At 72.3% G+C, this 55,893-nt stretch carries 53 protein-coding genes and 2 pseudogenes (1 of these 55 running past the window's edge); 27 read left to right on the forward strand and 28 right to left on the reverse strand.

Annotated features, from left to right (window positions below; genetic code table 11):
- Positions 1 to 2,609, forward strand: the 3' portion of a protein-coding gene (gene fxsT, locus AB0H37_RS05355; RefSeq protein ID WP_360611548.1) for an FxSxx-COOH system tetratricopeptide repeat protein. 1,279 nt of this gene lie to the left of the window's left edge; 2,609 of the gene's 3,888 nt are visible here — the last part of the coding sequence; the start codon falls outside the window, past its left edge; it ends in the stop codon at positions 2,607 to 2,609.
- Between the two features lie 26 nt (positions 2,610 to 2,635).
- Positions 2,636 to 3,571, forward strand: a complete 936-nt coding sequence (locus AB0H37_RS05360) for a hypothetical protein (RefSeq protein WP_360611550.1) — start codon at positions 2,636 to 2,638, stop codon at positions 3,569 to 3,571.
- A gap of 84 nt (positions 3,572 to 3,655) precedes the next feature.
- Here AB0H37_RS05360 and AB0H37_RS05365 read toward each other — a convergent pair whose 3' ends face one another.
- The 3 genes from AB0H37_RS05365 to AB0H37_RS05375 all read right to left on the reverse strand — a co-directional run bounded on the left by AB0H37_RS05365 (position 3,656) and on the right by AB0H37_RS05375 (position 8,096).
- Positions 3,656 to 6,061, reverse strand: coding sequence for a hypothetical protein (locus tag AB0H37_RS05365; RefSeq protein ID WP_360611552.1), 2,406 nt, complete (start codon positions 6,059 to 6,061; stop codon positions 3,656 to 3,658).
- 62 nt (positions 6,062 to 6,123) lie between these two features.
- The gene (locus AB0H37_RS05370) at positions 6,124 to 7,182 is read right to left on the reverse strand and encodes a hypothetical protein (RefSeq protein WP_360611554.1); all 1,059 of its coding nucleotides are present in this window, start codon (positions 7,180 to 7,182) and stop codon (positions 6,124 to 6,126) included.
- Positions 7,128 to 8,096: a hypothetical protein gene (locus tag AB0H37_RS05375; RefSeq protein ID WP_360611556.1), complete on the reverse strand. Its 969-nt coding sequence runs from the start codon at positions 8,094 to 8,096 to the stop codon at positions 7,128 to 7,130. The genes AB0H37_RS05370 and AB0H37_RS05375 overlap by 55 nt, the downstream gene beginning before the upstream one ends.
- Positions 8,097 to 8,293: 197 nt before the next feature.
- Between AB0H37_RS05375 and AB0H37_RS05380 the strand changes: the two genes are divergently transcribed.
- The 8 genes from AB0H37_RS05380 to AB0H37_RS05415 all read left to right on the forward strand — a co-directional run bounded on the left by AB0H37_RS05380 (position 8,294) and on the right by AB0H37_RS05415 (position 13,689).
- A complete protein-coding gene (locus AB0H37_RS05380; protein ID WP_360611558.1) occupies positions 8,294 to 9,664 on the forward strand; it encodes an HEXXH motif domain-containing protein in 1,371 nt (456 codons plus the stop codon).
- Positions 9,661 to 10,836 (forward strand): FxsB family cyclophane-forming radical SAM/SPASM peptide maturase, encoded by a 1,176-nt coding sequence (locus AB0H37_RS05385; protein ID WP_360611560.1) that lies wholly within the window; start codon positions 9,661 to 9,663, stop codon positions 10,834 to 10,836. Before AB0H37_RS05380 ends, AB0H37_RS05385 begins: the two co-directional genes overlap by 4 nt.
- Positions 10,837 to 10,960: 124 nt before the next feature.
- Positions 10,961 to 11,443, forward strand: a complete 483-nt coding sequence (locus AB0H37_RS05390) for an Asp23/Gls24 family envelope stress response protein (RefSeq protein ID WP_329086935.1) — start codon at positions 10,961 to 10,963, stop codon at positions 11,441 to 11,443.
- Positions 11,440 to 11,922, forward strand: a complete 483-nt coding sequence (locus AB0H37_RS05395) for a hypothetical protein (protein WP_329086934.1) — start codon at positions 11,440 to 11,442, stop codon at positions 11,920 to 11,922. Before AB0H37_RS05390 ends, AB0H37_RS05395 begins: the two co-directional genes overlap by 4 nt.
- A 30-nt stretch (positions 11,923 to 11,952) precedes the next feature.
- The gene (locus AB0H37_RS05400; protein WP_329086933.1) at positions 11,953 to 12,156 is read left to right on the forward strand and encodes a hypothetical protein; all 204 of its coding nucleotides are present in this window, start codon (positions 11,953 to 11,955) and stop codon (positions 12,154 to 12,156) included.
- Entirely contained in the window at positions 12,153 to 12,506 is a 354-nt protein-coding gene (locus tag AB0H37_RS05405) for an Asp23/Gls24 family envelope stress response protein (protein WP_329086932.1), read from the forward strand. The genes AB0H37_RS05400 and AB0H37_RS05405 overlap by 4 nt, the downstream gene beginning before the upstream one ends.
- Positions 12,503 to 13,111 carry a DUF6286 domain-containing protein gene (locus AB0H37_RS05410; RefSeq protein ID WP_329086931.1) on the forward strand — a complete coding sequence of 203 codons (609 nt, stop codon included), beginning with the start codon at positions 12,503 to 12,505 and terminating at the stop codon, positions 13,109 to 13,111. Before AB0H37_RS05405 ends, AB0H37_RS05410 begins: the two co-directional genes overlap by 4 nt.
- Positions 13,111 to 13,689, forward strand: a complete 579-nt coding sequence (locus AB0H37_RS05415; RefSeq protein ID WP_329086930.1) for an alkaline shock response membrane anchor protein AmaP — start codon at positions 13,111 to 13,113, stop codon at positions 13,687 to 13,689. Before AB0H37_RS05410 ends, AB0H37_RS05415 begins: the two co-directional genes overlap by 1 nt.
- A 114-nt stretch (positions 13,690 to 13,803) precedes the next feature.
- Here AB0H37_RS05415 and AB0H37_RS05420 read toward each other — a convergent pair whose 3' ends face one another.
- A complete protein-coding gene (locus AB0H37_RS05420; protein WP_360611564.1) occupies positions 13,804 to 16,707 on the reverse strand; it encodes an AAA family ATPase in 2,904 nt (967 codons plus the stop codon).
- Positions 16,708 to 16,815: 108 nt separating this feature from the next.
- On the opposite strand from AB0H37_RS05420, the gene AB0H37_RS05425 reads away from it, so the two are divergent.
- From AB0H37_RS05425 to AB0H37_RS05435, 3 genes are read left to right on the forward strand one after another with little or no spacing between them, the layout of a single operon-like run.
- Complete coding sequence (locus AB0H37_RS05425; protein ID WP_360611566.1) at positions 16,816 to 17,418, forward strand: dihydrofolate reductase family protein; 603 nt, start codon at positions 16,816 to 16,818, stop codon at positions 17,416 to 17,418.
- Between the two features lie 45 nt (positions 17,419 to 17,463).
- Positions 17,464 to 18,069: a dihydrofolate reductase family protein gene (locus tag AB0H37_RS05430; RefSeq protein WP_360611568.1), complete on the forward strand. Its 606-nt coding sequence runs from the start codon at positions 17,464 to 17,466 to the stop codon at positions 18,067 to 18,069.
- The gene (locus AB0H37_RS05435) at positions 18,066 to 18,986 is read left to right on the forward strand and encodes an NAD(P)-dependent oxidoreductase (RefSeq protein WP_360611570.1); all 921 of its coding nucleotides are present in this window, start codon (positions 18,066 to 18,068) and stop codon (positions 18,984 to 18,986) included. The genes AB0H37_RS05430 and AB0H37_RS05435 overlap by 4 nt, the downstream gene beginning before the upstream one ends.
- Before the next feature lie 51 nt (positions 18,987 to 19,037).
- Here the strand turns inward: AB0H37_RS05435 and AB0H37_RS05440 are convergent, their stop codons facing one another.
- Positions 19,038 to 19,814 (reverse strand): aldo/keto reductase, encoded by a 777-nt coding sequence (locus tag AB0H37_RS05440; protein ID WP_360611572.1) that lies wholly within the window; start codon positions 19,812 to 19,814, stop codon positions 19,038 to 19,040.
- Positions 19,815 to 20,096: 282 nt separating this feature from the next.
- Here AB0H37_RS05440 and AB0H37_RS05445 point away from each other — a divergent pair, with 282 nt between their 5' ends.
- The 3 genes from AB0H37_RS05445 to AB0H37_RS05455 all read left to right on the forward strand — a co-directional run bounded on the left by AB0H37_RS05445 (position 20,097) and on the right by AB0H37_RS05455 (position 22,907).
- On the forward strand, positions 20,097 to 20,957 hold the full coding sequence (locus tag AB0H37_RS05445; RefSeq protein WP_360611574.1) for a peptidoglycan-binding protein: 861 nt from the start codon (positions 20,097 to 20,099) through the stop codon (positions 20,955 to 20,957).
- Between the two features lie 77 nt (positions 20,958 to 21,034).
- Positions 21,035 to 21,925, forward strand: coding sequence for a peptidase inhibitor family I36 protein (locus AB0H37_RS05450; RefSeq protein ID WP_360611576.1), 891 nt, complete (start codon positions 21,035 to 21,037; stop codon positions 21,923 to 21,925).
- 34 nt (positions 21,926 to 21,959) lie between these two features.
- Positions 21,960 to 22,907 (forward strand): SpoIID/LytB domain-containing protein, encoded by a 948-nt coding sequence (locus AB0H37_RS05455; RefSeq protein ID WP_329086922.1) that lies wholly within the window; start codon positions 21,960 to 21,962, stop codon positions 22,905 to 22,907.
- 52 nt (positions 22,908 to 22,959) lie between these two features.
- Here the strand turns inward: AB0H37_RS05455 and AB0H37_RS05460 are convergent, their stop codons facing one another.
- Complete coding sequence (locus AB0H37_RS05460; RefSeq protein WP_360611622.1) at positions 22,960 to 23,970, reverse strand: NBR1-Ig-like domain-containing protein; 1,011 nt, start codon at positions 23,968 to 23,970, stop codon at positions 22,960 to 22,962.
- Between the two features lie 186 nt (positions 23,971 to 24,156).
- Between AB0H37_RS05460 and AB0H37_RS05465 the strand changes: the two are divergent.
- Together AB0H37_RS05465 and AB0H37_RS05470 are read left to right on the forward strand one after the other, a co-directional pair.
- Positions 24,157 to 24,603, forward strand: a pseudogene (locus AB0H37_RS05465) (peptidoglycan recognition family protein); the annotation flags it as partial.
- A gap of 307 nt (positions 24,604 to 24,910) precedes the next feature.
- Positions 24,911 to 26,125 carry an ammonium transporter gene (locus AB0H37_RS05470; RefSeq protein ID WP_329086920.1) on the forward strand — a complete coding sequence of 405 codons (1,215 nt, stop codon included), beginning with the start codon at positions 24,911 to 24,913 and terminating at the stop codon, positions 26,123 to 26,125.
- Between the two features lie 6 nt (positions 26,126 to 26,131).
- Here AB0H37_RS05470 and AB0H37_RS05475 read toward each other — a convergent pair whose 3' ends face one another.
- From AB0H37_RS05475 to AB0H37_RS05560, 18 genes and pseudogenes are all read right to left on the reverse strand, one after another.
- Positions 26,132 to 27,013, reverse strand: coding sequence for an FUSC family protein (locus AB0H37_RS05475; protein WP_360611624.1), 882 nt, complete (start codon positions 27,011 to 27,013; stop codon positions 26,132 to 26,134).
- A gap of 44 nt (positions 27,014 to 27,057) precedes the next feature.
- Positions 27,058 to 28,053: an FUSC family membrane protein gene (locus AB0H37_RS05480; protein WP_360611579.1), complete on the reverse strand. Its 996-nt coding sequence runs from the start codon at positions 28,051 to 28,053 to the stop codon at positions 27,058 to 27,060.
- A 1-nt stretch (position 28,054) separates the two neighbouring features.
- Positions 28,055 to 28,411, reverse strand: a complete 357-nt coding sequence (gene crcB, locus AB0H37_RS05485; RefSeq protein WP_179836896.1) for a fluoride efflux transporter CrcB — start codon at positions 28,409 to 28,411, stop codon at positions 28,055 to 28,057.
- Positions 28,408 to 28,902 (reverse strand): CrcB family protein, encoded by a 495-nt coding sequence (locus tag AB0H37_RS05490; protein WP_360611582.1) that lies wholly within the window; start codon positions 28,900 to 28,902, stop codon positions 28,408 to 28,410. The genes crcB and AB0H37_RS05490 overlap by 4 nt, the downstream gene beginning before the upstream one ends.
- 29 nt (positions 28,903 to 28,931) lie before the next feature.
- Positions 28,932 to 29,876 (reverse strand): urease accessory protein UreD, encoded by a 945-nt coding sequence (locus AB0H37_RS05495; protein WP_360611584.1) that lies wholly within the window; start codon positions 29,874 to 29,876, stop codon positions 28,932 to 28,934.
- A gap of 5 nt (positions 29,877 to 29,881) precedes the next feature.
- Complete coding sequence (ureG, locus tag AB0H37_RS05500) at positions 29,882 to 30,517, reverse strand: urease accessory protein UreG (protein ID WP_179836898.1); 636 nt, start codon at positions 30,515 to 30,517, stop codon at positions 29,882 to 29,884.
- A 23-nt stretch (positions 30,518 to 30,540) separates the two neighbouring features.
- Positions 30,541 to 31,251, reverse strand: a complete 711-nt coding sequence (locus tag AB0H37_RS05505) for an urease accessory UreF family protein (protein ID WP_360611586.1) — start codon at positions 31,249 to 31,251, stop codon at positions 30,541 to 30,543.
- The gene (gene ureC, locus AB0H37_RS05510) at positions 31,248 to 32,969 is read right to left on the reverse strand and encodes an urease subunit alpha (RefSeq protein WP_179836900.1); all 1,722 of its coding nucleotides are present in this window, start codon (positions 32,967 to 32,969) and stop codon (positions 31,248 to 31,250) included. The genes AB0H37_RS05505 and ureC overlap by 4 nt, the downstream gene beginning before the upstream one ends.
- A gap of 135 nt (positions 32,970 to 33,104) precedes the next feature.
- Positions 33,105 to 33,407: pseudogene (gene ureB, locus AB0H37_RS05515) on the reverse strand (urease subunit beta); the annotation flags it as partial.
- Positions 33,397 to 34,197, reverse strand: coding sequence for a hypothetical protein (locus AB0H37_RS05520; RefSeq protein ID WP_360611588.1), 801 nt, complete (start codon positions 34,195 to 34,197; stop codon positions 33,397 to 33,399). The pseudogene ureB and the gene AB0H37_RS05520, both read right to left, overlap by 11 nt.
- A complete protein-coding gene (locus tag AB0H37_RS05525; protein WP_179836903.1) occupies positions 34,197 to 34,505 on the reverse strand; it encodes an urease subunit gamma in 309 nt (102 codons plus the stop codon). Before AB0H37_RS05525 ends, AB0H37_RS05520 begins: the two co-directional genes overlap by 1 nt.
- 34 nt (positions 34,506 to 34,539) lie before the next feature.
- Entirely contained in the window at positions 34,540 to 35,523 is a 984-nt protein-coding gene (locus AB0H37_RS05530; RefSeq protein WP_360611590.1) for an urea transporter, read from the reverse strand.
- 200 nt (positions 35,524 to 35,723) lie between these two features.
- Positions 35,724 to 37,304, reverse strand: a complete 1,581-nt coding sequence (locus AB0H37_RS05535; RefSeq protein ID WP_360611592.1) for a fused response regulator/phosphatase — start codon at positions 37,302 to 37,304, stop codon at positions 35,724 to 35,726.
- Positions 37,301 to 39,025, reverse strand: a complete 1,725-nt coding sequence (locus tag AB0H37_RS05540) for an ATP-binding protein (RefSeq protein ID WP_360611594.1) — start codon at positions 39,023 to 39,025, stop codon at positions 37,301 to 37,303. The genes AB0H37_RS05535 and AB0H37_RS05540 overlap by 4 nt, the downstream gene beginning before the upstream one ends.
- Before the next feature lie 4 nt (positions 39,026 to 39,029).
- Positions 39,030 to 40,085, reverse strand: a complete 1,056-nt coding sequence (locus AB0H37_RS05545) for an ATP-binding protein (protein WP_360611596.1) — start codon at positions 40,083 to 40,085, stop codon at positions 39,030 to 39,032.
- On the reverse strand, positions 40,073 to 40,483 hold the full coding sequence (locus AB0H37_RS05550; protein ID WP_179836906.1) for an anti-sigma regulatory factor: 411 nt from the start codon (positions 40,481 to 40,483) through the stop codon (positions 40,073 to 40,075). The genes AB0H37_RS05545 and AB0H37_RS05550 overlap by 13 nt, the downstream gene beginning before the upstream one ends.
- Positions 40,480 to 40,866, reverse strand: coding sequence for an STAS domain-containing protein (locus AB0H37_RS05555; protein ID WP_329086894.1), 387 nt, complete (start codon positions 40,864 to 40,866; stop codon positions 40,480 to 40,482). The genes AB0H37_RS05550 and AB0H37_RS05555 overlap by 4 nt, the downstream gene beginning before the upstream one ends.
- A complete protein-coding gene (locus AB0H37_RS05560; RefSeq protein ID WP_329086892.1) occupies positions 40,866 to 41,699 on the reverse strand; it encodes an STAS domain-containing protein in 834 nt (277 codons plus the stop codon). The genes AB0H37_RS05555 and AB0H37_RS05560 overlap by 1 nt, the downstream gene beginning before the upstream one ends.
- A 383-nt stretch (positions 41,700 to 42,082) precedes the next feature.
- Here AB0H37_RS05560 and AB0H37_RS05565 point away from each other — a divergent pair, with 383 nt between their 5' ends.
- The 3 genes from AB0H37_RS05565 to AB0H37_RS05575 are packed head-to-tail and all read left to right on the forward strand — an operon-like array spanning position 42,083 to position 44,751.
- Positions 42,083 to 42,676, forward strand: a complete 594-nt coding sequence (locus AB0H37_RS05565) for an urea carboxylase-associated family protein (RefSeq protein ID WP_360611599.1) — start codon at positions 42,083 to 42,085, stop codon at positions 42,674 to 42,676.
- Positions 42,677 to 42,719: 43 nt separating this feature from the next.
- Positions 42,720 to 43,850 (forward strand): NADH:flavin oxidoreductase, encoded by a 1,131-nt coding sequence (locus tag AB0H37_RS05570; protein WP_179836908.1) that lies wholly within the window; start codon positions 42,720 to 42,722, stop codon positions 43,848 to 43,850.
- A gap of 34 nt (positions 43,851 to 43,884) precedes the next feature.
- On the forward strand, positions 43,885 to 44,751 hold the full coding sequence (locus AB0H37_RS05575; protein ID WP_360611601.1) for a polysaccharide deacetylase: 867 nt from the start codon (positions 43,885 to 43,887) through the stop codon (positions 44,749 to 44,751).
- Positions 44,752 to 44,778: 27 nt separating this feature from the next.
- Here AB0H37_RS05575 and AB0H37_RS05580 read toward each other — a convergent pair whose 3' ends face one another.
- Positions 44,779 to 46,335, reverse strand: coding sequence for a helix-turn-helix domain-containing protein (locus AB0H37_RS05580; RefSeq protein WP_329086884.1), 1,557 nt, complete (start codon positions 46,333 to 46,335; stop codon positions 44,779 to 44,781).
- Between the two features lie 104 nt (positions 46,336 to 46,439).
- On the opposite strand from AB0H37_RS05580, the gene AB0H37_RS05585 reads away from it, so the two are divergent.
- Both AB0H37_RS05585 and AB0H37_RS05590 read left to right on the forward strand, forming a co-directional pair.
- Positions 46,440 to 47,882 (forward strand): cytosine permease, encoded by a 1,443-nt coding sequence (locus tag AB0H37_RS05585; protein ID WP_360611603.1) that lies wholly within the window; start codon positions 46,440 to 46,442, stop codon positions 47,880 to 47,882.
- Positions 47,883 to 48,194: 312 nt separating this feature from the next.
- Positions 48,195 to 48,755: a hypothetical protein gene (locus AB0H37_RS05590; RefSeq protein ID WP_360611605.1), complete on the forward strand. Its 561-nt coding sequence runs from the start codon at positions 48,195 to 48,197 to the stop codon at positions 48,753 to 48,755.
- Between the two features lie 64 nt (positions 48,756 to 48,819).
- Here the strand turns inward: AB0H37_RS05590 and AB0H37_RS05595 are convergent, their stop codons facing one another.
- Positions 48,820 to 50,364 carry an AMP-binding protein gene (locus AB0H37_RS05595; protein ID WP_360611607.1) on the reverse strand — a complete coding sequence of 515 codons (1,545 nt, stop codon included), beginning with the start codon at positions 50,362 to 50,364 and terminating at the stop codon, positions 48,820 to 48,822.
- A gap of 22 nt (positions 50,365 to 50,386) precedes the next feature.
- On the reverse strand, positions 50,387 to 51,301 hold the full coding sequence (locus AB0H37_RS05600; protein WP_360611609.1) for an oxygenase MpaB family protein: 915 nt from the start codon (positions 51,299 to 51,301) through the stop codon (positions 50,387 to 50,389).
- A gap of 86 nt (positions 51,302 to 51,387) precedes the next feature.
- Here AB0H37_RS05600 and AB0H37_RS05605 point away from each other — a divergent pair, with 86 nt between their 5' ends.
- Complete coding sequence (locus AB0H37_RS05605) at positions 51,388 to 52,005, forward strand: TetR/AcrR family transcriptional regulator (RefSeq protein ID WP_329086874.1); 618 nt, start codon at positions 51,388 to 51,390, stop codon at positions 52,003 to 52,005.
- 90 nt (positions 52,006 to 52,095) lie between these two features.
- Positions 52,096 to 52,632, forward strand: coding sequence for an isochorismatase family cysteine hydrolase (locus tag AB0H37_RS05610; protein ID WP_360611611.1), 537 nt, complete (start codon positions 52,096 to 52,098; stop codon positions 52,630 to 52,632).
- A 39-nt stretch (positions 52,633 to 52,671) separates the two neighbouring features.
- Here AB0H37_RS05610 and AB0H37_RS05615 read toward each other — a convergent pair whose 3' ends face one another.
- Positions 52,672 to 53,397, reverse strand: a complete 726-nt coding sequence (locus AB0H37_RS05615; RefSeq protein WP_360611613.1) for a hypothetical protein — start codon at positions 53,395 to 53,397, stop codon at positions 52,672 to 52,674.
- Positions 53,398 to 53,663: 266 nt separating this feature from the next.
- On the opposite strand from AB0H37_RS05615, the gene AB0H37_RS05620 reads away from it, so the two are divergent.
- The gene (locus AB0H37_RS05620; RefSeq protein WP_360611615.1) at positions 53,664 to 55,232 is read left to right on the forward strand and encodes a cellulose binding domain-containing protein; all 1,569 of its coding nucleotides are present in this window, start codon (positions 53,664 to 53,666) and stop codon (positions 55,230 to 55,232) included.
- 127 nt (positions 55,233 to 55,359) lie between these two features.
- Positions 55,360 to 55,794: a Fur family transcriptional regulator gene (locus AB0H37_RS05625; RefSeq protein ID WP_329086866.1), complete on the forward strand. Its 435-nt coding sequence runs from the start codon at positions 55,360 to 55,362 to the stop codon at positions 55,792 to 55,794.
- Positions 55,795 to 55,893: the final 99 nt, after the last annotated feature.

Raw genomic sequence — 55,893 nt, forward strand, 5'->3', positions numbered from 1 at the left:
TCCCGGGCCGGGCGCCCGGGCACCGCCGCCTGCCCCCGGCCGCGGGCGTCTTCGTCGAGCGGGGCGGGGAGATCGAGCGGATGCGCGACGCGCTGCTCGGCTCGGACCGCGACGGCATCTACTTGATCAACGGTGCGGCGGGCACCGGGAAGAGCAGGCTCGCCCTGGAGTACGCCCTCCGGTTCTCGGGCGACTACGACGCGATCTGGTGGATCACCGCGGCGTCGTCCGGGAGCGTGCGGGCCGGCCTCACCGCCATGCACGAGGCGGTCGAGGCCCGCGGCGGCCGCCGGTCCGCGTCCGCCGCGGGCGACCCCGTCGCGCAGTTCGTCCGGGAGGAGGTCGACCGCGCCGGGACCTGGCTGCTGATCTACGACAACGTCGAGCGGGCCGAGGACCTGGCCGACCTCGTGCCCGAGACCACCCGCGGGAACCACGTCATCATCACCGGCGGAGACGTCGAGACCCTCAGGACCGGAACGCTGGTCCGCCGGGTCGAGAAGATCACCCGGGCGGGGCCGTTCACCAGGGCCGAGAGCCGGGATCTGTTCCGCAGGAGGGTCCCCGCGCTCTCCGACGAGCACATCGACCGGCTCGCGCGCCACATGCGCGACCTCCCCCTGAACGTGGCGCTGGCCGCGGCGTGGGTGGAACGCCACGCCGACTGGAGGCAGCGCGGCGCCACCCGTCCCGTCGAGCCCGGCCCCGGGACGGCGGCGTCCGCGGGGGCCTTCCGCGAGATGGAGGCGGTCGAGGACGCGGTCGAGACGTTCACCAGCCTGTTCGCCGACGGCGCCGCGGCCGTGCGGCTCGCTCCCGCGGCGCCGCGGGGCGACGCGGCCCGCCGGGAAGAGGCGGACCTGCTGACCGCCCGGATCGTCCTCGGGCTGACCCTCGACGCCCTGCGCCAGATCGACTCGGGCGAGGCCGCCGTGCACCTGATGCGGATGGCGGCCTTCCTCTCCCCGGACGGCGTGGGGCGCAGGCTGCTGTTCTCCCCCGCCATGCTCGCCGCGCTGGAGGCGCACTGGTCCGACCTCGCCGAGGACTCCGTGCGGCTGGAGGCGCTGCTCGTCCGGCTGGCGCGGTACGGCCTGGCCGAGGTGGACTACGAGCTCGGCGGGGAGCTGCGCGTCCACCGGATGGTCCAGAAGATCATCCGGGATTCGCTGCGGGACGGCGAGCGGGACCGGGTGACCGCCGAGGTGCACCGCGTCCTCGCCGCGTTCGCGCCCGCCGACGCCGAGGTCGACAAGCCCTACCATGCCGCCACGTTCGCCGAGCTCCGGCGGCACCTGTTCGTCAGCGAGGCGCTCGCGAGCGGGGAGCGGCCCGTCCGCCGCTGGCTGGCCTGCCACGTGCGCCACCTGTACCTGGCCGGGGACGTGAACGACCGCAGGCTCGGTCTCGACGTCGCCGAGCGGCTGTCGGCCGGCTGGCGGGAACGCCTGGACGCCGACGATCCGCTGCTGCTGCGCGTCGAGGTGCAGCGGGCCAACCTCCTGCGGGCGCTCGGCCGTTTCGAGGAGGCGGCGGTCATCTCCGAAGACGCGCTCAACCGGCAGATGCGCCTCGGGTACTCCGACACCCGGACGCTGATGAGCGCGCGGGGGTACGCCGCCGACCTGCGCCAGGCCGGCGACTTCACCGCCGCGCTGGTGCGCGACCGCGCGACGCTGATCGGGCTGCGCCGCGAGCTGGGCGACGACCACGAGCTGACCCGGACCGCGGCCATGAACCTCACCCTGTCCCTGACCCTGGACGGGCAGGACGCCTCCGTCCGGGAGGCGCTGGCGATCGAACGGCGCACCCGGCAGCGGCAGCGGCGGACGGAACCCGGTGACCATCTGGCGCTCGCGATCTCCGCCTACAAGATCGGCGCGCTCCTGCGCCGTCTCGGGCGGTACGACGACTCGGCGCGCGAACTGACCCACTCGGTCGTCGTCCTCCGCGAGCTCTACCGCGACGACGCCGCCAACCTCCATCTGCTGAGCGCCCAGCGCCACCAGCGCATCACGCGCCGGCACCGGCCCGGCGACCCGGAGGCGCGCGGCGACGACCGGGACGAACTGCGCAGGCTGCTGAAGATCCACCTGGACTTCCATCCCGGTGAGAACTACGAGACGCTCGCCTGCCGGCTCGCCGTCGCCGCGGCCGAGCACGCCTGCGGCGCGTACGAGGCCGCGCGCGACGAGGCGAGCCGGGCGGTCATGGGCTACCTCGGCCTGTACGACGAGGGGCATCCGTTCGTCCAGCTCGCTCGCTGCAACCTGTCGGTCTACGCTCTCGCCCTCGGCGACGCCGACTTCGCCGGCGAGCAGAGCGCCACCGCCCTTGACCTGCTGCGCGAGAGGCTGGACGACGACCACCCGTACGTGGTGGGGGCGCTGGTCGACCAGGCCAACGCCCTGATGGCCCTCGGCCGCTTCGACGAGGCCCTGGACCTCGACGAGCAGGCCGAGGATCGTCTCGTCTCCTGCTATCCCGACGACGAGCATCCGTGGGCCCTCGCCGTGCGCGGGAACCTCGCCCACACCCGGGCGCGGCTGCGGAACGAGGCGCCGGCCACCGAGCGCCGGGCGTTCCAGTGGGACGCGCCGCAGATCTGAGCCCGGCCGGACGGAGAGGAGACCGAGTGAGCGAGACCCCGAGGACCGCCACGCGACGTGCGGGCCATATCGACGCCGGCGCCGGAACGCTGCTGGAGAACACGGTGAAGGAGGTCTTCGAGGGCGCCGCCGGGCTGCTGCACACCGCGAACTTCATCGACGGCATGTTCCGGTTCGCTGTGGAAGATACGGATCTGTCACCGGAGGACAGGAAGCTCCACGCCCAGATCGGCGGCAGGCTGGGCCCGACCTTCGCCAAGATCGACTCGTGGACGGCGTCGCTGGACTGCGGGCGGCTCATCCGCCTGGTCCTGTCCTGCGCCGCCGGCGGCGTCTACTACATCTCGCTCCGCCCGGGGGAGACCCAGTTCGGTGTCGCGCGGGAGGGCGCGGCGGTCGAACGCGGCGACCGGCAGATGGCGCAGATCTCCGACCAGGTGCGCGAGCTCTACTCGCTGGGGCCCGAGAACCTCGGCGGCTACAGCACTTATGCCCCGGTGCTCCCGGACGTCCCCGAACCGGCGCCCGTCCTGTTCGAGGCCCCGGACGCCGACGCCCGCCTGGTGGAGCTCAGCCGGCGGCGGGTCTCTCCGCTCGACCTTCACTACGTCTCGGGTCACCGCGGCGGCGACCACCTCTTCAGCACCGACGTGCTCACCGACGACAGCCTCGGGACGTACTTCCGCAAGGTGTCGGTCGCCGAGCACAGGAAGCGCTACGAGGAGATCTTCCTCGCCTCGCGGCAGCTCGTGCGGTCCCTGTCGTACCGGCTCAGACCCGCCCTGCGAGGGCGGCTGTCCCGGCTCGTCATGGACGTCGAGCAGGGGGCGCTCTACTACCGGTGCCTGCCGGACGATCTGGCGCTCTTCGGTGTCACCCTGCGCCAGAAGAACGTGTGGGACGCCGACCGGCGCCTGGAAACGATCATTGACGAGTACACCGGCGGTGGCGCCGCGGCGTGAGCACCGGGAACCGGCGGGACGGGCGAGGACTGGCGGGGAGCGGTCTCCTGCGGGAGCGGACGGGCGTCGGCGGCGGGACGTCTCTCAGGCGGGCGAGGGGCCCGGCACGGCGTCCGGCGGCGGGTCGGAGGTGCTGTCCGATCCCTCCGCGGCACTGAGGACGCTGCGCCTGACGCGTCCGCTCAGCCCGTCCAGGCTGTCCACGATCGCGACCTGGGCGACCGAGCCGCTCAGGCCGGGGACCACGTCGTCGGACAGGCTGCCGAGCTGGCTCAGCGCCGACAGCGGGACGGCGTCGTAGCTGGCGTCGAACGCCTCGCAGAGCCGGTCCAGCCGGACCCGGTCCTCGGTGGTGGGGCCCGGCCGGGACCGCACGCCGGCCAGCCAGCCGGCGACCGACTCCTCGAACGAGGTCACGAGCCGCCGCAGCACCATGCTCACCCCGATCGCCTCGAAGATCTCGTAGCGGCGCAGCCGGTAGCTGAGCATGGCGCCGGCGGTGGCCGCGTCGTCCCGGGACAGGTCGAAGGAGCGCCCGATGTAGCCGTCGACGTCGTCGATCGCGGCGAGGCATTCGAGCGCGTGGGTGAAGAGCCGGATCACGGCGTCCGGCAGGTCCGGTCCGGGCCGCTCCGGCTCGGCGGCGGCTCGGGCGGGCGCCGCGGGCGGGTGGGTCAGGTCCCTTCTGATCGCCTGGAGCTGCCGGTCGGCCTGCTGGCGGATCTGCTCGACCTGGCTCTGCAGGTTGAGCAGGTGGTCGTGCGAGGCGGTCACCTGCCGCCTGATCCGCTCCATCGAGTCGCGCATCATCTCGATGTCCTTGCCGGAGGCCGCGGGACCGGCGCGGTCGCCGATGATCTCCCGGTTGAGAGCGTCCACGCTTCCGGTGAGGACATCGTGGAACTGGTCGGCGAGGTACACGATCGGCGGCGCTCCGCACGCCCGGGTCAGGGAGGGGCGGATCTCCTCGCTCAGGAACCCCGTCACCACGACCACGCGGCGCCTGGGGCTGTTGCTGCGGATGGCCCGGACGCGGGCGATCAGCGATTCGGCCTCGTCCGCCTGCACCAGCGGCGCGCTCACCACGATCGCGCAGCCCGCGCGGTCCTGCCCGGGGGGCATCGGGATCCAGAAGTCGGGCCGCTCGCGCTCGGGCAGCAGGGGATAGCTCGTCTCGGCCGCCCAGCCCCGCCCGTTGAGGATCTCCGAGATGTTCGAGAGGAGGTCGTCCAGCGGCACCACGTAGCCGAGGTTCTCCTGCCGCGCCGCCGTGTGGACGGCGGGCGCGTCCACACGCGCGGGCGGCACGGTGAGCTGGAAGCTGCGGTAGCAGAGCCTGACGACCTGGCGCGGACGGCCGCCGGTGAGCCGGTGGATCGCGTCGCAGGCCGACTGTTCGAACGGTTCGAGCACGCCGCCCTGGCGCAGCCGGACGTACTCGGCGATCTGCCCGCCGTCCAGGGGGGAGGGCGAGATGCGGGTGCGTATGCGGGACTTGACGTCGTCGGGGAGCTGGTCGAGGTACTCGGGCAGACCGCCGAGGACGAGCAGTCCACCGCTCTCGACGAACGTGCGCAGCAGCTTGTGGAACGACTTCAGGGTGTCGGCCGTGTTCGTCATGTCCGGCTGGAGGGGGCCGGGACGGCCGAGAAACTTCTCGATGTCGTCGATGACGAGTGCGAAGTGCTGCCCCTGCCGTCCGTAGAGGCTGGTGAGCGCGCCCATGCAGTCCAGCATCTGGGCGTTGGACGACAGGGCCCCGGTGATCCCCTGCTCCTGGAGGCGGGCGTCGGGCGGCGCGCCGCTCGCCAGCCAGTCCATCACCGCGAGCACGAGCTGGACGTCGGCCAGCAGGGCGAAGGCGGTGCCGAACTGCTTGTTCCCGGTCACCTGCCAGAGCCGCTCCTGGAGCTGCCTCGGCACCTTGGCCGCCAGACCGGCCTGCCGCGCGATCGTCCGGGGGTCGAGTCCGGGGTCGCGCCTCTCCAGCGCCGCCGCCTGTTCGGCCAGGTGGGGGAAGTCGATCCGGAGCCGCTCGGCGACCACGTCGGCGTAGTAGCCGAGGGCGATGTCCTTGAGCTCGTCGGGGTGGAACCTGGTGATGAAGGAGGCCCGGTACAGCGTGCCGAAGTCGGCGGCCTGCGCCGACAGATAGATGATCTTGCGCGGGATCGCGGCGCCCGGCGGCGGATGGCGTAACCGGTGGATCAGGGTGTTGAGCAGGTGCGTCTTGCCGGTGCCCGCCTCACCGGCGACGGCGATGACCTCGCCGTTCGCGCCGGTGGAGGACGCCCGCACCGCCTCGTCGTCGGTCAGTTCCCGCGGGTCGGCCGCTCCGGCCTCGCCACCGCGCCGACCGGTGCCCTGCTGAGAGCGCACGTCCCGCCAGAGGATCAGGCTCCGCGCGAGGTAGTCGTCGACCACGCGCCGCACGGTGAGGATCGCCGGGGTGTCGAGGCTGACCACTTCGCCCGGCAGTTCGCCCAGCATGGCGGACGCCCCGGGAGGGAAGGGATTGCGCCGTGCCGCCGGTGACGGCTCATGATCAGCAGTCATGAGGAGCCCGTTTCTGCGATCGGCGGGGCCAGGATGAACTGGGACGCCAGATCACTGTAACTCACATCGCGCGGACTGTCAGCCCTAATGATCTGCTCGAAGACCTCCGCCAAGCCGTCCACCAGCAGCCTTATCGTCATGCGCCCGTCATATGCCGTCATAATCGCTTTGATATGGTCTTCCTGAATATTCAGCGATTCCCGGCGGTCCGTTTCCCGGTAGAGGCGCCGCCGGACGAATTCCCAGCCGTCCTCGACGGCCAGCGGGCCGGGACGCAGCGGGATGACGGAGATGTTGCCGTGGAACGGCGGGTGCTCCTGATCGGTGTCCTCGTCCTCGAACTCCGCGAAGAACAGCATGCAGGGCTGGACGACCTCGGCGTAGAAGCGCACGTCGAGCAGGCTCGCGGAGCGCGGGAGGATGACCACGACCAGCGGGCCCTCGTCGGCGGCTCCCAGGCCGATCTCCCAGAGCATGGTGGCGACCTCGTCCCTCACCCGGTCCGCGGTGAGGCCCTCCCGCGCCTTGAGGCGGTCGACGTCCTTGATCACGCTCTGCAGGCGCTCCAGCCGGGACTGCGAGCCCGCGAAGTGCGCGCTCTCCATCAGTTGTGAGCAGATCTTGAAGACCAGTCCCAGCATCCGCCGCTCCGGTGTCCCGACCGGGCCGCTCAGCGTCCTGGCGTCGACGACCTGCAGGTCGATCTGTCCGGCGAGCTCCTTGAGGAAATGGACGCACCTGCAGATCAGGGACGTCTTTCCGGTCCCCTCCATTCCGTGGACCAAGACGAGATGGCCCCTGTCGCGGATCGCCTCGATATCGTCTATCTCGCTCTGGAAGGCCGAGAAGCATGTGGTGAACGAGCGGGTCTTCACGTAGTGGTCCGCGTGCTTGCCGACGCGGTGGGGCTCCAGGGCCAGGGGCGGCCTGTCGGCGTAACGCACCAGACGAAGCGGATTCCCCACCGAGAGGCGCCCGTTTCCCGGCCTGAGGTCGTTCGTCACGAGGGAACCTTCTGCCACAGCGCGAACCAGCGGAGGACCGGCGGCCGCCACGGGTGCTCCAGGGCGCGCGCGGTGCCGCCGACCTGGGCGTCGATCCGGTGGACGACGTCCATGACCGCCGCGTGCCGGGTCTCTCTGTCCTCGTCGCCCAGGTCGCTCCACCCCGTGACGACGGCGGTGTCAAGCTCGTCCGGGGCGAGTGCGGCGAGCACCGGGGACAGGGTGCGCCACCAGGGGTGCCGGGCCTTGATCTCCTCCAGGTGGAGTGCCAGTTTCCGCGCGGTGTCGCGCATGGCCTGGGCGGACGGCTGCCCGGCCGTCCTGCGCCGCTCGGCGTAGTCGCCGGCCTCGGCGAGGAATTCCCTGCCCAGTCTCCGGAGTTCGAGCCCCTCTTTCCGGCCGCGGTCCACGGCCGCTCTCCATTCGGTGGTGAAGAGGGTGAGCAGGGCGCCCACCAGGAGCGGACCGATGACCTTTGCGGCGGACGCCCACGCCGATGATCCATTCTTGGACTTCTCCCGCGAAACGGTCTGGGCGCCTATCAGGGCGTCACAGGCGCGGTCGAAGTCCTTTCTGTGAAGTACGGCCCAGGCCTGCAGTTCGGCGGGGCCGGGGGTGCGGGCGGCCGAAGTCGGCCACGGCGATGCTCCGGACGGGCCCGAAGGGGCGGGCGACGCGGTGGGGGCCGGCGTCCCCGGCGGTGTCCCGGCGGGCGCCGGTGCGGGTGCGGCCCCCGGGACGGGGAGCCCGAGCGCCAGGAGTGCGGTGGTCATCTGGCCGGGGCGGGACAGGCAGTACACGGTGGCGGCCTCCCGCTGGTCCCCCGCACCGGGGGACGGGGCGGACAAGGGCGGCGGATCGTCCGATAACGAGGGCGAGATTTCCGCGGCCGCGCCGGAGGGACGGCTCACGCACCCGATGAGCAGCAGACCGACCATACAGAAGAACAGCCTGCGAACGCCCATTGATCGTCCTCCGCGGTCAGAATAGCGCGCCGGCGTCGCCCGCCGCGGACGAGTCACGGACTCGCTACCGGACGGCAAGCCGCCGCCGGCGAGTGACGGGCGCATGCGGGACCGGCGGCGACGTTTCACGATCACGAGATGCGGACTAAAATGCGGGTGTTCGGGTGTTCGGCGGAGGGCCGGGCTTTATGACGTTGATGAATCATTCCTTTTCCGGTTCCGATTTCGACTCGCTCGCCTCGGGAATGGCGACGTCCGGTGCGATCGAATCGCTGGGAGCGATCCAGCACAGCCGGAACCTGCTGTTGCTGTGCTCCGTGGTGGACGCCGCCCGCCGGGCCGGCCACCCGGAGGCCGCGGCGGCCCGGCACGGTTTCGAGCAGCTGATGGAGCTGAAGCGGCGCGTCCCCGACGCCGCCGCGGCCGTCATCGGCCACCCCTCGACCGGCGGGTGGGGCCTGCACGCGCTGCGCGTCCTCCAGGGCGGCGCCTCGCCCGGCGCCTCGCCCGGCGTGCGCCCCGCGCAGCTCGCGGGGATGGCCGCGGCCGCGGCGGTGCGCGGACGCCGCCCGGGGACCTTCACCGTTCCCGTCTCCCGCGGCGTGGTGACCCTGCCCTCGGTGGGCGTTCTCACAGCGCCCGGAGACGCCGAGACGGTGCGGATCGTCCACGACGGCCGGGAGGTCGTCGCCACGGCCGGACGGACGAGTTCACCGATCCCCGCTGACGGGACCCCGGACGCGCCGGGCTGGCGGGGCCTGCGCACCCTCCGGGCGCCGTCCGCCGGGAGAGCCGAGATCGAGCTCCTTCTCGACGATGTGGACCCGTTCCGCTTCCCCGACGCGTCGTCCGCCGGAGCCGAGCGCCTCTCCGAGACCGCCGTCGCGGAACTGGAGCGGACACTCGGCGCGAGCTGGGCCCTGCTGTCGCGCCACCACGGCTCCAGCGCGCGCGAGCTCTCCGGCATGGTGTCCACGCTCACGCCCCTGCGGTCGTCCGTCGGTTCGTTCCGCAGCGCCACCTCGCGGGAGCACTACGGCTGCGTCGCGTTCTCCCTGCCGGTCGACCCGACGCAGCTCGCGGTCACGCTCGTCCACGAGGCCCAGCACGGCAAGCTGGCGGCGATCATGGACGCGGTGAAGTTGCTGCCCGGGGATGACGGCCGCCGGTACTACGCGCCCTGGCGCCCCGACCCGAGGCCGTTCTCCGGCCTGTTGCACGGCACCTACGCGTTCCTGGGCGTCGTGCGGTTCTGGCGGCGGCAGCGCTGGCTGGAGGCGGGCGAGCACGCCCTGGCGGCGCATCTGGAGTACGCGCACTGGCGCGAGGCGGTGCGGCTCGGGCTCGTCCAGCTCTGTTCGCACGACCGCCTGCCCGCGCTCACCGTGCGGTTCGTCCAGGGGATGCGGCGCGTGCTGGACCAGTGGGGGGCCGAGCCGGTCCCCGGGCCGGCCGCCGCGCTGGCGGCGGAGCGGTTCCACGCGCACCGCGAGCGCTGGATCGCCGCCAACGGGCCGCTGCCCGGCTGCCTGCGGACGGTCCGCGACCTTCCGGACCCGGTCGCATGAGCGCGCCCGCGGCCCCCGAGGCGCTGCCCTTCCGGGAGTTCATCCTCAAGATCCACAGCCGCTGCAACCTGGCCTGCGACTACTGCTACGTCTACGAGATGGGCGACCAGAGCTGGCGCGACCGTCCGGTCACGATGCCGCCCGAGGTGGTCGACGCCGCCGCCCGGCGCATCGGGGACCACGTCCGCGAGCACGCGATTCCCTCGGTCGACGTCGTGTTGCACGGGGGCGAGCCGCTGCTGGCGGCGCCGTCCCTCGTCGAGCGGGTCGTCCGGTCCGTGCGCGCCGAAGGCGTGTCCGGGTCGTTCTTCGTGCAGACGAACGGCACCCGCCTGACCGAGGCCCGCCTCGCCCAGCTCGACCGGCTCGGCGTCCGGATCGGTGTGAGCCTGGACGGCGACGCCGCCGCGCAGGACAGGCACCGCCGCCTGCCGGACGGCCGGGGAAGCCACGCCCCGGTGGCGGCCGCGCTGCACGCCCTGTCCACCGGCCCGTACCGGCACCTGTTCTCGGGCATCCTCTGCACGATCGACCTCCGCAACGACCCGGTCGCGACCTACGAGGCGCTGCTGCGCCACCGCCCGCCCCGCCTGGACTTCCTCCTCCCCCACGGGAACTGGTCGGCGCCTCCCCCGGGACGCGCCGAGGGGTCGCCCGCCACGCCGTACGCCGACTGGCTCATGGAGATCTTCGACCGCTGGTACGGCGCGGCGGAGCCGCCGGCGGACGTCCGGACCTTCAGCGACCTGCTCACCCTGCTGCTCGGCGGAAAGGTCGGCAACGAGGGGCTCGGGCTCGCCCCCGTGCGGTACGCCGTCATCGAGACCGACGGCGCGATCGAGCATTCCGACCTGCTCAAGCCCATGACCGCCGCGTCCGCCGGCACCGGCCTGAACGTCCTGCGCGACTCCCTGGACGCGGCGCGCGCCCTGCCGGCCGCCGTCGAGCGGCAGCTCGGCGCGGCGGCGCTGTGCGAGCGCTGCCGGGCCTGCCGGTTCGTCGCCGTGTGCGGAGCGGGCCTCCAGGCCCACCGCTACCGGCACGGGTCGGGCTTCGACAACCCCACGGTCTACTGCCCGGACATGATCCGTCTCATCGAGCACGTGCGCGTCCGCGTGGCCGAGGACCTGGCGGCCGCGGCCCGCCCCTCCGGGCGCGGCGGCGCGGCCTGACGGAACGTCTCCGGTTCATCGGTCTTAGTCCGATATTGACCCGCCTTTTGACTGTATGGCTGTTTCAGGTGACGCCCTGTGAGCATCATCCGCAGGTCAGGCGACGCATGGCATGGGGGGCATCGTGAGTCAGGACGACAGGCGAGGAGCCGAGCAGGCCGCGGTCGGGACCAGGCGCAAGCGGGGCGCCGACGGAGGGTCGAGCGAACTCGTCACGTCCGGCGGCAGCACCAGGATCGCCGACGACGTCGTGGCGAAGATCGCCACGATGGCCGCCCGGCAGGTCGGCGGCGTGCACGAGATGGGCGCGGGCATGTCCCGGACGCTCGGGACGGTCCGGGACCGCCTGCCGGGCGTGACGGCCGACAGCACGCAGGGTGTGGCCGTGCAGGTCGGTGAGCGCCAGGCGGCCGTCGACATCGATCTCGTCGTGGAGTACGGGCTGTCCATCCCGGACCTGGCCGGCGTCGTGCGCACCAACGTCGTCAACGAGATCGAGCACATGTGCGGCCTGGAGGTCGTCGAGGTGAACATCACCGTGGACGACGTCCACGTGCCCGACGAGCAGCCTCCGCAGCCGCGGCCCGAGGAGTCCCGAGTTCGATGATCTCCTGGACCGACGTGGTGGGCGCGTCCCACCAGCCCCGGCCCGTCCCGGCCGGGCGGCCGGAACCGGCCCGCGGCGCGGTGCCGGCCGGGCCGGAGTTCCTCGCCGGGGCGCAGCCGGAGGCCCCGCCGGGCGAGGGACCGTCCGGTGGTGCCGGCACGGCGGCCGCCCGGCCGAGCGCGGCGCCCGACCGCCGGGAGCCGCTCGCCGAACTGGCGGAGCGGGTCGGCGCGAAGGCCCTGTCATGTCCGGACGTGCTGGGACTGACGGCCGGTCCGCGTGGCTGGATAGCGACCTACCGCGCCGGGCCCCCTTACGCGGGGGTCGCGGTGCACGACGCGGTGATCGAGGTGGGGGTGGTCGTCCGCTACGGACGGCCCTTCGCCGAGATCGCCGAGGACGTACGGCGTCTGGTGCGCCCGCTGGCCGGTCGGCGGACGGTGGACGTGCTGATCGGGGACGTGGCCGATGGCGGCTGAGGGCCCCGCGGAGCCGAGAGGATGATCGGGATGGATGTGAAAGTACCGTGGCCCGTGATCGGCCTGGTCTTCGGGCTGGCACTGGGGTTCGCCGGAGGGTTCGGCGGCGCCGGCCCGTTCTTCCTCGTCCTGTTCCTCGGCGCGCTCGGCTTCGTGGTCGGCCGCGTCATCGAGGGCAGTATCGACCTCGGGGAGGTCTTCTCGCAGGGCGGCACGAGACGGCGACCGCGATGACGACCGCCGAGCGGGGCAGGACGACGATCCGTGAGCGGAGCGTCGCGCGCATCGTCGCCGAGGCCGCGCAGGACGTCGAGGCGTCCGGCGGACTCGGCCGGACCCTGGTCGGCGTGCCGATCCCCGGGCGGGGTCCCGCCCGCACGGAGGTGCGGGTGCACGGCGACATCGTCACGGCCAGGGTGACGATGTCGGTGGCCTACCCGACGCCGGTCCGCACGGTCGCCCGCCAGGTGCGCCAGAGGGTACGCGAGCGGGTGGCGGAGTTGACCGGTCTCACCGTCCGGCAGGTGGACGTCGACGTGGCCGAGATGGGCCGCCCCACCGCGGGCGAGAGGACCGTGCTGTGACCGCGCAGGCGGGCGCCCGGGCCGCCACGGAGCCGAGCACGGAGGCGCCCGGGTCGCGCAGGGCGGACCGGGCGGCCAGGCACGTGTTCCGCTCGCGCCGAGCGCTGCCGGCACTCGCCGGTGCGCTGCTGATGACGGCGGCCGGCGTGCTGACGGCGATCGAGGTCATCTCGGCGGCGCTGGACCGCCCGGCGCACTTCTTCCCCTACGGGTGGGTGAAGGACGCCCACTGGGACCACCGGCACGTGCTCGCGATCTTCGCTGCCCTGGCACTGATCGGTGTCTGCTTCGTGCTGGCCGCCGTGCTGCCGGGCAAGTCCCGGATCGTCCCGCTGCGCGGACGGGACCCGAGCCTGATGATGGGCGTGAGCAGGCGGGGGCTCAAGCGCACCGTCGCCGCCGCGGCCGAAGGGGCACCGGGGGTGTCGGGCGTCGCGAGGGTCCGGCTCGGCCGCCGGAGGGTGCGGGTGGTCGCGGAGACACCCCTGCACGAGCCCGCGGGACTGGACGCGGGGATCACCGAGGCGGTGCGCGATCGGCTCGACCGGCTCCGGCCGGTGCCCGCCCGCTCCGTCTCGGTGCGGATGAAGCAGCGGGAGGACTGATGGACCGCCGTCTCGCGCACATCAACCGCACCGGCCTCATCCTTCTCGGCGTCGTCCTCGCCGTTGCCGGGGGCGCCGGCTTCGCGCGCGGCATGGGCGCCTTCGGGGACGCACGGGCCTCCGCGCCCGTGCTGACCGGGCAGGCCCGCCGCTTCGCCGACGACCACGGCTGGTTCTGGCCGGCCGTCGCCGCGGTGGCCGTCGTCCTGGCGCTTCTGGGACTGGCCTGGATGCTCGCGCAGCTCCGTACCCGCCGGGCACGGGGCCTCGCGCTGGAGCCGGACGCCGAGGCCGGCACGACGCGGGTGGAGGCCAAGGCGATCACGGGCGCGCTGGAGGCCGAGATCGGCGACTACCCCGGCGTGCGCAGGGTGCGGGCCCTGCTGATCGGCTCGTCCAAGGGGGCCGGCTTGCGGCTGAGCATCGCCTACGAGCAGGACTCCGACCCCGCCGAACTGCGGCGCCGCATCCAGGACGAGGCCATGCCGCGGCTCTGCGCCGCACTCGAACGCGAGTCGATCCCCACCGTGGTGCGGCTGCGACCGACGCCCGGGGAGCGGACCGCGACCGTCATCTGACGCCCCGGCCGGCGCCATCCGCCCGCGCGCCTCGCCGCCCGCGAGATCCCGGTGCTGATGAACTTCGGACATCCGCGTGGCACGGCGACCGCGTCCCTCCTCAGGCGCGCCGCGTCAGGGCTGGGCGTCCAGGAGGCCGGACTCGCGGGCCCTGGCGGCGGCCTGGGTGCGGGACGCGGCGCCGAGCTTGGTCAGGATCCTGGTCACGTGGGTGGCGACGGTGTTGGCGGAGATGAAGAGCTCCGCGGCGATCTGCTGGTTCGTCCGTCCGCCCGCGAGGAGGCGCAGGACGCCCAGTTCGCGGGGGGTCAGGCCGAAGCTGTGGCCCGGCGTGCCGCTCCTGCCGGGCGAGGCGACGTCGTCGGTCAGGCGTCCGCGGGCGGCGAGGTCGTCGATGCGCGCCCGCAGCGGGGCGGCGCCCAAGTCGGCGGCGATGGCGCGTGCCTCGCGCAGCCGGGACCGGGCGCCGGGACGGTTGTTGGACGCGAGCGCCGCGGCCGCGGCCTCCGTCAGCACCACCGCGGTCTCGTGGCTGTTGCCGAGGTCGCGCCAGGCCGCGGCCGCCGCGTCCCAGGCGGCCAGCTCGCCGCCGTCGGTCAGCGCGCGGAAGGTGAGGCGGAAGGCCTCGATCACCGGGGTGGTGGTGCGCACCGAGCCGAGCATGCGGGCCAGGGACGCCAGCCGGTCCGCGGCCTCGCCCGCGACCCGCCGGTTCCGCGGCGCGGCCGCACGCCGGGCGCGCTGCACGCGCGCGCCGAGCACCGCGAGCCGCGCCGTGTCCTGCGGCGGCCAGGCGTCCGGTGCCGTCGCCAGGTGCTCGCCCACGATCAGGTCCGCGGTGTCGGGGTCGTCCTGGTCGATCGCGCGGGTGAGGCGCAGCAGGACCAGCCAGGCCTTCGCCTCCGCCGCGCCCACGGTGCGCACCGCGAACTCGGTGATCTGGCGCAGGAGCGTCCCGCCCGGCCCGGTCTCACCGCGCCGGTGCGCGATGTCCGCGGCGATCAGTCGCAGGTAAGCGGCGTACAGCGGGGGCGGCGCCAGGGCGAGGGCGTCGTCGACGACGCGCAGGGCCTCGTCCCAGCGTCCCAGGTACAGCAGCGGGACGCCGCGGGCGTTGGCGAGCATGCTGCCGCGGGACCGGGCCTGGCCGAGCCGTTCGGCGGCCGACTGGCCGGTGCGGGCGAGTTCGACCGCCTCCTCGTACCGCCCGGCGTCGCACAGGAAGGTCGACTCCCATTGGAAGCTGGTCAGGAACGTGTGCGCGTCGCCGGCCGCGTCGGCGGCGCGGCGTGCTTCGGCGAAGGCGCCGCCCGCCTGGTCCAGTTCACCGCGCGTGCCGTGGAGCGCGCCGAGCACGAGCAGCGCGGGCGCGCGCAGGGCGTCGTCGCCGAGCCGGTCGGCGAGGTCCAGGGCCTGCGTGGCGTGCCGCCGGCAGTCGTCGAGCTCGAACGCCATGAACTCCACGAACGCCAGGGCTGACAGCAGCCGGCCGCGCAGCTCCCGCGAGGCCCCGGGCGGTGCCAGCGCGACCGCCCGCCGCAGGTCGTCGCGTCCCCCGCCGTCGATGCGGCTCTGCAACCGGCCGCGCAGGCCGAGCAGCCGGGCCGCCCGCTCCGGCTCGGCCGCCGGATCCAGCTCGTCCAGCGCCGCGGTGCCGTGGGCCACCCCGGCGGCCGACCTGCCCGCGTTGAACGCCGCGGTGGCCGCGCGCTCCAGCACGACCGTGCGGCCGGCGCCGATGAGGCCGACCGGCTCCGCCACCTTCGGCCAGTGGTCCAGGACCAGCTCCAGGAGGTGGAGCTGCTCGTCGTAGGCGTTCTGGCGCCGGGCGCGGTCGGCGGCGTGCCAGGCGGCGGGCAGGGCCCGCTCGAACTCGCCCGCGGCCGTCCAGTGCTCGGCCAGGGCCGTGCCGCCCGCGGCGGGGCCGGCGGGCGCGGCGCGGTCGGCGAGCGCGGCGGCGTACCGGGCGTGCATGCGCCGCCGCCGGGGCGGCGGCAACGCGTCGTAGACCGCCTCGCGGAGGAGATCGTGGCGGATCGCGTACCCGTTCTCCCGCGCCACCACCAGCTCCCGCCCGGTCAGGTCGCCGAGGGCGTCCCCGAGCCCGCGGCCGGGCCCGCCGGCGACCGCGCGGACGAGGTCGTCGTCGAGTTCGGCGCCCGCCACCGCCATGACCTCCAGCGCCTCGCGGGCCGGGTCCGGCAGGTCGGTGACCCGGGCGAGCAGGAGCGTCCGCAGATCGCCCGGCGGCGTCTCGCCCACGGTGCTCAGCGCCTCGACGAACAGCGGGTTCCCGCCGCTGCGCCGGTGGATCCGGACGCTGCGCGCCGGGTCGGGCGGCCGCCCGTCCACGGCCGCCAGCAGCGCGGCGACGTGCCGGTGCTCCAGCGGGCCGAGGACGATGCGCGACATCGCGCCGCTGCGGCCCAGCTCGGCCAGCGTCCGCCAGTTCGGATGCCGGGCGGCGAGTTCGCCGGTGCGGACGGTGCCGACCAGCAGCACGGCGGCGCCGGTCAGGTTGCGGGCCAGGTAGGCGAACAGCTCGCGGCTCGACGCGTCCGCCCAGTGGAGGTCCTCGACCAGCACGACGACGGGCCGCTCCTCCGCCGCCCGGCCCAGCAGCGACAGCATCTCCTCCAGCAGCCTGGCCGGTCCGTACCGCGGCGGCGCCGGGCCGAGGTCCGGGAGCAGGTCGCCGAGCGCCGCCCCGCCCGGCGGAAGCAGCGCCGCCGCCCGGTCGCGGCCGAGGCGGCGCACCAGATCGCGCAGGACGGCGACGAACGGTACGTACGGGGTGCCCTCCGAGCCGAGTTCCAGGCATCCCCCGGACAGCACCAGCGGATCGCCGGGCAGCTCCCCCACCGCCGTGGCGACCAGCCGCGACTTGCCGATGCCCGCTTCACCGGAGACCAGGACCGTCCCAGGGGTCCCCGCCCGGGCACCGTCGTAGGCCGCCCGCAGCGCGGCGATCTCGTCGTTCCGTCCGACCAGCACCGGGCTGACGACAGAACCGGTCATCGCCCCCTCCAAGCCCGGACCGGATGTCACCAACTCTGACGACGACAGCCTCCCATCGGTGCCGCCACTGTGAAGGGGTATTGCCCACGACCGAAAAGGAACCGTCCGATGACCGGACAGAACGCCCACCGCACCGTCACCGCCAACATCACGCTGTCCCTGGACGGCCGCGTCAACGGCCCCGGCGGCGAGTACGACATGAGCTGGATCGTCCCCCACGCCACCACGTCCGCGTCCCGCGACCACATGATGACGGTCACCGGCACGGCGACCACCGCCCTGCTCGGCCGCAAGAACTTCGAGGGCTTCGCCGGGTTCTGGCCCGCCGTCGCCGACGACGAGAGCGCGGACCCGCGGGACCGGGAGTTCTCCCGCTGGCTCAACGCGGTCGAGAAGGTCGTCTTCTCCACCACGCTCAAGGAGGCCGCCTGGGACAACGCGCGCATCGCCGGCACCGACCCCGTCACGGCGGTCAAGCACCTGCGCGAGCAGGACGGCGGCGACATCGTCGTCCTGGCCAGCGCCAGCGTGATCCGCGGCCTCCTGCAGTCGGGCGAGGTGGACCGGCTGAGCATCACACTGTGCCCCGAACTCGTCGGCGGCGGCGCCCGGCTGTTCCCCGACGGCCCGTCCGCGTCATGGACGCTGACCTCCAGCCAGGTCACCGAGAGTGGCGCGATCTGCCTCCTCTACGACCGCGCCGAGCGCTGAAACGCCTCGAACCGACGTCCGGCAGATCACCAGCGAAGGACACACATGAACAGGGTCTCCAGCGCCCACGCCGTCTCGGTGGACGGCTATATCAGCGGCCGCACCCCCGACGGCGAGGAAGAACTCGGACGCGGGCTCGGTGACGCGCCGACGCTCTTCGACTGGTACTTCGACGGGGACACGCCGAGCCGGGAGTTCGACGGGTTCAAGCTGAGCGAGGCGAGCGTCCGCTTCTTCGACGCCGCCGCGGCACGCGTGGGAGCGGTGGTGGCGGGGCGCGTCACCTACGAGCACTCCGGGCGCTGGGGAGGCGGCGGCCCCCACCCGACGGCGCCGCTCTTCGTCCTCAGCCACGGGACCGTCCCCGGGATCGGCGAGCGGCAGACCCTCGTCACCGGCGGGATCGAGGACGCGGTCGCGGCGGCGCGCGAGGCCGCCGGGGACAAGGACGTCGCCCTCATGGGCGGCGGGGTGCTGACCTCCGCGCTGGAGGCGGGCCTGGTCGACGAGGTGATCCTCCACCAGGTCCCCGTCCTGCTCGGCGGCGGCCACGGCTTCTTCCGCGCGTTCCCCCGGCAGGTGGACCTCCGGCTGCTGGAGGCCGTCCCGGCGCCCGGCGTGACCCACCTCCGCTACGAGGTGGTCCGATGATCCTCGTCACCGGAGGGCTGGGCATGATCGGCGCCCACACCGCCCGCGCGCTCGCCGACCTCGGACACGAGGTCGTGGTCACCTCGCACCGCCGGAGCGAGGTCCCGTCCTTCCTCGCCGGCCGGGTCACCGTGGAACGCCTCGACGTCACCGACCGGGACGCCTTCCTCGCCCTCGCCGACCGCCACGACATCGGCGACATCGTCCACCTCGCCGGCGGCATCCCCGGCGAGGACCCGGTCCGCTACTTCCGCACGGACACGACCGGCCTGCTCAACGCGCTGGACGCCGCCCGCGCCTGGGGCGTCCGCAGGTTCGCCGTCGCGAGCAGCCTCGGCGCGTACGTCGGCCGCTCCGAGATCCCCTGGCGGGAGGAACTCGCGCTCCCCACCACGGATCTGCCGCACCTGATCGTCGCCTTCAAGAAGGCCGTGGAGCCGCTCACCACGCACGCCCTCCAGGGCAGCGGCGTCCAGCCGGTCGTCCTGCGGATCGGGACGATCTGGGGACCGCTCGTCGATCCGGACTCCCCGTTCTTCCACGTCCCGCCGTACATCAACGCGGTGCTCCGCGGCGAGCGGCCGCCACCGCTGCACGCCGACGACGGCGGCGACTGCTGCTACGCACCGGACGCCGGGCGCGCGATCGCCCTCCTCATGACCGCGAGGACGCTGGAGCACGACACCTACAACGTCTCCAGCGGCCGCCCGGTCGCCAACCGCGAGTTCGCGGACGCCCTGGAGGCGGTCACGCCCGGCCTGCGGCTCGATCTCCTGCCCGGACGGCGGAACGGCCCCGGCGAGGACCCCTACCTCGACATCGGCCGGCTCACCCGCGACACGGGCTTCACGCCGGAGTTCGACGCCGCCGGGGCGGTCGCCGACTACGTCGCCTGGCGCGCCGGCAACCCCCGCTGACGACGGGCTCCGCCACTGTCCTGGCCCCCCGCCCACGCGGGACGGGCCAGGTCAGGCGTTGGCGGCGAGGGCGTCGATGGCGGCGACGTCCTCGTCGGTGAGGGCGATGCCCTCCAGGTCGAAGTTGGCGGCGATGTGCTCCCGGCGCGACGACCTGGGAAGGACCACGATGTCGTGCTCCAGGTGCCAGCGGAGGACGACCTGGGCGGGCGTGGCGCCGTGCCGCCGGGCGATCCCGGTGAGGACCGGGTCGCGCAGGTCGGTGTTCTTCAGACCGCTGTAGCCCTCGACCACGACCCCCCGGCGCCGGTGCTCCTCCAGCAGGACCGGGTCGTGCTGCGCCGGGCTCCACGAGATCTGGTTGACCGCCGGCCGCCGCCCGGTCGCCTCGGCCAGCCGGTCGATCAGCGCCGGGCTGTGGTTGCTCACCCCGACCTCGCGGGCCAGTCCCGCATCCCTGGCCTCCAGCAGCGCCTCCCACGTCGGGACGAACTCGTCCCGGCCGGTCGGCCAGTGGATCAGCCAGAGATCCACATAACCGGTGCCGAGCAGGCGGAGGCTCGACTCCAGGGTGCGGCGGGCGTGCGGCGCGTCCTGCGGGCGCAGCTTGGTGGTGACGAAGACCTGCTCCCGGTCCACGCCGCTGTCCTTCACGGCGCGGCCGACCTCCGCCTCGTTGCGGTACAGCGTCGCGGTGTCGACATGGCGGTAGCCGATCTCCAGGGCCGCCCGCACCGACGCGTACGCCGTCCTGGGCCGCAGTTGCCAGGTCCCGAAACCGATCAGCGGCAGCGCGGCGCCGCCGGGCAGATTCACAGTCCGCGTCATGCCTCGTATTCTGCCCATGATCGCCGCCCCTCCAACGGTGTCCGTTCGGTCGGCGCTGCGCGTGGACGACCGGCGGCGGCACGGTCAGGGAGCCGCGGGCGGACGGCCGCCCCGGTGACCTTACGGACCCGGGTGTCCCGTCTGTCAGATCGTGTGCACGTCTGTACGGGATCGCATGCTGGACAGGCTGACAACAACGATCTTCTTGTGAACACGTGAGCGGTCGAGCGACCGTGGTCTTCGTCGCGGGCTTTGCGCCCAGCTCCCCTACCAGGAGACCCGATGAAGCTGCCTTCGTATGCCGCCGCCGTCGTGACGGCGACCCTGCTCACCTCGCTCCCCGGAACGGCCGGGTCACCGGCGGCCCAGGCGGCCGGCGGCCAGGTGCCCGGCGCCCAGGCCCTGCCGAGCGTGAACATGGAGGCCACCGTCAAGGCCGCCCAGATCGACCCGCGGCGGGCGGACGACACGCTGACCCCGGGCGCGAAGGCCAGCGTGCTCCTCGTCGAGCAGGCACTGCGCGACCGGAACCTGCTTGACGCCGCGTGGGTGGACGGCTACTTCGGCACCACCACGACCGCCGCCTACGCGAAGTACCAGAAGTCGCTCGGCTACACCGGCCTCGCCGCCAACGGGCTGCCGGGCAGGACGTCGCTCGCCAAGCTCGGGTCCGGACGTTTCACCGTCGCCAACGTCATCGAGCCGGGAGCCCGCGTGTCCACCGGCGGGGCCGTCGTCAACACCCGGACGCAGAGCATGCTGGCCGAGGCGAAACGGCTGCTCGGCCGCGACCTCGCGCTGGACCAGGGCTCCTACAACCCCGGCGGCGACCCCACGTCCGCGGGCACCCACGACGGCGGAGGCGTCGTCGACGTCTCGGTGCAGGGGATGGACTCCGCCACCCGCACCACCGTCGCCCGTGCGCTGCGCCGTGTCGGCTTCGCCGCATGGGTCCGCAGCCCCTCCCAGGGCGACTGGCCGTGGCACATCCACGCCGCCGCCATCAACGACACCGACCTCTCAAGCCAGGCCCAGCACCAGACCGGTGACTACTACCTCGGCCTGAACGGCCTCTCCGGCCGCGGCCCCGACGACGGCCCGAAGGTGACCATCCGCACCTGGGAGGAGTACCAGCGCAGCTGACCCGTCCCGTCCGTACACCAGGCAACGAGAACAGACAGGCAACGAGAACAGGAACGAGAACAGAAGGAGAGAACGGCATGAACAAGCTCACCAAGGTCCTCACCACCACGGCGACCGGCGCCGTCGCGCTGGGCGGGGTGGCGTCGGTCTTCGTCTCGCCCGCCTCGGCGGCGGCCCGGGACGGCAAGTGCGACAGCGGCGAGTTCTGCTACTACTTCAACAGCGACAACCAGGGCTCGATCTCGGACTTCACCGGCTCGGTCGCCGACTACGGCACCACGCAGCCCTCCTGCTACGACTTCAAGGGCGACGGCAACGGCAAGGGCACCTGCGTCAAGAACAACGCCGCGTCGGTCTGGAACAACAGCGGCAAGACCGTCCGCGTCTACTACAACAGCAACTACGGCGGCAGCTACCAGGACTTCAAGGCCGGCGCCAAGGGCAACCTGAACGCGACCCTCAAGAACCAGAACGCCTCGCACGAGTTCTCTCCGTCGGCGCGCACGAACATGTCCTACGGGCTGTACGCGACCAGCGGCGGGCAGATCACCTGCGGCTTCGACGGCTACACCACCACGCCCGGCCGGCACGAGGGCATCGACATCGCCCGCGGCATCGGCTCCGACGTCCACGCCCTGGTGGCCGGTAAGGTCATCTACATCGCGCGCGGGGCCACCGGGAGTTCGGGGCTGTCCACGATCTCCGTCTACAACAGCTCGCTCAACAAGACGGTGATCTACCTGCACTCCGCTCCGCGGTCCTCGCTGAGCGTGGGGCAGTCGATCAGCCGCGGCCAGGTCATCGCCGACGAGTCGTGGCACGGGGTGTCGTCCAGCTCGTCCGCCCACACCCACGTCGAGATGCGTCTCGGCCAGCAGACGCACGCGGCCAAGAGCGTCAACGACCCGACCCTGGACAACCCGAACCCGACCACGTTCTGGAACTCCCAGGGCTACAACGTCCGATAGAGCGCAGCGGCCTCCACCAGAGGGGAACACGACTGTGTCGACACGAAGCGTGCGGCTGATCCCGCGGCTCACCGCGACGACCGCCGCGATGGCGCTCGGCGGGGCCGCCCTCATCCCGCCCTCCCCCGCCTCGGCCGCGGCCCGCGACGGCGTCTGCGAGACCGGCGAGTTCTGCTACTACTTCAACAGCGACAACCAGGGCTCGGTCTCGGACTTCACGGGCTCGGTCGCCGACTACGGGACGGCACAGCCTTCCTGCTACGACTTCAAAGGCCCCGGCAACGGCAAGGGCACCTGCGTCAAGAACGCCGCCGCCTCGGTCTGGAACAACAGCGGCAAGACCGTCCGCGTCTACTACAACAGCAACTACGGCGGCAGCTACCAGGACTTCAAGGCCGGCGCCAAGGGCAACCTGAACGCCACGCTCAAGAACCAGAACGCCTCGCATCAGTTCCTGGGCTCGACGCCACCGCCGACCGGTTGCAAGACCGACGGCACCGACAGCAAGCTCCCTTCCACGATCCTGGTGTACCGAGTGTCACTCGGCCGTGTGGACCGGGTGGCGTTCAAGACCTACGTCAAGGACGTCCTGCCCAACGAGTGGGTGCCGAGCTGGCCCGCGGAGTCCCTGAAGGCCGGGGCGATGGCCGTCAAGGGCTACGGCTGGTACTGGGCGCTGCACTCGACCCGCAAGACGTCGGGCGGCCAGTGCTTCGACGTCTACGACACCACGTCGAGCCAGGTCTACAAGCCCGGCTCCGCCCAGGCGTCGACGAGCGCCGCGGTGGACGCCACGTGGGGCACCCGCATGACCCGCGGCGGAAAGATCCTTGAGGCCCACTACTGCTCCACGACGACGGCGTGCGGCGGCTGGGTCACCGGGGACTGGATGTCGCAGTACGGCTCCCGCGACAAGGCCGACGCGGGCTGGAGCTACTCCAGGATCCTCACCGCCTACTACACCGGGATCGCCCTCTCCTGATCCCCTGACCGTCCTGCCGAGCCCCCCGCCGTGGCCCCTCCGCGGCGGGGGGCTACGGCCCTTCGACGATGATCTGGAAGTTGACCGGCCGGCTTCCGGGGAACGCGACCTTCCCCGCGCCGTCCACCACCTTGAAGCGCACGTAGCATAAGCCCGGCTTCCTCGGCGTGGTGATGTCGGTGCGGACGTCGACCACGTGGCCTGGTTCCGTGTCGGCGATCGGCACTTCGGAGATGGTCTGGCAGTTGTCGGCCTTCTGCGGGAGGTCCAGGCGGCGCAGCGAGTAGCCGTCCCACGGGACCGTTCCGGAGTTCTTGAGCCGCCATACCTTGGTGATGTTCTGGCCGGTGCCGACGCGCGTGCAGTCGGGCAGCGTGATGTCCGCGACGAACTGGGCGGCGTCGCCCTTGTGCCTCGGCGGAGCCGCCGCCGGGTTCGTCGCCTGCACCGGGCAGTCGGCCGGAGACAGCGCGGCCTTCGCCCGGTTGCCGTACTCCTCCAGGGCGTCCTTGCCGGAGTCGCGATCGGCCACGATGAGGACCACGGCCCACGTACCGATGACCGCCGCCGCCAGCGCGACCGCGCCCGGGCTGCTCACCCGGAGCCGCCGACGGCGTTTCGGTGCGGGGAAGGTCGCCTGGACGTCCCCCGCCATCCGTCCGGGCGGTGGTGGCCGGACGGGCCGGGATTCCGAGGTCTCGTCACCCGCCGGGGCCTCTGGCGGCTCGATGGCGATGTGCACCGCCTGGGCGTCCACGGTGCTCACGGCGGAGCCTTCGAGCACGGCGGACGCGGGCCTCCCGGCGCTCGCCGACCTCACCGCCAGGTTCGCCCGCTCCCAGCGTTCGCGGTACGCGGCCGGGTCCGCGCCGCACGCCTTGACGAACTCGACGGTGGTCCCCCAACTCGGGAGCCGGTTGCCCTTCGTGGCCTCGTGCAACGTCGTGTGCGAGATCGCCCCCGACCTTCCGGACATCTCCCGGAAAGGCGGGTTGCCAACGGATTCCCGCAGTTCCCGCAGAACCGCCGCGAAGTCCTCGATCGCCTCCGCCTGTGCACGCATGTGGTCCACCGGGTGAAGCTAACAGCGCCCACGTCCTCCCCTCAAGCACAGGTTTTTATCGGTTATCTTCCGTTCGGGTCGCCTTTTGAGCTGATCAACATCTGGAGAGGACGCTCCCGCCCGCGGACGCAGATCTTCCCCGCCGTAACCTGCTCAGGAGCACCGCCGTCATCATGGGCGGACCAGATCGTGGTCCACCACACCGCATCGGCGAACGCCACGGACCACTCGCTGGAGCACGCCCTCGGGCTGTCCCGGACGATCCAGAACTTCCCCATGGACACCAACGGCTGGGACGACATCGGTCAGCAACTCACCATCAGCCGCGGCGGCCACCTCATGGAGGGCCGCAACCGCACCCTTGAGGCCATCGGCGCCGGAACGCATGTCGTCGGGGCCCACACCCTCGGCCAGAACGACCACACCATCGGCATCGAGAACGAGGGCACCTACACGACGGTGAAGCCCACCGGCGCGCTGTGGGCGAAGCTCGTCTCGACCTGTGCGCGGCTGTGCGACGTCTACGGCCCGGAGCCGCACGCGGCGATCGTCGGGCACCGCGACCACAACGCCACCGCCTGCCCCGGCGACGCCCTGTACGCGCTGCTGCCGCGCCTGCGCGACCAGGTCGCCGACAGGCTGGGCGAGCGGTATCCGGCGGAGGTGCCGGGAGCCGTGCCCGGCGGCCTGCCCGGGCCGCGCTTCACCTCCGACCACGGGCCGGCGGTCGGCCCCGGAGACCCCACCCGCTGACCGGGCTTCCCGAAACGTCGCGGACGTGCCGGTTCTCGTCACGCCGAAAGGAAATGAAAAGTCCTGCCTGGTCCGCCAAGGTAAAGGCCGATGGACGTAATTTTGTCCAGGGCGCTCCACCCGGGTGTTTCGCGTGCCCGCCGTATGCCCATACCTCAATGGTGTCGCCTGAAGCCAGGAGTTGGGCATGAGATCTGGGTTGAATACCGGCGATTCGGCATGGGTGCTCGTCAGCTTCGCCATGGTGCTGCTCATGACGCCGGGACTCGCCCTCTTCTACGGTGGAATGGTCCGGGCGAGGAACCTCGTCAGCGTCCTGTACATGAGCTTCGTCTCGATCGCCGTGGTGACCGTCATCTGGTTCCTCTACGGGTACGGTCTGGCGTTCGGTGACGACGTGGGAGGGGCCGGCCTCATCGGCTGGGGCAGGTGGCAGTTCCTCAAGACCACCCCGTCGGTCCTGAGGGGCGTCATCCCGGAGTACGTGTTCTCGATGTTCCAGCTCGTTTTCGCGATCATCACGCTCGCGCTGATCAGCGGCTCGGTCGCCAACCGCGTCAGGCTCGGGCCCTGGATGGTCTTCGGGCTGGTCTGGGTGACCCTCGTCTACCTCCCGATCGCCCACTGGGTGTTCTCCAAGGGGGGCTGGATCAACCGGTGGGGCGCGCTGGACTTCGCCGGCGGCCTGGTCGTCGAGCTCAACTCCGGCATCGCGGGCCTGGCGCTGGCGCTGGTGCTCGGACCGGGGCTGCGCTTCCGCAGGGAGGGCCCTCCCGAGCCGAAGAACATCCCGCTGGTGATGGCCGGCATGGGGCTGCTGTGGTTCGGCTGGTTCGGCTTCAACGGCGGATCGGCGCTGACGGACGGCGCCCTCGCGGCGAACGCGGTGGTCAACACCATGATGTGCGGGTGCGTCGCGATGCTGGTCTGGATGCTGCTCGAACGGGCGCGGTTCGGCCGGTTCTCCAGGCTGGGCGGCACGACGGGCGCGCTCGCCGGACTGGTGGCCATCACGCCGGCCTGCGGGTACGTCAACCTGCTCGGCGCGACGATCCTCGGCATCGTCGTCGCCGTCGTCTGCACCTACGCCGTCGAGGTCAAGACGTCCGTCGGGTACGACGACACCCTGGACGTCGTGGGCATCCACGGGGCGGGGGGCATCGTCGGCGTGATCCTGATCGGGTTCTTCGCCACCGGCAAGTACGGCAGCCCCACAGCCGGCCTCGCCTACGGCGGCTCGATCTCCCTGCTGGGCAAGCAGATCGTCGCCATCCTCGCCGTCGGCTGCTACAGCTTCGTGCTCACCTACGTCATCGGCAAGGTCGTGGACGTCCTGCTGGCCTTCCGCCCGAGCGCCCGTGAGGAGGCCGAGGGCCTCGACACCGAACTGCGCATCGAATGAGGCCCGTCACACGGGAAGGGTTCTGCGCAGGCGGCAAGTCTGGACGACGGCTTCGCCGAGGACGCCGTCGGTGGGGAGTTCGAACAGGTCGCGCGTCTGCGGCCGACGTCCCTCGTCGATCGCCGCCGCCATCTCCCGCAGGTCCGCCGCAAGGGTCCGGGCGGTGTGCGCCGGTGGTGCGGGGGCACCTCCGCGAACCCGGACGGAGGCGGCGGTGACGGCGTCCACGAGCCTGTCGAGCCCGCCCAGGACCGGCCACCAGGCGGCGCTCAGGCGGCTGGCGGGCGGAGGTTCGGCCTGGGCCCGCCGCAGTTCGACCCGGACGGCGTCGAGGGTGCGGTGGAGCGCCCGTCGATCACGTGTCCGGCTCTCCCGAGAGCCGGTGAAGGCCTCGTCGAGGTAGTCGGCGAGCGCCTGGAACCCGACGGCGAACCGCCCGCCGAGCCGGATCCGGCGGCTTCCCGGCCAGAGGGCGTAGCCGAAGACCAGCACGATCAGGCAGCCGAGGAGGGTGTCGGACAGCCGGGCCAGCACGAGTTCGTCCGAGGGCTCCGGCGAGACCAGGTCGAACAGGAAGAGCATCAGCGGGGTGAGGGCCACCGTTCGCATCGCGTAGGACTTGGCCTTCAGCACCGGGATCAGCCCGCCGAAGAACGCCGCGAGCGGGACGGCGGCCCAGCCGCGGGGCACGACGACCAGCACCAGCAGGGTGGGGACGGCCGCGGCGATCGTGCCGAGCGCCCGCAGCAGGGCCCGGACGAAGACCGAGCCGAAGTCGGGTTTCAGGATCACGGCCACCGTCAGCGGAAGCCAGAGGGAATGCACCGTCGGGAGCCAGAAGTGGTGGAAGACGCCCTCGAGGTCGACGAACGCCGAGGCGATCGCCATGCACAGGGCCAGCCGGAGCCCGTACCGCCAGGCCGCCGCGGAGGTCAGGGCCAGCTGGACGGCCCGGTACGCCCGGGTCGGCAGGGGCTTGGGCAGGCCGAGCCACTCGGGCTCCTCCAGGGGCGCCTGCGGCAGTCGCCGCCGGGCGTGCTCGACGGGCCGGGCGAACTCGGCCTCGCCCCGGTACGGCGCGATCTTCGCGTCCCTGTTCCCGGTCCGGACGGCGTTCGCGATCTGCCGCACCGCCGCGGCCAGACCGGGCGGCGCCGGCCGCCGCGACCAGATGAGACGGTGAGCGTCTCCATCAGGGGCATGGCCGCGTTGAGCATGCCGACGAGCCACCGCGTCTCGTCGCTCCAGTTCTCCACCGTGCGGAGGCGATGGCGCGTCAGGGCGTCCTGTGCGGTGTCCATCGCCGTGCTGAGCGCGAGCCGGGCGTCGCCCGGGTCGGGGAGGGCGTCGATGAGGTCGGCGGCCCTGGCGTACACGGCGGCGACGGCCTGGTGCTCGGGTCCGGGACGGCCTCTCCACAGGCGCCAGCTCAGCAGGCTGAGCAGGAAGATGAAGGTCCCGCCCGCGAACTGGCAGAGCGGAGGCAGCCACCACGCTCCGACCGGGGGCAGCCCGCTGCCGATCACGTTCAGGAACAGCAGGCTCAGCCCCGCCCCCGACATCACGTTGCCGATCGAGCTGACCAGGCCGGCGACGAGGGCGACCAGCGTGGTCATCGTCACCGTCCACCAGCCGTGCCCGTGGCCGAGCTGACCGATGATCAGGCCCACCGCACCCGTCAGCTGCGGAACGAGGAGCCCCAGCGCCCTCGACCGGTACGGCCCGGTGCTCGGCCGCATCACCGCCAGCAACATGCCGGCCGCCGCGAGCAACCCGGCGCGGAGCTCGTCCAGGGCCAGCGCCACCGCGACCACCGCGCCGAACGCGACCGCCGTACGGATGGCCTCGGACCAGGGCGGGGGCCCCTTGGAGATCGTGAGCGCCCGGCTCAGCCAGTTCCCCGCGTCGACCCGGGTGGCGCCCGCCATGTCAGATTTTCTGGAACAGGGCGTACAGGAGCGTGAAGACGCCGATGCCCACCCCCAGGGAGACGATCACGTTCACCGCGCCTCTGGCGTATTTGCCCTCCTGGAAGAGGTGGACGGTGTCCAGCTCGAAGGTGCTGAACGTTGTCAGCGCGCCGCAGAAACCCGTGCCGACCAGGGCGTCGGGTTCCGCGCTCGCGGTCACGCCGTGCAGAGCGCCCAGGATCCCCGTGCCGAGGAGGTTGACCGTCAGCGTCCCCCAGGGGAACGCCTTCCCGAACCGGTTCTTGACCAGGGTGTCGAGAACGAAGCGCAGCACGGCGCCGCACGCCCCTCCGATGAGCACCAGCAGGGCGATCATGACGGCGTGCCGGTCTCCGGTCCGGTCGGGCGGTACGGCAGGAGCCTTCCGCCCCAGAGTCCGACGGCGATCGCGATCCACCCGCCCGCCACGCTGACCACCGCGTAGACGGCGCTCAGGTCCCAGGTCCCGGCGCGGCCGAGGGCGTGGACCCCGTCGATGAGGTGGGAGAACGTGGTGAACCCTCCCAGGTAGCCGGTCACCAGCAGCGGCCGGGCGACGGGGTGCGGCCTGCCCTTGAGCAGGTACGACGTCAGGATCCCCATGAACAGGCAGCCCAGGATGTTCACCAGGAGGGTCCCCCAGGGGAATCCGTGCCGGGCTCCGGGCATCGCCTTGATGAGCAGATCACGCGCCAGCGCCCCGACCGCTCCTCCGATCGCGACGTCGAGGAGGGCGCGCGGCCGTATCCCGGGGTGGCGGGGCGGTCCCTTCCTGTGCCGGTCAAGGACGGACGCCTCGGCCGCCTCGCGGCGGAGCAGGCGTCCCACCGACCGTCCCGGGTCCCCCATGGCCGGTGTCACCACCTGCGCCGGCCGGGCGCGGGCACACCCAGCAGCAGCCGGCGGACGGCGTCCCAGACCTGCATGAAGGCGGTCTCGACCTCGGGTGACCGCTCCCCCAGCACGCGCGCCCAGGCGCCCCGGTTCCCCGGCAGGACGCTGGCTCCGGCCCGCAGGCCCGTGCGGGCGAGCGCCTCGTGCATCGTGTCGGCCACGGCCTGCGCGGGCTCCTGGCCGGTGACGACGTACAGGGACGCCAGGACCCCGAAGTCGTCCATCACCGCGGGGCCCGTCACCGCCCGTTCCTCCGGAACCAGGTGGAGCGGATCGGCGAACAGGAGCCGTCCCGTGGTGTCGTGCACCTCGACGTCGCTGCAGTACGCCGTGTAGGCGTGCCGCTCCCCGCGGGCGAGGCGGCCGGCCAGCAGGGTCTCGCCCACCAGGACGGTGGAGTCGGGATGGGCGTTCAGGGCGATGTGCTGGTAGAAGCGGGTTCCGCCGAACGGGATCGTCGTGTCCGGCAGGTACTCCAGGTAGCCGCCAGGGCCCACGGCGAGACCGACGAGTTGCGTGGCGTAGTCCTGTTCCATCCGGTAGAGCCGGGTGGCGCCCTGGGTGGTCACGTGCACGGACGCGCCCGCGCCGCAGGAGACGTCGACGCGGTAGCGGTCGCCCTGGAGGACTCCGCCTCCCGACGACATGAGCATGACGTACGGCAGGTCCGGTGCCGCGGGATCGGGGTAGAGGGGCCGGGTGATGTGCAGCGGCGCCTTCTGGTAGTGGCCGGTGAGCTCCGTCCGGTCCCCGATCAGCTCGAACTCCAGATCGAGTATCCCGACCTTGCCGGGGCTGCCGACCGGGAGCATGTCCACGGCGCCGGCGTGCCGCCGCACGGGCTCGGGCACCCACCGGGGAAGGTACCGCTCGGGCGAGAGGCGGTCGGTCGCCCCTGCACCGCCCACCGTTCCTACACCGGCGAGGTACACGCCGCTCCCGCCCGCGCCTCGATGAAGTCGACGACCTCCGCGACGCCGGTGCCGAGGAGGCAGTCGGTCAGCGCGACCGGGCCCTCGCCGCGCACCGCCCGCGCGTCGCGTTCCATGACCGCCAGGTCGGTGCGGACGTACGGGGCGATGTCGATCTTGTTGATGACCAGCAGGTCGGAGTCGGTGGTGCCGGGGCCGCGCTTGCGCGGCATCTTCTCGCCCTCGGCGGTGTCCAGGACGAAGATGTACACGTCGGCCAGCGCCGGGCTGAACGTGAGCGTGAGGTTGTCGCCGCCGCTCTCGAAGAGCAGGAGGTCGAGCTCGGGAAAGCGGTCGAGCATCTCGGCCGCCGCCGCCAGGTTCATGGTCGGGTCGTCGCGGACGGCGGTGTGCGGGCAGGCGCCCGTCTCGACCCCCACGATCCGCTCGGGGTCGAGCGTCCCGGCCAGGGTGCGGCGGACGTGCTCGGCGTCCTCCTGGGTGTAGATGTCATTGGTGATCACGCCGACCTGGTGCCCCAGCGTCTGCAACCGCGGCACCAGCGCCTCGACCAGCGCCGTCTTGCCGCTTCCGACCGGGCCGCCGATGCCCACCTTGAAGACCTTCTCCAGCTCCATCCCGCCTCCTTCGTGTCAACGGATCAGGTGACGAACAGGCGGGCGTCCGCCCGCTCGTGCGCGGCCGCGACGACGTCGGCGACGGGCACCGAGCCGTGCAGCTCCCGCGGATCGCGGACGGCGAGCGCCGCCCGTGCGACCCGTGCGAGATCCGGGCGGATCTCGCACAGCAGCCTCTGGGCGCGGCGGAAGTCGGTGCGGGCCAGCCGCACCGCCGACGCAGCCCAGCTCGCGGCGAAGGCGTACAGGTCGGCCGCGACCGCGTGCGCCGCGGACACGCCGAGCCCCGCGTAGAGCGCGCCCACCACGACCGCGTGGTTGCCCGGCGCGGCCTTGTCCGCCACCAGCTCCGCCAGCCGGGCGCCCTCGGGCACCGGGAAGGCGAAGGCCGCCGTGTCCAGGACCTGCCGGCCGGTCCGGGTCGAGGCGTTGCGCTGCTCGCGGTTGAGCTTGATCGCGTGCAGCCGCCGGTCGACGCGGACCAGCCCGTCCCAGTCGGCCTCGCCCGCCGCGCGGTGCGCCAGTGCCAGGGCGGCCGCGTCCGCGGGGCCCACCGCGTTGTACAGCAGGTCGGTCAGCAGATCGCGCAGGTTCTCCGGCCCGGTGATCTGGAGCTGGACGTACCCCTCCAGCCCGTGCGACAGCGTGTACATCCCGCTCGGGAAGCCGGAGTCGGTGAGCTGGAGCTGGGCCAGCAGGGGATCCAGGTCGGCGGTGTCCGGACGTGCGCTCATGCCAGGAAGAACAGCCGGTTCAGCGGCAGCTTCGTGGCCGGTTCGATGTGCGCGGGCTCCCCGTCCACGGTCACCTTGTAGGTCTCCGGATCGACCTTGATCTCGGCGAGCGTCGAGTTGTGGAGCATGTGGCGCTTGTCGACGGTCCGGCACTGGCGCACCGGCCGGATCAGCCGCTTCAGTTCGAGCCGTTCGGGCACGCCCGCCTCGATCGCGGCCCCGGACATGAAGGTCGCGCAGGTGCTCGACAGCGCCCTGCCGAAGGCCCCGTACGTGGGCCGGTAGTAGACGGGCTGCGGCGTCGGCAGGGACGCGTTCGGGTCGCCCATCTGCGCCCAGTTCACCATCCCGCCCTTGATGACCATGGAGGGCTTGGCACCGAAGGAGTGGATCGGCCACAGCACGATGTCGGCGAGCCTGCCGTCCTCCAGGGAGCCGATCGTGTCCGCTATCCCGGAGGCGCGGGCCGGGTTGATGGTCAGCTTGGCCAGGTAGCGCAGCACCCGGAAGTTGTCGTTGCGGGACGAGTCCTCGGGCAGCGCGCCCCTCTTGTCCTTGTTGTGGTGGGCCACCTGGAAGGCGCGGGTGAACGACTCGCCCACCCGGCCCATCGCCTGGGAGTCCGAACCGATGATGCTGATGACGCCGAGGTCGTGCAGCACCGTCTCAGCCGAGATCGTCTCGGCGCGGACCCGGCTGTCGGCGAACGCCACGTCCTCGGGCACGTCGTAGCTGAGGTGGTGGCAGACCATCGTCATGTCCAGCAGCTCGTCCACCGAGTTGGCGGTGTAGGGCAGCGTCGGGTTCGTGGAGGCCGGGAGCACGTTGGGCTCGCCGGTCACCCGCAGGATGTCGGGGGCGTGCCCGCCGCCCGCGCCCTCGGAGTGGTAGGTGTGGATCGCGCGGCCGTTGATCGCGTTGATGGTGTCCTCGACGAAGCCGGCCTCGTTCAGCGTGTCGGTGTGGATGTTGATCTGGATGTCCAGCTCGTCGGCCACCGACAGCGCGCAGTCGATGACGGCCGGGGTGGCACCCCAGTCCTCGTGCACCTTCAGCCCCGCGGCGCCGGCGACGATCTGCTCCTCCAGCGGGCCCGGCAGGCTGCTGTTGCCCTTGCCGTAGACGGCGATGTTGATCGGGATGTCCTCGTAGGCCTGCAGGATGCGGGAGATGTTCCACGGGCCGGGGGTGGTGGTGCAGCCGCGGCTGCCGTCCGCCGGCCCGGTGCCGCCGCCGACCAGGGTGGTGATCCCGTTGCTCAGCGCGTGCTGGGCCTGCTGGGGAGTGATGAAGTGGACGTGGGTGTCGATCGCCCCGGGCGTGGCGATGAGGTTCTCGCCGGAGACCACCTCGGTGGTCGCGCTGATGATCAGCCGCCGGTCGACGCCGTTCTGGGTGTGCGGGTTGCCCGACTTGCCGATCCCGGCGATCTTCCCGTCCTTGATGCCGATGTCGCCCTTGACGACGCCCAGCATCGGATCGAGGATCACCGCGTTCGTGATCACCATGTCCAGGGCGACCGACCGTCCCGAGGCCGGGTCGGCCGACATGCCGTCGCGGGCGGTCTTGCCGCCGCCGTACTGGGCCTCGTCCCCGTAGTGCCCCTCGGTGTGGTCCTTCTCCACCTCGACGACGAGGTTGGTGTCCCCGAGGCGGAGCCGGTCGCCCACCGTCGGGCCGTACATGGACGCGTACTGCTGACGGCTCATCGTGGTCATGGCGGCTCAGCCCTTCTTCCCGGAGCGTGCTGACTTCGTCTTCCTGGACGGCTTCTTCGGCGGCTCGACCGGCTCGTCGAGATAGCCGCGCTTGTGCATCCGCCGCAGCGCCGTGCGGTGCGCCTCGGCGGACCGGACGCTCCCGTTGAGCAGGCCGCCGAACCCCACCAGCCGCAGCCCGCCGCCGTATTCGACCAGGGTCACCTCCTTGGTGTCTCCGGGCTCGAACCGGACCGCGGTTCCCGACGGGATGTCCAGCCGTTTCCCGAACGCCTTGTCGCGTTCGAATTTCAGCGCCCGATTGGTCTCGAAGAAATGGAAGTGCGAGCCGACCTGGACGGCGCGGTCGCCCGTGTTCTGCACCAGGATGGTCTCCCTGGGCTGCCCGGCGTTCAGTTCGATATCGCCCTCGCCGTACATGTAAACGTCATCCGACATGGGATTCCTCCCCTTTCATGTCCGCCATCACCCGACGTGGAATTTCCTGGAGGTGACCGTGATCCTGCTCATGGCCTTGCTCGTGGGCGTGGCCGTGCCCGTGCCCGTGGGCGGTGGGCGCCAGCCCGTCGTCGCCGTCCCGGCTCCACCGGCGTTCCGCTTCGGCCGCCCGTTGGCGGATCAGCGCGGCGAGTGAGGCCGCCCCCAGAAGCGGGCCCGCGGTGCGGGCGTCGGCCCGCCGGGGCGCCGGAACGAAGGAGGCGGGCACCAGGACGACGTCGTCCGCCCCCAGGCGCCGGCAGCGCTCGACGCCCTCGTCCACGTCCGGCTCCCCGCCCGACAGCGCCACCTCCACCCAGCGGACGGGCGTGTACTGCCAGACCAGCCGCGCCACCCTGAACAGGTCGGCGTCCGGCTCGGGCCCGGCGGCGGGCGCCACCAGCAGGACCGCCCGCTCCCCCGGCAGGTCGCGCAGCGTCCGTGTCACCGCGCCTCTGATCCAGCCGACCAGGTGCTCGGTCGTGCCCAGCGGCCCGGCCAGCAGCAGGTCTCCCGGCTCCCGGTCCCGGGCCGCCCACCTCAGGGTCTGCGCGGTGACGACCGGCAGGTCCGGGTCGCGCCCGAGCGTCATCGGCACCGCCACGAGCCGGTGCCGCGGACGCAGGGCCGACTGCAGATCCCGTCCCGGAGCATGGACGGGCGCGCCCCCGGATCCGATCAGCTCCGGAAGGCATCCGCCCTGCCGGCTCTCGTGCCCGCCGACCAGGACGACCCGCCGGCCGCCGGACACTATTTGCCGCCGACCGGGTCGTGGCAGGAGACCAGCTTGGTGCCGTCGTCGAAGGCGGCCTCGATCTGGATGAGCGTCAGCATCGCGCGCACGCCGGGCAGCACGTCGCCGGGCCCCACGATCTGCTTGCCGAGCTGCATGCACTCGGCGACGGTCCTGCCGTCCCGGGCCGCCTCCACGATCGCCGAGCTGATCAGCGCCACCGTCTCGGCGTAGTTCAGTTTCAGGCCCCTGTCCCGGCGCTGCTGCGCCATCTGGGCGGCGGTGAAGAGGACCAGCTTGTCCATCTCCCGCGGGGTGAGGTTCATCGGTTGTCCTTTCCGCGCCCGGTCGCCACCGAGGTCACCCAGCGCGCTCGATCTTGTTGAGCAACGGGACGGCGGCGAGGAACACCCAGGTCACCAGGACGAACGGCCAGGTGAGGGTGTGGCCTCCGACCACCTCGAACAGGGTGCCGATTCCGGCCGTCACGCCCGCCGCCGACACCGTGCCGATCACGGCGTAGACGGCGCTCACCGAGGTGACCGCGACGAACGTGCCGAACAGCGCGAGCCCGGTCAGCACGGAGTTGTAGCCGTACAGGCCGGCCCCGAGGTCCGCGGCCTGCGCACCCAGCGCCCAGCCGGTGAGCAGGCCGATCAGGCTGGAGACCAGGGCCACCAGCCCCGTCACCCATCCGGCGATGACCAGGCCGGCCAGGAAGATCAGCCCGACGTACCACTGGTCCTGGAAGAACACCTGGCCGACGCCGTTGAAGATGCCCTTCCAGAAGTAGGTCCACGTCATCGCCGTGCCGGGAGCGGTCGCGGACGGCGCGGCCGTGCCCGCGTGCTCCGCCCACACCCGGCCGAAGGACGGCCCGCCGATCACCATGACGGAGGTGATCACGCAGAAGGGCGCGGTGAACGTGGGCAGGTCGTACGGGGCGAGGACCACCCTCAGCGCCGAGGTGAGCACGCTGCCGGCGATCGCGCCGCCGACGACGAGCAGGACCGTCATCCACCGGGCGTCCAGATAGAGCACCAGGCTGACCCCGATCAGGGTGCCGCAGAAGCCCTCCAGCCCCAGCGAGATCCGGTCCCGCCAGGAGACGCCGAACAGGTGGGCGGTGAGCGTGGCGGCCACCGTCCCCAGCAGCCCGAAGACGCCGAACTGCCAGCCGCCCACGAACAAGGCCGCGAGGAAGACCAGACCGGTCCAGTGGTTCGCCTGGAAATCGACCTGGGCAATGCCCTTCGGAATGGTGAGAAGATGGTCGAGAACCCGCCGCCGCTGCCGATCCACCGTCGGTTCCGACGGATCGGGCGGCGCGGGTGCCGAGGACAATTGCCGACTCCTTTGATGACACGCAGGCACGTGCGTACGCAGACTCTTCGTACGCCTGACCTGATGCCCGCTGCCTCGATCAACTAGCTCAAGGGAGTTCACGCTTTGGGTCAATCACGGCGAAGGGTGCGTGACAGGGCCCGGCACTCGCGGCCCACGGTGGCGGCATTGAGGAACGCCACGTCCGGCGTCGCCGTCGCTCAGGGGGCGCGGTGCAGGACGACGAGGGCGACGTCGTCCTCGCGTCGCCCGAACTCGGCGAGGATGCGGTCGCTGTAGGCCTCCAGGTCGTCGTCCACGTCCACGGCGAGGGTCCTGAGGCGTTCGAGGTTCGCGGTCAGGGAGACGGTGCGCTCCTCGACCAGCCCGTCGGTGATGAGGACGACGGTGCCGCCCGGCGGGACGCTCGTCTCCTCCAGGCCGAGCCGCTCGGCCGGGAAGCCGAGCAGCAGGCCGCCCCTGCCGCCGTACTCGGCCCGTCCGGCGGCGATGTGGAGGGGCGGCAGGTGGCCCGCGTTGGCGACCTGGAGCCGTCCCGTGCGCGGGTCCAGGGACATCAGGCACATCGTGGCGGTCTGGTCGTCGTGGTACCGCTGCATCACGGTGTTGAGCAGCCTGAGGATCCTGACGATGTCATGGCCCTCCGCGGCGAAGGCCCGCAGCGCGTGCCGGAGTTCGGCCATGACGGTGGCCGCGTGCAGGGAGTGCCCCTGCACGTCGCCGATGGCCACCAGGACGTCCTCGCCTCGGTCGATGACCTCGTAGAAGTCGCCGCCCACCTCGGCCTGGTCGCTGGCCGGCTCGTAGCGGACGCTGAACGCCCAGCCGGGCATGGCGGGGTGGACGGCGGGCAGCAGGCTGCGCTGGAGCGTCAGGGAGATCAGGTGCTCCTCGGTGTAGGAGCGCAGCGCCTCCATCGCCAGGGCCACCGCCTGCCCCAGCTGGCGCAGGAGGTGGGTGGCGTCCTCGTCGGACGCGCCGCCGGCCTCGATCGCCACGCCGATCGCGGGACGGCCGCGCTTGGCCCGCGAGGTCACCAGGAGGACGTCGCCCTTGGAGGCGCTGTCGGGCAGCAGCTCCCGCCACTGCGCCTCCGGCACGGCGGCGATGCGGGTACCGGTGTCCTCGCCGAGGCCGGTCATCGCGACGAGCCGCGCGGGCACCTCGGGAGGGCAGGGCCGGTTCCACGGCTCGTTGCCCAGATGGACGGTCCTCCTCACCCGGCCGTCCGGGGGGTGGATGAACACCGCCGCGGGCACGCGGAAGATGTCGAGGGCGCCGCGCGCCGCCACCGCCGCGAGCCCGTCGAAGGTCGTGGCGGCGTTGATGGCCAGCGAGGTGCGGGTGAAGGCCGCCATCCGCTCGGCGATCCGCTCGGCGCGGCGGCGCGCCTGGTAGTAGCGCAGGACCGCCTCGGCGGTGGCGATGAACTCGCCCGGGTCGATGGGGTCGGTCATGTAGGCGTCGGCGCCGCGCCGCAGCCCGTGGGTGCGGTCGGTGGACTCGACGGCCGTGGCGGAGATGTGGACGACGGGCAGCGACGCCGTGGCGGGGGCGGCCTTGATCTGCTCGCAGACCTCCATGCCGTTCGCGTCGGGCAGCTGCACGTCCAGGACGACCAGGTCGATCTGGTGCTCGGCGAGCCGTTCCCAGCACTGGGCGGCGGTGGCGGCCTCCACGACGATGTGCCCGGCGCGGCGCAGCCAGCTGCCGATGATGTACCGCTTGGTCTCGTTGTCGTCGACGACCAGGGTGGTCGCGGTCGGTATCGCGTCGGTCATGGCATCCGGGCCGTCCGCCTGGTCCGGGCCCGCGCCACCGCGTCGGCGAGCATGACCGGTGCGAGCTGGGCCTGGTCGAGAACGGCGTCGACGCGCTCCGGCCGCGTCTCGTCCGAGGCGGCCCCGTCCGACGGGGCGATCAGCACGACGGCGGTCCCGGGCGGCGGCCCGCCCGGCTCGCCCACCGCGTCGGCGGCGGAGATGTCGGGGCCGAGCAGGATCAGCTCGGGCGGGTCGGAGGAGGCCGCCAGGTGGCGGACGGTCCGCGGGTCGCCGGCCTCGCTGACGCGTTCGGCGGCGTCGCCGATCATGTCGCGCAGGACCCGGCGCGCGGCCTCGTGCCCGTCGGCGACCAGCACGTGCGCGATACGGAGTTCGGCCAGGCTCCGGTACGGGGGGAGGCGCAGCGTCACCGTCGTGCCCGCGCCGACCTCGCTCTCCAGCGTCAGGTCGCCGCCGAGGGCATGGGCGAGGCGGCGGGAGTAGGTCAGCCCGAGCCCCGTTCCGCCCGGTTTGCCGCCCGGCACCTGGTAGAACTCCTCGAAGACGCGCTCCCGCTCGGCGGGCGGGATGCCCATCCCGGTGTCGGCGACGGCGAACTCCAGGTGGTCGGCGGTGCGCCGGGTCGTCAGGCGCACCTCGCCCTCGTCGGTGAACTTGAGCCCGTTGGCCACCAGGTTCCGCAGGATGCGGGTCAGCATCACCTCGTCGGTGACCATGGTGAGGGCCCCCGCGTCGGCGGCGTCCACCCGGAGCCGCACCCCCGCCTGCTCTGCCATGGGCGTCATCAGGTCCGCCAGCTGCCGCAGCATCGAGGGCACCTCGACGAAGGTGCGGCGCGGCGCGAGCCGGCCCTGTTCGGCCTTGGCCATGTCCAGCAGCTCGTTCACCAGGGAGAGCAGGGTCTCGCTGGCGCCGGCGACCAGCGAGACCTGGTGCCGCTGCTCCTCGGTCAGGGGTTCGGCGGCGGGGTCGAGGAGCAGCCGGGCGAGCCCGATGACACCGTTGACGGGCGTGCGCAGCTCGTGGCTGATGTTGGCCCAGAAGCGGTTCTTGGCCTCGCCCGCCTCGCGGAGCTGGTCGGACTTCTCCTCCAGTTCGGCGTACAGCGCCACCACCCCCCGGTTGGTCTCCTCCAGCTCGGTGGACAGCTCGTTGTAGAGGGCCATCACGCCCTGGTTGGTCTCCTCCAGCTCGGTGTTGAGCGCGCGGAGTTCCTCGCTCTGCCGCCGCACGTCCTCCAGCGTCCGCAGCAGCTCGGCGTTCTGGGTCCGCAGTTCCTCCAGGGCGGTGGCGGGTTGGAGGCGTCCCAGCCGCGCACGGAGGTCGGCCAGCGTCGCGTCGGCCACCGCGGAGACGTCCGCGGGCAGGTCCTTGGCGAGCCTGACGGTCCGCCGCGCCTCGGTTCCCGTCTCCTCGACCAGGTCCATGAGGCGCGCGGCCGCGGTGTCGCCCTCCTTCGGGCGGTGGGCGCCCGCCTCGGGCGCGTACTCGATCTCGATCAGCAGCCGCGGCGCGGGCCGCCGGTCGAGGCAGAAGGCCACCGCGACCGTGCCGGAGTGGGCCACCAGCTCCCGGCCGATCTCGCTGAGCGCGGTGGCGACCCGCACCTGGTCCTGGAAGTCGAGACGGACCGCGGCGGCGACATGGCGCCCGGCCTGGCGGAGGGCGAAGACGCCCTCGTCGTCGGCCACCCGCAAACGCAGCAGTTCCTCCGCCATCGATTCACCTCCGCCCGGCGGTGGTCACGGCGAGGACGCAGCGGTCGTCGTGCCGCACCCCGGCGGAACGCAGCAGCTCGGCGGCGATGAGCAGCGGCTCGCGGGAGGGCCCGGGACGGCCGGCGGCGTCCCACTTGTCGGTCAGCCCGTCGGAGTGCAGCACCACGGCGGCGCCCTCCGGCAGCTCGTAGGCGTGTTCGCGCAGCGTCCGGGTCTTCGCGCCGGCGATGCCCGGCACCGAGATCATGCCGTGCCGCCGGTCGAGCCCGACGATCCAACCGGCGATGTTGCCCAGTCCCGCGAACCGCACCAGGCGCGCCTCCGGGTCCACCGCCGCCACCGCGACCGCGCCGCCCCGGGTCGCCCCGAGCCGCTGGTGCACCTTCCGCAGCAGGTCGAGGGGACGCGCCGGCAGCACGGCCTCGCGCATCGCCATGACGGCCTCCTGGCCGGCCCGCGCCGCCATTGGCCCGTGCCCGAGGCCGTCGCAGACCATCGCGTAGACCGTTCCGCCGTCCAGCCGCGCGGCGTAGGCGTCGCCGCACTCCTCCTCACCGTCGATCGGGCGGGTCAGCCCGGCGAAGGGCGGCCCCGGCTGCGGAGGAGCCGTCCTGCCGCCGGACGGGGAGAACCCGGCGAACAGGACGGTGCCGGCGCCGGGAAGCGAATGCAGGCCGGTGCGGTCGGCGAGCCGCTCGATCGACCCGAGCCCCAGGCCGAGCGTGCCGGAGGTGGAATGGCCGTCCACGCGGGACGCGGCGACGTCGGCGATGCCGGGCCCCCGGTCCAGGCACACGACCTCCAGCGCGGCGTCCTCCCCCATCCGGACGATCCGGACGAGGATCTCGCCCCGCACCGCGTGCTTGGCCAGGTTGGTGGCCGCCTCGGTCACCGCGAGCTGGATCTGCCCGAGACGCTCCCCCGCGAAGCCGAGCCGCTCGGCGAGGCGGCCCGCGTGGCGCCGTGCGCCGGCCGCCGCGCTGGGCTCCTCGGCCCGCAGCCACACCGCGTCACCCGTGGGCGGGCTGGTCATCCATCCGGTGCCGGTCAGCGGATCCATTTGGTCACCGTCACCGTGGTACCCCTGCCGACCTCGGTCTCCAGTTCGAACTCGTCGGCCAGGCGCCGCGCACCGGGCAGGCCCAGGCCGAGTCCGCCTCCGCTCGTCCAGCCCTCGGTCAGGGCCTGCGCCACGTCGGGGATGCCGCCGCCCGTGTCGGTGAACACCAGCCGTACGCCGGCGCGTCCCCGCGCGTTGACGACGGACTCCACGCGCGCGGAGCCGCCTCCGCCGTGCACGAAGGTGTTGCGGGCCAGCTCACTGGCCGCCGTGACGATCTTGGTCTGGTCGACCAGCGACATCCCCGCAGAGGCGGCGGCGGCCCGCACGAGCTGCCGCACGCGGACCACGTCGTCGTTGGAGGAGATGGGAACGGTGCCGTCCGCCGGACTCGTCACGGGCGGTCCACGCTGCCGGCGCCGATGGCCGGCAGCGGCGCGCCGAGCAGCCGCATGCCCTTCTCCAGGTCCAGCGCCGTGCGCACGCCGCCCAGCGACAGCCCCAGCTCGACCAGGGTGATCGCCACCGCGGGCCGCATGCCCACCACCACCGTCTCCGCGTCCATCAGCCGCGACATCGAGGCGATGGTGGCGAACATCCGGCCGATGAAGGAGTCCACGATGTCCACCGCGGTGATATCGATGATCACGCCCCGGGCGCCCGTCTTGACGATGCGGTCGGCCAGGTCCTCCTGGAGCGCCAGGACGGTCTGGTCCTGAAGGTCGATCTGGATCGACACCAGCAGGACTTCGCCGATCTTCAGAATCGGCACGCGCTCCATCAGGCCCCCGCCCCGCCGACGACCCGGGTACCCGTGCGGTCCAGCGCCCACTCCAGGGCGTCGGCGAGCGACCCCTTCGTCGGGATGTCGCCGAACTCGATCCCGAGCGCCACGATGGTCTGGGCGATCTGCGGGCGGATGCCGGAGATCACGCATTCGGTGCCCATCAGCCTGGCCGCCATCACCGTCTTCAGCAGGTGCTGGGCCACCTCGGTGTCCACGGCCGGGACCCCGGTGATGTCGATCACGGCGAACTCGGAGCCCGTCTCCACCAGGCGCTCCAGCAGGGTCTCCATGACCACCTGCGTGCGCGCCGAGTCGAGGGTGCCGACGAGCGGGACCCCGAGGATCCCGTCCCACAGCTTCACCACGGGCGTGGACAGTTCGAGCAACTGCTCCGTCTGGTCGGCGATGACCTGCTCGCGCGCGGCGGCGTAGGTCTCGAACGTCAGCAGTCCCAGATCGTCGACCTCGGAGGAGAACGCCACGAACTCGGCGTACGCCGCCACGTCACCGACGGCGCCGACCTGCTCCAGCACCGCCTGCTTGAGCGCGAAGACGCTCACCGCGGTCTCGCTGGGGCTGAACCCCTGCCGGGCGCGGGTGCGGGAGATCTCGGTCAGTGCGGCCCGGAGCTCCCCGGCCGCCTCCTGCTCCCCGCCGGTCGCCCTCTCGATCAGCCCGTACAGCTCGAAGAGTTCGGCCCTCAGCTCACTCTCCGTGATCCGTCCGCGCACCCCCGCGACGACCAGCTTGACCCACCGGTCAAGAATGACATCCCGCCGGGAGCGCAACAGCTCCGGAAGATGCGCATCGCTCGTTCCCTTGCTCAACTGCCGTGCTCCCTCGCTGCCCACTGGCCACCGCCATCACGCACGAACGCTGCGGGAAGAGTACCGCCCATAGCAGAGAGAAACGGACTCGGCGCCATGATCATTAATGATCGGAGGGCGTTTGGGCTTCACCGCGGGCCGCCCTCGGCGGGCGGGCCGGGGACCAAGAAGCGACTGACCGGTAACCGACTCTGTCGGTTACCGACGGTGACCGAGGGTGCATGTCCGCCTTCGGCCCGCGTGCCGTGCGGGCGCGAACGCGACACCCTCGACGGGCGGCCGGCCGCCGAGCCGTGGGCCATAGACGAAAACACAATACACCGACTCAAGCCTGGATGAAGCTCCATGGCTCGGGAGGTCCAGCGGGTGGTGTGCTGGCCGGCATGGTGACGATGGGACGGACGATGGTGCCCGCCGGAGAAGGCCGGGCGGTGCGGGTGGGCGCCGGGCGGCGGGTGCGGGTCGTGGACGTGGAGGGCGGTCAGGTCGGCGACCTGTTCGCGTTCGCCGCGGACGACCCGCGCGAGCATCTGAGCGCCGCGCACACCCGCAGCGTGACGAGCCGGCTGTTCCCGCAGGTGGGCGAGTCGTTCGTCACCGATCGGCGCAGGCCGATCCTGACCCTGGCCGGCGACACCTCGCCCGGCTCGCACGACATGCTGATCGCCGCGTGCGACCCCGCACGGTACGCGGGACTCGGGGCGCCGGGCCACGCCTCGTGCGCGCAGAACCTGGAATCGGCGCTGGCGGAGATGGGGCTGTCGACCGGCACCGTCCCGCAGCCGGTCAACGTGTTCATGCGGATCCCGGTGGAGGACTCCGGACGGCTGCGGTGGCTGGCCGCCGAGAGCCGGCCCGGGGACGCGATCACCTTCGAGGCGGCCATGGACTGCGTGGTCGTCGTGTCGGCGTGCCCGCAGGACCTGGCCGGGATCAACGGTGACGGCCCGACCCCGATGGCGATCGACGTCCTGTGAAGCGGACCGGCCCCGACCGGTCCATGAACGAGAAGGAGTGAAGATGACCGTCACAGTCGCACATCCGGCGCTTGAGCCGGGACGAGTCGGCGGGCTGAGCACGTCCAACCGCCTGGTGGTGGCGCCGATGACACGGGTCTCGGCCGCGCCGGACGGCACGGCGACGCCCGAGATGGCCGAGTACTACGCCGAGTACGCCCGCGGCGGCTTCGGCCTGGTCATCACCGAGGGGGTCTACACCGACGCCGTCTACAGCCAGGGCTATCTCAACCAGCCGGGCCTGGTGTCGGAGCGCCACGTGTCCGCCTGGCGAGAGGTCACCGCCGGCGTGCACGAGGCCGGGGGCTCCATCGTGGCCCAGTTGATGCACGCGGGCGCGCTGTCGCAGGGCAACCCCTACCGCGACGACACCGCGGGGCCGTCGGCGGTGGTGCCGCAGGGCGTCAAGATGCCCGAGTACGGCGGGCACGGCCCTTGGGCGGCACCCCGGGAGATGAGCCCGGACGACATCAGGCAGGCCGTGGACGGTTTCGTCGCCTCGGCGGTGAACGCCGAGCGCGCCGGGTTCGACGGTGTGGAGGTCCACGCCGCCAACGGCTACCTGCTGGACCAGTTCCTCACCGACTACACCAACCTTCGTGAGGACTCCTACGGCGGGCCGATCGCGGCCCGGGTGCGCCTGACGGCGGAGATCGTCGCGGCGATCCGCGCGGAGGTGGGGCCGGACTGGTGCGTCGGGGTCCGGGTGTCGCAGACCAAGGTGAACGACTTCCGGTACCGCTGGCCCGGCGGCGCCCACGACGCGGAGGTGATCTTCGCCGCGCTGGCCGAGGCGGGCGCGACCTACCTGCACGTCGCGAGCGAGGGGCGGAACTGGCTCGACTCCGCGCGGCTGGACCGGGGGCTCACCGTCACCGGCCTGGCCCGCCGGGTGAGCGGCCTGCCCGTGATCGCCAACGGCGGGATGCACGACGCGGACCTGTCGGCGCAGGTCCTGGCGGACGGCCATGCCGACCTGGTCTCGGTGGCCAGGGCCGCGCTGGTGAATCCCGACCTGCCGCGCCGGCTCGCCGAGGGCAGTGCGCCCGTGTCCTTCGACCATGCGATGCTGTCGCCGATGGTCACCCTGGACAACGCGCGGCGCTGGCGGCTGGCGGCCGGTGCGGACGCCTGATCCGGCGGCCGGGGGCGAGGGGAGGAACGGGGACATGGCCGGAAGCTGGCACGGCGGGGCCGCCGCCGTGGTGGCCCTGGGCTTCGACGTGGACGCCGAGACGCCGATCCTCGCCCAGGGCGGCCGGTACGCCGCGCACGCGAGCACCATGTCCCACCAGGCCTACGGGCCGGACGTGGGGCTGCCCCGGATCCTCGGGCTGCTGGAGGAGATGGAGGTCCCGGCGACGTTCTTCGTGCCGGGCTGGGTGGCCGAGCGGCGCCCGGGGCTGGCCGCCTCCATCGTCGAGCGCGGACACGAGGTGGCGCACCACTCCTACGCCCACCGTCCGCCCACGTCGATGTCCCCGGAGGAGGAGCGCGCGGACTTCGAGCGCGCCCTGGAGGTGTTCTCAGGGCAGGGCATCGAGATCGCCGGGCACCGGGCGGCGCTGTGGGAGGCGTCCTGGACGACGGCGGAACTGGTGGCCGAGCACGGCCTGCGCTACGACTCGTCCCTGATGGGCGACGACCGGCCCTACCGGGTGCCCACCGCGGCGGGCGAGATCGTCGAGCTGCCGGTGCACTGGTCGCTGGACGACTGGGAGCAGTACGCCTTCCTGCCCGCACCGCACGTCGGGGCGGTCATCGAGTCGCCGCTCAAGGTGCTGGAGCTGTGGCGCACGGAGCTGGACGGCATGCGGCAGTACCGGTGCCTGTTCAACCTCTGCGTGCACCCGTTCCTGTCCGGGCGTCCGGGCCGGGCGCTGGCCCTGCGCCGGTTCATCGAGTACGCGCGGGAGTGCGGAGACGTGGCGTTCGCCCGGTGCCGGGACGTGGCGGAGGCGGCGTTCGCCGACCCGGACGTCCGGCCGCGGCCTCATCGTCCGCCGCAGGTGGACCCGGACGTCCACCCGCACTGACCGCCCGCACCGGCCCGCGGACGGGCGTCAGACCATGTCGGCGGCCTGGAGGGCCAGGAAGAGGTCGACGCGGTCGGCGGTGCGGGAGGTGTCGCGGCCGGTCAACTCGCTGATCTTGGCGAGCCGGTTCCGCAGCGTGTTGACGTGCACCCGGAGGGCGGCGGCGGTCGCCTGCCAGTGCCCGTCGTGGTCCAGGAACGCGCGCAGCGTGGTCTCCAGCTCGCCGCCCCGCCTGGCGTCGTGCTCGCGTATCGGCGCGAGCACGCCGTCCGCCAGGGTGCGCAGAGCGACGGCGTTCTGCGTTCCGAGCAGGAGCCGGTGGGGGCCGAGCTCGGCGAAGGTCCGGACGGCGGGCCCGGAGCCGCCCCGCCGCAGGGTGCGGCAGACCTCGCGGGACCTGATGAGCGGTTCGCGCAGCCCCGCCGGCCCCCGGGCGGTCCCGCCGAGGCCCACGACCGCGCGGTGGCCGGGGAACCGTTCCCCGACGGCGGCCGCGAGGCGCTCGGCGAGGAGCGCCGCCTCCCGCTCGCCCTGCCGCCACGACAGGACGGCCACCACGTCCTGCGACCCGGCCGCCACCACGACCGGGACGCCGGCGGCGACGAAGAACTCGCCGATCACCTCCGCGAGTCCGGGCAGGGTGGCCTCCGGGCCCGCGAACGCCGCCGTCCACACCGCGAGCGGCCCCTCGGGGTCGACGCCGAACGCGCGCAGCCGGCCGGGGACCTCGGCGTCGCGGCTGCCGCCCGACAGCACCATCTCCAGAAGCTCGCTGGCGAACCGCAGCTCGATCGCCTGCACGGCCTGCTGCTTGGCGACCTCCAGGCTGAGGAAGCGCGCCGCCTGGTCCAGAGCGTCCTGTTCGACGCGCGTCAGCTCGCTCACCGGGCGCAGGCAGATCAGCGCAGCGTCCACGTCGCCGACCGCGCCGACCAGGTACAGCGCGGCCCGTCCGGCGGCGCCGAGGTCGAGTTCCAGGGGCGGCGGGCGACGGGTCAGCCCCGTGGCGACCGTGTGGAGCTGGGCGGCGTCCAGTTCCGTCCCCGCCGAGGCCAGCAGGCGGCCCATCCGGTCGATGACCGCGAGCGGCAGCTCGTGGTCGCGGCGCAGCACCCGCAGGACGCCGGACGCGCCCGCGCCCCGCGAGATCGCCGTCGCCAGCGCGTCCCCCCGGCGCACCATGCCGACCAGCGCGCCCTGGCGCTCCTCGGTGTAGCGGGTGGCGACCGCCTCGGAGATCGCGGTGAACGGCACCGCCGCCGCGATCTCCAGCAGGGGCACGCCCGCGTCGCGGCAGGCGGCGACCAGATCCTCCGGAGTGGTGGGACGCTCCGAGCGCAGGCCGAACACGATGCCCGCGGCCTGGGCCCGCTGGACGTTGGCGACGAACCCTGAGGCCGCGATCCGGTCGTCCCAGAGGCCGTTGGTCAGCACCAGCTCGCGCCGCCGCACGTAGCCCGAGGGGTCGGGCAGCTCGGTGTTGTGGACCCAGGCGGCCGGCTCCTCCAGGGCTCCCGGCGGACCCGGAACCAGGACGCTCAGACCCAGCGACTCGTCTTCCAGCAGGGATGCCAGCGTGAACACCCTGTAAATCTATCCACCCAACACGGCCGACGATAGAGGTTTCTCTACTTCTGGACGAGAAGACACGATGCTTTGGTGTGCTGTACGTCACGGACGGAGGAACCATGTCCAGCAACGAATCCGCACACCAGATCCTTGCCGCCGAACCGGTTCGCTTGGAAGAACCGGTCCGTTTCGACGAACACGGCATCGACCCCATTCCGGCCTCGGCGCGCGACTCCACGCCGTGGCAGCAGTTCTGGATCTGGTGCGGGGCCAACATCGCGCCGATCAACTGGGTGCTCGGGGCGCTGGGGGTCACGCTCGGCCTGAGCCTGGTGGAGACCCTGGTGGTCGTCACCCTCGGCAACCTGGTGGGCTGTGCGGTGTTCGGGCTGTTCAACGTCATCGGCCACCGGACCGGCGTCAACCAGATGGTCCTCGGCCGCGGGCCGTTCGGCCGGCGCGGCGCCCTCGTCCCGGGCCTGGTGCAGGGGCTGCTGACCATGGGCTGGGTCGGCGTCAACACCTGGGTGGTGCTGGACCTGGTGATCGAGATCCTCGCCCAGGCGGGGGTGCACGGCGGCGCCGGGCTGCGCTACCTGGTGGCCGGGCTCATCATGGCCGCCCAGCTCGTCCTGGCCCTCTACGGGTTCTATGCGATCCGCACGTTCGAGAAGTACACCGTCCCGGCGACCGTGCTGGTCATGGTGGTCATGACCGGGCTCGCCCTCGGGCAGGCCGACCTCCACTGGACGACCGCCACCGCCGCCACCACGAGTGACAAGTTCACCGCCGTGACCCAGCTGCTCACCGCCATCGGCATCGGCTGGGGCATCAGCTGGCTCCCCTACTCCGCCGACTACAGCCGCTTCGTGCGCCCGCGGGCTTCGGACCGGTCGGTGTTCTGGTCCACCGCGCTCGGGATGTACGTCCCCACCGTGTGGCTGGCCGGGCTCGGCGCCTGCCTGGCCAGCGCGGGCGACGGCGGCGACCCGTCCAGCCTGGTGACCGGCGCGTTCGGGGTCATGGCCGTGCCGGTCCTGCTACTGATCATGCACGGGCCCGTGGCGACCAACATCCTGAACCTGTACTCGTGCTCGCTCGCCGCGCTGTCGGTCGGCATCCGGGTCGCCCGCTGGAAGGTGACGCTGGTGGCCGGAGCGGTGGCGTCCGCGGTGCTGGTGGTGTTCGTGCAGGCCGACAGCTTCGCCCAGGCGTTCGACCACTGGATGGCGTCCATCCTGGTGTGGATCAGCCCTTGGGCGGCCATCGTCCTGGTCGACTTCTTCGTCCTGCGGCGCGGCCGGATCGACGTGGCCGCCCTCTACCGGGACGGCGGCGCGAACCCCCGGGCCCTGAGCAGCCTCGGGGTCGGGCTTCTGGCGGCATGGGCATGGCAGTTCGGCACGGTGCCCGCACTGCAGGGCCCGATCGCGCGGGCACTCGGGCACACCGACTTCTCGTGGCTCTCGGGCGGCCTGGTCGCCGGCGGGCTGTACTACGCCCTGGAACGCCGGGCCCACCGGAAGGCCCGCCAGGCCGCCCCGGTCGAGAAGATCTCCTGACGGGAAGCCGCGCCTTCCACGGTGAGCCGCCGACGCCATCGCGCCGGCGGATCACCGTGTGCGTCCGCCCATGCGCGGACCGCCGGGATCGACCATCCTCAAAGGGCCAACCATGTTTCCTGCGCGCCAGGTTGGCGCATGGCGGCCCCCCGGGACTGGGAAGGAAACAGGCGACCTCGCTCGTGGAAATATCGCTCGCCCGCCTCTAAAATCGAACATATGATCGAGTGAGCGAGACGGACTCTTCGAGCAGGGGCCGACCCTGGTCGCCCGCCGGGCCGGCAGGACCTTCGACGTAAGGCGGACATGCCGATGGCGTTCTCCCCCGAGCTGCTCCCAGCCGCCGTCCAAGCGATCAGCAGCGCCCCCTCCCGCCAGCATCCCGTCGTCATGATCACTTGCGCCCCCGACGGGCGGCCCCTGGTCTGCGTGCCGGACTGGGGGGAACTCCACGTCCTCGACGACCGGCACCTGCGCGTGGCGGTCTGGCCGTCCGGCCCCACCGCGGCCGACCTGGACAGAGGCACGCCCGTCCTGTTGATCGTCACCGCCCTGTCCGACGTCTACCTCGTCCAGGCCACGGCCCGCCGCCTGGAGAACGCCGCCATGGTGTGGGCCCACTACGAACTCACGATCACCTCGGCGCGCCTGGCCGACCGAGGCACCGCGCCGCGCCTGCCCTCCGCACGGGACGCCGAGGACACCACGGAGTACCTGACGCAGCGCCCGCCGGGGCGCGACGCGGCCTTCGGCAGAAAGACCACCGCGAACAGAACCCGCCACCGCCACCCGGCCCAGCGCTCCCCCTGGGCCCGCCCTCCGGAGCCCGACGGAAAGGCGGATCACCGGCACACCGAGCGCGCACACCCGTGACCGGACGACCAGCGGCCGCGGCGCCCACGCCGCGGCCGTCGACGGTGCCCTCCGCGCCGCCGGGTCAGGTGATGTTGGAGGTTCGGGAGTCCCAGTAGGGGGCGCGGAGTTGGCGTTTCAGGGTTTTGCCCGAGGGGTTGCGCGGGATCTCGGTGAGCCGGTCGAAGCCCCTGGGGGTCTTGTAGGCGGCGAGGTGCTCCCGGCAGAAGTCACGGAGTTCGTCGTCGGCGGCCACGCCGCCTGGCGCCAGGACGATGGCGGCGTGTACGGACTCGCCCCATTCGTCGGACGGGACGCCGAACACGGCCGCGTCGGCCACGGCCGGGTGGGCGGTGAGGACGGCCTCGATCTCGGCCGGGTAGATGTTCATACCGCCTGAGATGATCATGTCGGTGCGGCGGTCGCAGATGTAGTAGAAGCCCTCCTCGTCGCGGTAGGCGATGTCGCCGACGGTCAGCCATTCGCCGCGGCTGGCGTCCTGGAACTTGCCCTCGGCCTTGTAGTAGGCGTTGAAGGTGCCGGTGCCGCGCACGTAGAGGTCGCCGGGCACGTGCGGTTCCCCGACGGGGCGGCCGTCCTCGCCGAACAGCGCGATCTCGACGCCGGGGGCTGCGCGGCCGCAGCTTCCGGGCTTGCGCATCTGGTCCTCGGGGCGCAGGACGGTGTCCACGCCGAGCTCGGTGGAGCCGTACACCTCGAACAGGGAGCCGTCGCCGATCAGGTCGACGTACCGGCGTTTGAGCTCGAAGGGCCACGGGGCGGCGTTGGCGATGACGCGCCGCAGCGAGGAGAGGTCCCTGCGGCGGATCGTCTCCGCCGGCAGGTCCACCACGCGGCGGATCGGGGTCGGCGCGGAGAACGTGGTCGTCACCCGGTGCCGTTCGACCAGGTCCAGCCAGCGTTCGGGGTCGAAGTCGCGCATCACGACCACGGTCCCGCCCATGAGCTGGACGATGAGCATGAAGCTCATCGGACCCGAGTGGTAGAGCGGGCCGGTGGTGAGGTAGACGTCGCCGGGTTCGAAGCCGATCTCGCCGACCAGTCCGAGGACCAGGGCCGGGTCGGGCTCGCCGCGCACGACGCCCTTCGGCTTGCCGGTCGTCCCGGAGGTGTAGAACATCGAGGTGCCGGCCGCCGGGTCGGCGCCGCGGGCGACGGGCTCGGTGTCGGGGCTCCGTCCGGCCAGGGCGTCGAGCGAGGAGGCCCAGTCCGGCGGCGCGGAGCCCCAGGCCAGCCAGGCGCGGACGCCGGTCGCCCGGACACGGGCCGCTTCGAGCTGGGGAGCCTGCTCGGCGTCGAACACCACCAGCGCGGCGTCGGCGTTCTCGACGACGTAGGTCGTCTCCTCCGGCGTCAGGCGGTAGTTCAGCGGGACGCCGACGGCCCCGCACTTGCGCAGGGCCGAGATCAGCGCGACGACCTCGGTGCTGTTGCGGCCGCACCACACGACCTTGGTGCCGGCCCGGACGCCGTGCTCGACCAGCAGGTTGGCGTACCGGTTCACCAGGGCGTTGAACTCGGGGTAGGTCAGACGGCGCTCGTCCTCGACGACCGCGATCTTCGAGGGGGCGACGGCGGCCATCGTCGCCAGCGGATCTTCGTCGGGCATGCTGATCGACCTCCTGCGGGGTTCACATGGGCCGGTGCGCCAGGGCGCGCTCCAGCCGCTCCTGGGCGCGGGCCGCCTGCCGGGCGCGGTAGGCGATCGGCATGTAGCGGACGCGTTCGGGCAGCAGCGGCGTGCCGCGGCCGATGACCTGCCCGACCAGGCGCAGCCTGCGCTCGTCGGCCGCGGTCCACCGCAGGCCGAGCCTGTCGCGCGCCTCCGCCGGGAGGGTGCCGACCGTGATCAGCCGTCCGAGGCGTCCGGCGGCCAGGCTCAGGGGGGCGACGGCCGGACGCAGCGGCCCCGGCACGTTCGGCGGCACCTGGTCCATCTGCGCGAGCACCTCGTGCGCCACCTTGTGGGGGACGAGAGTGTTGGCCACCATGTCGTCGAAATAGACCCAGTAGTCGGGGATGCTCTTCGGCAGCATCCTCTCGGGCACCTGAAGGATCCTCCCGAGCTGGAGGAACTCGTCGAAGATCTGCTGTTCCTCCTCAGGAGCCAGTGGGGCGGGCGCGAAGTACTTGGCCGCGGTGACGGCGGCGTAGAAACCCGTGAGGTGGACCCACGCCCACGGTTCGGCCGACAGCGCGTGGTGGCGCCGCCCCTCGTCGTCGACGGCGCTGAGCGGCTTGTGCATCTCGCGCAGCCGCCGGCCCTCCTCGATGGCGGTGCGCCCGCCGTAGACCCAGGTCTGCACCGAGGCGAAGCTGCGCGCGGCGCGGCCCAGGGGGTCGGTGCGGAAGCTCGACAGCCGGTCGACCACGGTACCGATCGCCGGGTGCATCACCTGGAGGATGAACACGCTGTTTCCCGCGATCGCCGACGTGTAGAGCCCTATCTGCTCCCACAGCAGCGAACCCGGCCCGAACGGCTCAGGATCGCCGCGGCGCTCCCGCTCGGCCTGTGGGCTCGCGGGCGTCCCATCGGTCACCGTCATCGGCGCGACCTCCTGACGAAACGACTCCTGTAAGCTAAACGCGAATAAGAAGTCGCTTACAAGTCGCGTTTTGAAGGGAACCTCCGGTGACGCGCTCACCTGGGCTTTCACCGCGCAGAACCCCCTCCCAGGACCGCTCGCGCCGCACCGTCGAGCGCATCCTGGAGGCCGCCACTCGCGTTCTGTCCGAGCACGGGTACGACGGCGCCTCCACCAACAGGATCGCCAAGGCGGCGGGCGTCGGCAACGGATCGCTGTACCAGTACTTCCCCAACAAGGACGCGATCGTCATCGCGGTGCTGGACCGCTTCGCCGACCGCCTCGCCGACCGGCTCGGCGAGGAGATCGAGGCCACGATGCGCCTGCCGTGGCAGGAGGCCGGGCGCGCGCTGCTGGACGTCCAGATCCGGCTGTTCGAGGAGAACGCCGACCTGCTGCGCATCGTCGTCGAGCAGGTGCCGCGGCTCGGGCCGTTCGACAAGCTCGCGGCGCTGCAGCGGCGGCTGACCGACCTGGTGCGCGTCTACCTCCTGCTCAACCGCGCCGAGTTCCGGGACGACCTCGACATCGACGCCACGCTGTGGATCATCACCGAGACCGTCGGCCTGCTGTCCATCAAGTACGTCCTGGACCGGCCTCCCATCCCGCACGAGCGGATGGTCGACGAGCTCGCCGAGCTCGTCATCGGCTACATCCGCGGCTGACGCGCCGGAGCGCCCCATCGCGGCCGCCCGCCCCAGGAGTTCTGTGACGTCCCGTTGGTTGCGGCCGTGCTGGCAGGGCAGGGCACGCCTGTGAGCACGAGCGCACTGATCGTCATCGACATGCTGAACCCCTACGACCACCAGGACGCGGCCGCATTGGCCGAGAGCGTCCAGGAGGTGGTCGAGCCGCTGCGGCGCCTGCTGGACGACGCCCGAGGGCGCGACGACGTGCGCGTCCTCTACGTCAACGACAACTACGGCGACTTCTCGGCCGATCGGAAGGACCTCGTCGACCGCGCCCTGAACGGGCGGCGGCCCGACCTCGTCGAGCCCGTCGTCCCGGAGCCCGGCTGCGGGTTCATGTCCAAGGTCAGGCACAGCGCCTTCTACGGCACAGCGCTGGAGTACCTGCTGTCCCGCGAGAAGGTGGAGCGGGTCGTCCTCACCGGCCAGGTCACCGAGCAGTGCGTCCTCTACAGCGCGCTGGACGCCTACGTCCGGCACTTCCAACTCAGGGTGGTCCGGGACGCGGTGGCGCACATCGACGCGGACCTCGGCGACGCCGCGCTGCGCATGATGGAGTCGAACATGCGCGCCGAGATCGTCAGCGCCGACCGATGCTTCTGAGGGGACGTCCCGCGGCGCGGGCAGGACGTCCCCTGACGGTCAGCGAACGTCGACGAAGTCGTCGAAGGACTTCTGGCGGTCGAAGTTGCTCGTGCCGGGGAAGTAGGCGCGCCAGTAGCCGTCGCGCTCGGCCTTGAACGCCTTGCGGAAACGGCCGTCGCCGGCGGTCTTAGCCGATCCCATGTAGGCCCAGGAAGCGGAGCCCTTGGGAAGGAAGTAGACGCGGATCGCCTTGCCCGGATACGCCGTGTACCCGGTGCCGGGATTGTTGAGCCGCTTCAGGCGGCCGGACACGGTGATGGGACGGCCCGCGCGCACGGGCTCGGGCGCGGCGTTGCCATTCTGGATGGCCGTGTCGTACTTCTCGTACCAGTAGTCCTCACGACTTCCCAGGGCCTTGCCCTTCCGGTCGTAGGCGATGACGCGAACGCGCCATTTCCCGAGGTCCTCGACCTGGTTGGGGCACCCGACGCCCCAGCCGACCTGGCGTCCGGGCAGGATCTTCCTGTAGACCAGCGGCGACGGGATCCGCCCGTCGGGGGCGATCAGATAGGCCTTGGAATAGGCGACCGCGGAGCCTTCGGTGCCCCACACCCACACGTCCATGGCGCAGGACTTGTTGTATTCCCCCTTTCCTACGGAGAGGTGCTTCGGCACCTTGACGTGGAACTGCGGCGACTCGGCTTCGGCAGCGGTGGCGCCGCCGGCGAGCACACCGGCGGCCAGGCCCAGCGCGAGGGCGCCGGACACGATTCTGGGAGGCATTCGACGTACCGTCCTGTCTGGTCTGGACGGAAACGATCATGCCAGTTCTCCGGGCGCCGGCGGGCTGGTTCGGTGCGGGAGCAGGGGTGGTCGGTCGGGCGCCCGGGACGGGCCGCGATCGGCGCGTTCCAGGGGCTTGCGGGGCGGCGGACGGGTGGTTACGGTGCACTGGTGTTTTATAGGAAAGTTTCCTATTAGATCACCGCGCGACCGACTCGGGGTTCGGGGGATTCCCGCTCGTCCACGTCTCCTACCCGGGAGTGACATTGCGAAGAAGAAGGCTTCTCCCCGGTTTCCTGCTCACCGCCCTCTGCTCCCTCCTGCTCGCCCTGCTCGTCCCCGTCCAGGCCGGCGCCGCCGCCTCGGTGACGGCGACCTTCGCCAAGGCCTCCGACTGGGGCTCGGGGTACGAGGGCAGGTACACGATCAAGAACGACACCGCCTCCGCCGTCACCGGCTGGAAGGTGGAGTTCGACCTGGCGTCCGGCTCGTCGGTCGGGACCTACTGGGACGCGCTGCTCACCAAGACCGGGCAGCACGCCGCGTTCGCCAACCGCGAGTACAACGGGAGCGTCGCCGCCGGCGCGAGCGTCACGTTCGGCTTCATCGTCAACGGGACCGGGGCGCCGCAGAACTGCACGATCAACGGCGCCTCCTGCACGGGCGGCGACACGCCTCCGCCCGGCGCGCCCTCCGCGCCCGGGGCGCCGACCGTGACCGCCAGGACCGACACCTCGCTGACGCTGACGTGGCCGGCCTCGTCCGGGACGGTCACCGGCTACCGCGTCTACGAGGGCACGGCGGTCAAGGCCACCGCGACCGGGACCGGCACCACCATCAGCGGGCTGACCGCCTGCTCGGACCACACCTACACGGTGAAGGCGTACAACACCGCCGGCGAGTCGGCGGCGAGCGGCCCGATCACGGTCACCACGACCGGCTGCACGGAGCCGCCGCCCGCGAGCCGGCGCGCCGCGCCCTACCTGTACCTCGGCTGGGGAGACCCGCCCAGCCCGTCCACCGTCATGGGCGCCACCGGGATCAAGTGGTTCACGATGGCGTTCATCCTGTCCAGCGGCGGGTGCAACCCCGGGTGGGACGGGCAGCGCCCGCTCAAGGGCGGGGTGGACGAGCAGGCGATCTCGCAGATCCGGGCGGCCGGCGGTGACGTGCTGCCGTCCGTCGGCGGCTGGTCGGGCAACAAGCTCGGCCCGAACTGCTCCACGCCCGAGGCGCTGGCCGGCGCCTACCAGAAGGTCATCGACGCCTACGGGCTCAAGGCCATCGACATCGACATCGAGAACAGCGACGAGTTCGAGAACGCGGCCGTCCAGGACCGCGTCCTCGGCGCCCTGAAGATCCTCAAGCGGAACAACCCGGGTCTGCAGACGATCCTGACGTTCGGCACGACCACCACCGGGCCGAACTACTGGGGCAAGCGGCTCATCGACCAGGCCGCGGCGCTGCAGGCGAACGTGGACGTGTTCACGATCATGCCGTTCGACTTCGGCGGCGGCGCGGACATGTACGGCAGCACCGTCAACGCGTCCGAGGGCCTGAGGACCGCGCTGACGTCGGCGTTCGGATGGTCGGACGCCACGGCCTACTCGCACATGGGGATCTCCGGCATGAACGGCCTGTCGGACCAGCAGGAGCTCACCTCGACCGCGACGTGGACGAGGATCCGCGACTGGGCGAAGTCCAAGGGCCTGGCCAGGCTGGCGTTCTGGTCGGTCAACCGGGACCGGCCCTGCCCGGGTGGCGGCGTCGCCGAGAACTGCAGCGGCACCGACCAGCAGCCCTGGGAGTTCACCAAGATCACGGCAGGTTTCTGACCGGCCCGCCGGCGGCCCGCGTCCCGGCTCGGGGGGCGCGGGCCGCGCCCGCATCCGGCCCGCCCGGATAGACTTGCCTCATTTGTTGTCTTAAACGATTCGCGTTTGTGAGGGAAGGTTCGGCGCCATGACCGCGTCCCAGACCCCGTCCACCGCCGAGGAGCTGCGCGGCGCCGGCCTGCGGGTGACGGCCGCCCGCGTGGCCCTGCTGGACACCGTCCGGGCCGGCGACCACCTCGGCGTCGAGGCGCTCGCCGCGGGCGTGCGCGACCGCGTGGGCCACATCTCCCTCCAGGCGGTGTACGAGGCGCTCCACGCGCTGACCGCGGCGGGGCTCGTCCGCCGGATCGAACCGGCCGGGAGCCCGGCCCGGTTCGAGGGGCGCGTCGGCGACAACCACCACCACCTGGTGTGCCGGGACTGCGGCGCGATCAAGGACGTCGACTGCGCCGTGGGGCACCCGCCCTGCCTGGACCCGGTGGACGACGCCGGGTACCGCATCGACGAGGCCGACGTCACGTTCTGGGGCCTGTGCCCGGCGTGCCGGACGGTCGCCGGCTGACGCCGGTCGCACCCGCGTCTCCCCCGAAACGGCGTCCGGGCCGGCCGCCGCCCCCGGAAAGCGGCCCGTCGAAATGTCCAGCGGCGCCCGCGCCATGTC

Origin of the sequence: Actinomadura sp. NPDC023710 (assembly GCF_040639875.1) — a bacterium.
Lineage (GTDB): Bacteria > Actinomycetota > Actinomycetes > Streptosporangiales > Streptosporangiaceae > Spirillospora > Spirillospora citrea.

Coding starts and splice junctions, on each gene's coding strand:
- AB0H37_RS05365 (WP_360611552.1), bottom strand. CDS start 6,061: ATGCTGGGCGAACTGCCGGGCGAAGTGGTCAGCCTCGACACCCCGGCG.
- AB0H37_RS05375 (WP_360611556.1), bottom strand. CDS start 8,096: ATGGGCGTTCGCAGGCTGTTCTTCTGTATGGTCGGTCTGCTGCTCATC.
- AB0H37_RS05380 (WP_360611558.1), top strand. CDS start 8,294: ATGAATCATTCCTTTTCCGGTTCCGATTTCGACTCGCTCGCCTCGGGA.
- AB0H37_RS05385 (WP_360611560.1), top strand. CDS start 9,661: ATGAGCGCGCCCGCGGCCCCCGAGGCGCTGCCCTTCCGGGAGTTCATC.
- AB0H37_RS05395 (WP_329086934.1), top strand. CDS start 11,440: ATGATCTCCTGGACCGACGTGGTGGGCGCGTCCCACCAGCCCCGGCCC.
- AB0H37_RS05400 (WP_329086933.1), top strand. CDS start 11,953: ATGGATGTGAAAGTACCGTGGCCCGTGATCGGCCTGGTCTTCGGGCTG.
- AB0H37_RS05405 (WP_329086932.1), top strand. CDS start 12,153: ATGACGACCGCCGAGCGGGGCAGGACGACGATCCGTGAGCGGAGCGTC.
- AB0H37_RS05415 (WP_329086930.1), top strand. CDS start 13,111: ATGGACCGCCGTCTCGCGCACATCAACCGCACCGGCCTCATCCTTCTC.
- AB0H37_RS05420 (WP_360611564.1), bottom strand. CDS start 16,707: ATGACCGGTTCTGTCGTCAGCCCGGTGCTGGTCGGACGGAACGACGAG.
- AB0H37_RS05425 (WP_360611566.1), top strand. CDS start 16,816: ATGACCGGACAGAACGCCCACCGCACCGTCACCGCCAACATCACGCTG.
- AB0H37_RS05430 (WP_360611568.1), top strand. CDS start 17,464: ATGAACAGGGTCTCCAGCGCCCACGCCGTCTCGGTGGACGGCTATATC.
- AB0H37_RS05435 (WP_360611570.1), top strand. CDS start 18,066: ATGATCCTCGTCACCGGAGGGCTGGGCATGATCGGCGCCCACACCGCC.
- AB0H37_RS05440 (WP_360611572.1), bottom strand. CDS start 19,814: ATGACGCGGACTGTGAATCTGCCCGGCGGCGCCGCGCTGCCGCTGATC.
- AB0H37_RS05445 (WP_360611574.1), top strand. CDS start 20,097: ATGAAGCTGCCTTCGTATGCCGCCGCCGTCGTGACGGCGACCCTGCTC.
- AB0H37_RS05450 (WP_360611576.1), top strand. CDS start 21,035: ATGAACAAGCTCACCAAGGTCCTCACCACCACGGCGACCGGCGCCGTC.
- AB0H37_RS05460 (WP_360611622.1), bottom strand. CDS start 23,970: ATGCGTGCACAGGCGGAGGCGATCGAGGACTTCGCGGCGGTTCTGCGG.
- AB0H37_RS05470 (WP_329086920.1), top strand. CDS start 24,911: ATGAGATCTGGGTTGAATACCGGCGATTCGGCATGGGTGCTCGTCAGC.
- AB0H37_RS05475 (WP_360611624.1), bottom strand. CDS start 27,013: ATGGCGATCGCCTCGGCGTTCGTCGACCTCGAGGGCGTCTTCCACCAC.
- AB0H37_RS05480 (WP_360611579.1), bottom strand. CDS start 28,053: ATGGCGGGCGCCACCCGGGTCGACGCGGGGAACTGGCTGAGCCGGGCG.
- crcB (WP_179836896.1), bottom strand. CDS start 28,411: ATGATCGCCCTGCTGGTGCTCATCGGAGGGGCGTGCGGCGCCGTGCTG.
- ureG (WP_179836898.1), bottom strand. CDS start 30,517: ATGGAGCTGGAGAAGGTCTTCAAGGTGGGCATCGGCGGCCCGGTCGGA.
- AB0H37_RS05505 (WP_360611586.1), bottom strand. CDS start 31,251: ATGAGCGCACGTCCGGACACCGCCGACCTGGATCCCCTGCTGGCCCAG.
- ureC (WP_179836900.1), bottom strand. CDS start 32,969: ATGACCACGATGAGCCGTCAGCAGTACGCGTCCATGTACGGCCCGACG.
- AB0H37_RS05525 (WP_179836903.1), bottom strand. CDS start 34,505: ATGAACCTCACCCCGCGGGAGATGGACAAGCTGGTCCTCTTCACCGCC.
- AB0H37_RS05535 (WP_360611592.1), bottom strand. CDS start 37,304: ATGACCGACGCGATACCGACCGCGACCACCCTGGTCGTCGACGACAAC.
- AB0H37_RS05540 (WP_360611594.1), bottom strand. CDS start 39,025: ATGGCGGAGGAACTGCTGCGTTTGCGGGTGGCCGACGACGAGGGCGTC.
- AB0H37_RS05545 (WP_360611596.1), bottom strand. CDS start 40,085: ATGGATCCGCTGACCGGCACCGGATGGATGACCAGCCCGCCCACGGGT.
- AB0H37_RS05555 (WP_329086894.1), bottom strand. CDS start 40,866: ATGGAGCGCGTGCCGATTCTGAAGATCGGCGAAGTCCTGCTGGTGTCG.
- AB0H37_RS05565 (WP_360611599.1), top strand. CDS start 42,083: ATGGTGACGATGGGACGGACGATGGTGCCCGCCGGAGAAGGCCGGGCG.
- AB0H37_RS05570 (WP_179836908.1), top strand. CDS start 42,720: ATGACCGTCACAGTCGCACATCCGGCGCTTGAGCCGGGACGAGTCGGC.
- AB0H37_RS05575 (WP_360611601.1), top strand. CDS start 43,885: ATGGCCGGAAGCTGGCACGGCGGGGCCGCCGCCGTGGTGGCCCTGGGC.
- AB0H37_RS05585 (WP_360611603.1), top strand. CDS start 46,440: ATGTCCAGCAACGAATCCGCACACCAGATCCTTGCCGCCGAACCGGTT.
- AB0H37_RS05590 (WP_360611605.1), top strand. CDS start 48,195: ATGGCGTTCTCCCCCGAGCTGCTCCCAGCCGCCGTCCAAGCGATCAGC.
- AB0H37_RS05595 (WP_360611607.1), bottom strand. CDS start 50,364: ATGCCCGACGAAGATCCGCTGGCGACGATGGCCGCCGTCGCCCCCTCG.
- AB0H37_RS05600 (WP_360611609.1), bottom strand. CDS start 51,301: ATGACGGTGACCGATGGGACGCCCGCGAGCCCACAGGCCGAGCGGGAG.
- AB0H37_RS05615 (WP_360611613.1), bottom strand. CDS start 53,397: ATGCCTCCCAGAATCGTGTCCGGCGCCCTCGCGCTGGGCCTGGCCGCC.
- AB0H37_RS05625 (WP_329086866.1), top strand. CDS start 55,360: ATGACCGCGTCCCAGACCCCGTCCACCGCCGAGGAGCTGCGCGGCGCC.